The sequence below is a fragment of the Enterobacter sp. BIGb0383 genome, assembly GCF_003751845.1.
GTDB lineage: Bacteria > Pseudomonadota > Gammaproteobacteria > Enterobacterales > Enterobacteriaceae > BIGb0383.
The window spans coordinates 1-57,671 of the sequence record NZ_RJKQ01000005.1 but is presented as its reverse complement, the minus strand read 5'-3'; the positions used below and the strand labels follow the sequence as shown (position 1 = coordinate 57,671).

The 57,671-nt window shown below is 55.0% G+C and carries 47 protein-coding genes, 1 other RNA gene and 1 other annotated feature (1 of these 49 running past the window's edge); of the genes, 26 read left to right on the top strand and 22 right to left on the bottom strand.

Translation table 11 applies throughout. The features are described from left to right. Positions 1 to 1,362, top strand: partial view of a GH36-type glycosyl hydrolase domain-containing protein gene (locus EDF81_RS20345; RefSeq protein WP_123349986.1) — the end only. 7,221 nt of this gene lie to the left of the window's left edge; 1,362 of the gene's 8,583 nt are visible here — the last part of the coding sequence; its start codon lies beyond the left edge, outside the window; its stop codon occupies positions 1,360 to 1,362. Positions 1,363 to 1,381: 19 nt separating this feature from the next. Here the strand turns inward: EDF81_RS20345 and EDF81_RS20340 are convergent, their stop codons facing one another. Beyond that, complete coding sequence (locus EDF81_RS20340) at positions 1,382 to 1,615, bottom strand: hypothetical protein (RefSeq protein ID WP_100194928.1); 234 nt, start codon at positions 1,613 to 1,615, stop codon at positions 1,382 to 1,384. Positions 1,616 to 1,900: 285 nt separating this feature from the next. Between EDF81_RS20340 and lpxP the strand changes: the two genes are divergently transcribed. Further along, positions 1,901 to 2,809, top strand: coding sequence for a kdo(2)-lipid IV(A) palmitoleoyltransferase (gene lpxP / locus EDF81_RS20335; RefSeq protein WP_123349985.1), 909 nt, complete (start codon positions 1,901 to 1,903; stop codon positions 2,807 to 2,809). A gap of 323 nt (positions 2,810 to 3,132) precedes the next feature. On the opposite strand, the gene EDF81_RS20330 is transcribed toward lpxP, so the two are convergent. The 5 genes from EDF81_RS20330 to EDF81_RS20310 are packed head-to-tail and all read right to left on the bottom strand — an operon-like array spanning position 3,133 to position 6,865. After that, a complete protein-coding gene (locus tag EDF81_RS20330; RefSeq protein WP_123349984.1) occupies positions 3,133 to 5,490 on the bottom strand; it encodes a primase-helicase zinc-binding domain-containing protein in 2,358 nt (785 codons plus the stop codon). A gap of 13 nt (positions 5,491 to 5,503) precedes the next feature. Continuing rightward, on the bottom strand, positions 5,504 to 5,824 hold the full coding sequence (locus EDF81_RS20325) for a DUF5375 domain-containing protein (RefSeq protein WP_123349983.1): 321 nt from the start codon (positions 5,822 to 5,824) through the stop codon (positions 5,504 to 5,506). After that, entirely contained in the window at positions 5,821 to 6,042 is a 222-nt protein-coding gene (locus EDF81_RS20320) for a hypothetical protein (RefSeq protein WP_404851500.1), read from the bottom strand. The genes EDF81_RS20325 and EDF81_RS20320 overlap by 4 nt, the downstream gene beginning before the upstream one ends. A gap of 8 nt (positions 6,043 to 6,050) precedes the next feature. Beyond that, positions 6,051 to 6,602 (bottom strand): host cell division inhibitor Icd-like protein, encoded by a 552-nt coding sequence (locus EDF81_RS20315; protein WP_123349982.1) that lies wholly within the window; start codon positions 6,600 to 6,602, stop codon positions 6,051 to 6,053. Continuing rightward, positions 6,599 to 6,865, bottom strand: a complete 267-nt coding sequence (locus EDF81_RS20310) for an AlpA family transcriptional regulator (RefSeq protein WP_184999559.1) — start codon at positions 6,863 to 6,865, stop codon at positions 6,599 to 6,601. The genes EDF81_RS20315 and EDF81_RS20310 overlap by 4 nt, the downstream gene beginning before the upstream one ends. Positions 6,866 to 7,405: 540 nt before the next feature. Here EDF81_RS20310 and EDF81_RS24285 point away from each other — a divergent pair. Together EDF81_RS24285 and EDF81_RS20300 are read left to right on the top strand one after the other, a co-directional pair. Then, the gene (locus EDF81_RS24285) at positions 7,406 to 7,540 is read left to right on the top strand and encodes a hypothetical protein (RefSeq protein WP_260232739.1); all 135 of its coding nucleotides are present in this window, start codon (positions 7,406 to 7,408) and stop codon (positions 7,538 to 7,540) included. Then, positions 7,537 to 7,779, top strand: coding sequence for an ogr/Delta-like zinc finger family protein (locus EDF81_RS20300; RefSeq protein ID WP_123349981.1), 243 nt, complete (start codon positions 7,537 to 7,539; stop codon positions 7,777 to 7,779). Before EDF81_RS24285 ends, EDF81_RS20300 begins: the two co-directional genes overlap by 4 nt. 16 nt (positions 7,780 to 7,795) lie before the next feature. Here EDF81_RS20300 and EDF81_RS20295 read toward each other — a convergent pair whose 3' ends face one another. The 4 genes from EDF81_RS20295 to ssrA form a co-directional block, all read right to left on the bottom strand. Continuing rightward, the gene (locus EDF81_RS20295; RefSeq protein ID WP_184999560.1) at positions 7,796 to 8,026 is read right to left on the bottom strand and encodes a hypothetical protein; all 231 of its coding nucleotides are present in this window, start codon (positions 8,024 to 8,026) and stop codon (positions 7,796 to 7,798) included. A 494-nt stretch (positions 8,027 to 8,520) separates the two neighbouring features. Beyond that, on the bottom strand, positions 8,521 to 11,034 hold the full coding sequence (locus tag EDF81_RS20290; RefSeq protein ID WP_123349979.1) for an SIR2 family protein: 2,514 nt from the start codon (positions 11,032 to 11,034) through the stop codon (positions 8,521 to 8,523). A gap of 46 nt (positions 11,035 to 11,080) precedes the next feature. Then, complete coding sequence (locus EDF81_RS20285; RefSeq protein WP_123349978.1) at positions 11,081 to 12,283, bottom strand: integrase domain-containing protein; 1,203 nt, start codon at positions 12,281 to 12,283, stop codon at positions 11,081 to 11,083. Positions 12,284 to 12,466: 183 nt separating this feature from the next. Beyond that, positions 12,467 to 12,830: a transfer-messenger RNA gene (gene ssrA, locus EDF81_RS20280) on the bottom strand. Between the two features lie 546 nt (positions 12,831 to 13,376). Here ssrA and EDF81_RS20275 point away from each other — a divergent pair. From EDF81_RS20275 to EDF81_RS20260, 4 genes are all read left to right on the top strand, one after another. After that, the gene (locus tag EDF81_RS20275) at positions 13,377 to 24,995 is read left to right on the top strand and encodes an Ig-like domain-containing protein (RefSeq protein WP_123349977.1); all 11,619 of its coding nucleotides are present in this window, start codon (positions 13,377 to 13,379) and stop codon (positions 24,993 to 24,995) included. A 99-nt stretch (positions 24,996 to 25,094) separates the two neighbouring features. After that, positions 25,095 to 26,411: a TolC family outer membrane protein gene (locus EDF81_RS20270; RefSeq protein WP_260232756.1), complete on the top strand. Its 1,317-nt coding sequence runs from the start codon at positions 25,095 to 25,097 to the stop codon at positions 26,409 to 26,411. A 24-nt stretch (positions 26,412 to 26,435) separates the two neighbouring features. Continuing rightward, positions 26,436 to 28,568 (top strand): type I secretion system permease/ATPase, encoded by a 2,133-nt coding sequence (locus EDF81_RS20265; RefSeq protein WP_123349975.1) that lies wholly within the window; start codon positions 26,436 to 26,438, stop codon positions 28,566 to 28,568. A 9-nt stretch (positions 28,569 to 28,577) separates the two neighbouring features. Continuing rightward, positions 28,578 to 29,747: an HlyD family efflux transporter periplasmic adaptor subunit gene (locus tag EDF81_RS20260; protein ID WP_123349974.1), complete on the top strand. Its 1,170-nt coding sequence runs from the start codon at positions 28,578 to 28,580 to the stop codon at positions 29,745 to 29,747. A gap of 47 nt (positions 29,748 to 29,794) precedes the next feature. Here EDF81_RS20260 and smpB read toward each other — a convergent pair whose 3' ends face one another. Beyond that, a complete protein-coding gene (gene smpB, locus EDF81_RS20255; protein WP_123349973.1) occupies positions 29,795 to 30,277 on the bottom strand; it encodes an SsrA-binding protein SmpB in 483 nt (160 codons plus the stop codon). 157 nt (positions 30,278 to 30,434) lie between these two features. Between smpB and EDF81_RS20250 the strand changes: the two genes are divergently transcribed. Both EDF81_RS20250 and EDF81_RS20245 read left to right on the top strand, forming a co-directional pair. Then, the gene (locus tag EDF81_RS20250; protein ID WP_221180832.1) at positions 30,435 to 30,872 is read left to right on the top strand and encodes a type II toxin-antitoxin system RatA family toxin; all 438 of its coding nucleotides are present in this window, start codon (positions 30,435 to 30,437) and stop codon (positions 30,870 to 30,872) included. Then, the gene (locus EDF81_RS20245; protein ID WP_123349971.1) at positions 30,862 to 31,152 is read left to right on the top strand and encodes an RnfH family protein; all 291 of its coding nucleotides are present in this window, start codon (positions 30,862 to 30,864) and stop codon (positions 31,150 to 31,152) included. Before EDF81_RS20250 ends, EDF81_RS20245 begins: the two co-directional genes overlap by 11 nt. A 20-nt stretch (positions 31,153 to 31,172) precedes the next feature. On the opposite strand, the gene EDF81_RS20240 is transcribed toward EDF81_RS20245, so the two are convergent. The 4 genes from EDF81_RS20240 to nadK all read right to left on the bottom strand — a co-directional run bounded on the left by EDF81_RS20240 (position 31,173) and on the right by nadK (position 34,862). Then, positions 31,173 to 31,691, bottom strand: a complete 519-nt coding sequence (locus EDF81_RS20240; protein WP_123349970.1) for a ClbS/DfsB family four-helix bundle protein — start codon at positions 31,689 to 31,691, stop codon at positions 31,173 to 31,175. Positions 31,692 to 31,744: 53 nt separating this feature from the next. Then, positions 31,745 to 32,086, bottom strand: coding sequence for an outer membrane protein assembly factor BamE (gene bamE / locus EDF81_RS20235; RefSeq protein WP_123349969.1), 342 nt, complete (start codon positions 32,084 to 32,086; stop codon positions 31,745 to 31,747). 148 nt (positions 32,087 to 32,234) lie between these two features. Continuing rightward, complete coding sequence (gene recN, locus EDF81_RS20225; RefSeq protein WP_123349968.1) at positions 32,235 to 33,896, bottom strand: DNA repair protein RecN; 1,662 nt, start codon at positions 33,894 to 33,896, stop codon at positions 32,235 to 32,237. Between the two features lie 87 nt (positions 33,897 to 33,983). Further along, positions 33,984 to 34,862: an NAD(+) kinase gene (gene nadK, locus EDF81_RS20220; protein ID WP_123349967.1), complete on the bottom strand. Its 879-nt coding sequence runs from the start codon at positions 34,860 to 34,862 to the stop codon at positions 33,984 to 33,986. A gap of 123 nt (positions 34,863 to 34,985) precedes the next feature. On the opposite strand from nadK, the gene grpE reads away from it, so the two are divergent. Continuing rightward, the gene (grpE, locus tag EDF81_RS20215) at positions 34,986 to 35,579 is read left to right on the top strand and encodes a nucleotide exchange factor GrpE (RefSeq protein ID WP_148049948.1); all 594 of its coding nucleotides are present in this window, start codon (positions 34,986 to 34,988) and stop codon (positions 35,577 to 35,579) included. A 51-nt stretch (positions 35,580 to 35,630) separates the two neighbouring features. Here the strand turns inward: grpE and EDF81_RS20210 are convergent, their stop codons facing one another. Both EDF81_RS20210 and EDF81_RS20205 read right to left on the bottom strand, forming a co-directional pair. Beyond that, positions 35,631 to 36,917: an HlyC/CorC family transporter gene (locus EDF81_RS20210; protein ID WP_123349966.1), complete on the bottom strand. Its 1,287-nt coding sequence runs from the start codon at positions 36,915 to 36,917 to the stop codon at positions 35,631 to 35,633. Between the two features lie 15 nt (positions 36,918 to 36,932). Then, positions 36,933 to 37,724 (bottom strand): inner membrane protein YpjD, encoded by a 792-nt coding sequence (locus tag EDF81_RS20205; RefSeq protein ID WP_123349965.1) that lies wholly within the window; start codon positions 37,722 to 37,724, stop codon positions 36,933 to 36,935. Positions 37,725 to 37,889: 165 nt separating this feature from the next. Here EDF81_RS20205 and ffh point away from each other — a divergent pair, with 165 nt between their 5' ends. The 5 genes from ffh (at position 37,890) to rplS (ending at position 41,506) form a co-directional block, all read left to right on the top strand. After that, positions 37,890 to 39,251, top strand: a complete 1,362-nt coding sequence (ffh, locus tag EDF81_RS20200) for a signal recognition particle protein (RefSeq protein ID WP_123349964.1) — start codon at positions 37,890 to 37,892, stop codon at positions 39,249 to 39,251. A gap of 249 nt (positions 39,252 to 39,500) precedes the next feature. Next, the gene (gene rpsP, locus EDF81_RS20195) at positions 39,501 to 39,749 is read left to right on the top strand and encodes a 30S ribosomal protein S16 (RefSeq protein ID WP_184999561.1); all 249 of its coding nucleotides are present in this window, start codon (positions 39,501 to 39,503) and stop codon (positions 39,747 to 39,749) included. A gap of 18 nt (positions 39,750 to 39,767) precedes the next feature. Further along, positions 39,768 to 40,316 carry a ribosome maturation factor RimM gene (gene rimM, locus EDF81_RS20190; protein WP_123349962.1) on the top strand — a complete coding sequence of 183 codons (549 nt, stop codon included), beginning with the start codon at positions 39,768 to 39,770 and terminating at the stop codon, positions 40,314 to 40,316. A 31-nt stretch (positions 40,317 to 40,347) separates the two neighbouring features. Then, positions 40,348 to 41,115 carry a tRNA (guanosine(37)-N1)-methyltransferase TrmD gene (gene trmD, locus EDF81_RS20185; RefSeq protein WP_123349961.1) on the top strand — a complete coding sequence of 256 codons (768 nt, stop codon included), beginning with the start codon at positions 40,348 to 40,350 and terminating at the stop codon, positions 41,113 to 41,115. A gap of 43 nt (positions 41,116 to 41,158) precedes the next feature. After that, positions 41,159 to 41,506 carry a 50S ribosomal protein L19 gene (rplS, locus tag EDF81_RS20180; protein WP_006178051.1) on the top strand — a complete coding sequence of 116 codons (348 nt, stop codon included), beginning with the start codon at positions 41,159 to 41,161 and terminating at the stop codon, positions 41,504 to 41,506. An 89-nt stretch (positions 41,507 to 41,595) separates the two neighbouring features. Here rplS and EDF81_RS20175 read toward each other — a convergent pair whose 3' ends face one another. Continuing rightward, positions 41,596 to 42,264: a hypothetical protein gene (locus EDF81_RS20175; RefSeq protein ID WP_123349960.1), complete on the bottom strand. Its 669-nt coding sequence runs from the start codon at positions 42,262 to 42,264 to the stop codon at positions 41,596 to 41,598. Positions 42,265 to 42,715: 451 nt separating this feature from the next. Between EDF81_RS20175 and EDF81_RS20170 the strand changes: the two genes are divergently transcribed. The 7 genes from EDF81_RS20170 to EDF81_RS20140 all read left to right on the top strand — a co-directional run bounded on the left by EDF81_RS20170 (position 42,716) and on the right by EDF81_RS20140 (position 50,132). Then, positions 42,716 to 44,050, top strand: coding sequence for an OprD family porin (locus EDF81_RS20170; protein ID WP_260232738.1), 1,335 nt, complete (start codon positions 42,716 to 42,718; stop codon positions 44,048 to 44,050). A 17-nt stretch (positions 44,051 to 44,067) separates the two neighbouring features. Beyond that, positions 44,068 to 44,823, top strand: coding sequence for a histidine phosphatase family protein (locus tag EDF81_RS20165; protein ID WP_123349959.1), 756 nt, complete (start codon positions 44,068 to 44,070; stop codon positions 44,821 to 44,823). A 110-nt stretch (positions 44,824 to 44,933) separates the two neighbouring features. Then, entirely contained in the window at positions 44,934 to 45,365 is a 432-nt protein-coding gene (locus EDF81_RS20160; protein ID WP_123349958.1) for a DUF2946 domain-containing protein, read from the top strand. 54 nt (positions 45,366 to 45,419) lie between these two features. Continuing rightward, the gene (locus EDF81_RS20155) at positions 45,420 to 46,784 is read left to right on the top strand and encodes a PepSY domain-containing protein (RefSeq protein ID WP_123349957.1); all 1,365 of its coding nucleotides are present in this window, start codon (positions 45,420 to 45,422) and stop codon (positions 46,782 to 46,784) included. Between the two features lie 200 nt (positions 46,785 to 46,984). After that, the gene (gene aroF / locus EDF81_RS20150) at positions 46,985 to 48,055 is read left to right on the top strand and encodes a 3-deoxy-7-phosphoheptulonate synthase AroF (RefSeq protein WP_123349956.1); all 1,071 of its coding nucleotides are present in this window, start codon (positions 46,985 to 46,987) and stop codon (positions 48,053 to 48,055) included. Positions 48,056 to 48,065: 10 nt separating this feature from the next. After that, entirely contained in the window at positions 48,066 to 49,187 is a 1,122-nt protein-coding gene (gene tyrA, locus EDF81_RS20145) for a bifunctional chorismate mutase/prephenate dehydrogenase (protein WP_123349955.1), read from the top strand. 72 nt (positions 49,188 to 49,259) lie between these two features. Further along, the gene (locus EDF81_RS20140; protein ID WP_123349954.1) at positions 49,260 to 50,132 is read left to right on the top strand and encodes an SMP-30/gluconolactonase/LRE family protein; all 873 of its coding nucleotides are present in this window, start codon (positions 49,260 to 49,262) and stop codon (positions 50,130 to 50,132) included. On the opposite strand, the gene pheA is transcribed toward EDF81_RS20140, so the two are convergent. The 4 genes from pheA to bamD all read right to left on the bottom strand — a co-directional run bounded on the left by pheA (position 50,129) and on the right by bamD (position 52,894). Beyond that, a complete protein-coding gene (gene pheA, locus EDF81_RS20135; RefSeq protein ID WP_123349953.1) occupies positions 50,129 to 51,289 on the bottom strand; it encodes a bifunctional chorismate mutase/prephenate dehydratase in 1,161 nt (386 codons plus the stop codon). The genes EDF81_RS20140 and pheA overlap by 4 nt on opposite strands. Positions 51,290 to 51,314: 25 nt before the next feature. Further along, positions 51,315 to 51,440, bottom strand: a sequence feature (Phe leader region). Next, positions 51,392 to 51,439 (bottom strand): pheA operon leader peptide PheL, encoded by a 48-nt coding sequence (gene pheL, locus EDF81_RS20130; protein WP_100250063.1) that lies wholly within the window; start codon positions 51,437 to 51,439, stop codon positions 51,392 to 51,394. (Overlaps the previous feature by 48 nt.) A 103-nt stretch (positions 51,441 to 51,543) precedes the next feature. After that, the gene (gene raiA, locus EDF81_RS20125; RefSeq protein WP_123349952.1) at positions 51,544 to 51,879 is read right to left on the bottom strand and encodes a ribosome-associated translation inhibitor RaiA; all 336 of its coding nucleotides are present in this window, start codon (positions 51,877 to 51,879) and stop codon (positions 51,544 to 51,546) included. 277 nt (positions 51,880 to 52,156) lie between these two features. Beyond that, positions 52,157 to 52,894, bottom strand: coding sequence for an outer membrane protein assembly factor BamD (bamD, locus tag EDF81_RS20120; protein WP_123349951.1), 738 nt, complete (start codon positions 52,892 to 52,894; stop codon positions 52,157 to 52,159). Between the two features lie 131 nt (positions 52,895 to 53,025). On the opposite strand from bamD, the gene rluD reads away from it, so the two are divergent. From rluD to clpB, 3 genes are all read left to right on the top strand, one after another. Continuing rightward, complete coding sequence (rluD, locus tag EDF81_RS20115) at positions 53,026 to 54,006, top strand: 23S rRNA pseudouridine(1911/1915/1917) synthase RluD (protein ID WP_123349950.1); 981 nt, start codon at positions 53,026 to 53,028, stop codon at positions 54,004 to 54,006. Beyond that, positions 54,003 to 54,734 (top strand): purine nucleoside phosphorylase YfiH, encoded by a 732-nt coding sequence (gene yfiH / locus EDF81_RS20110; RefSeq protein ID WP_123349949.1) that lies wholly within the window; start codon positions 54,003 to 54,005, stop codon positions 54,732 to 54,734. The genes rluD and yfiH overlap by 4 nt, the downstream gene beginning before the upstream one ends. A 127-nt stretch (positions 54,735 to 54,861) precedes the next feature. Then, positions 54,862 to 57,435 (top strand): ATP-dependent chaperone ClpB, encoded by a 2,574-nt coding sequence (gene clpB / locus EDF81_RS20105; protein WP_123349948.1) that lies wholly within the window; start codon positions 54,862 to 54,864, stop codon positions 57,433 to 57,435. The last annotated feature ends 236 nt before the right edge of the window (positions 57,436 to 57,671 follow it).

The window sequence follows — 57,671 nt, the reverse complement described above, 5'->3', positions numbered from 1 at the left end:
GGTGCATTTGGTTTTCGCGATCAGCTGCAGGATACGCTGGCACTGAGCCACGCTGCTCCGAACCGGATGAGTGAACAGATAATACTCTGTGCATCACGGCAGTTTATCGAGGGGGATGTGCAGCACTGGTGGCACCCGCCACATGGCAACGGTGTGCGTACCCGCTGTTCCGATGACTATCTTTGGCTGCCGCTTGCCGTTTGCCACTATGTTGAAACGACGGGGGATATGGATGCACTGGAAATACGCATTCCTTATCTGGAGGGACGCCCGCTTCAGCCTGGTGAAGAGTCTGTCTATGACACGCCGGTCATCAGCGGCACCGAAGAGACACTCTGGCTACATTGCGTCAAAGCTATTCACTATGGACTTCGCTTCGGGGAGCATGGCCTGCCGCTGATGGGGGCTGGTGACTGGAATGACGGGATGAACCGGGTGGGTATCGAAGGCAAAGGTGAAAGCGTCTGGCTGGGCTTCTTCCTGTACGACATTTTGCAGCGGTTTGCAGCGCTGGCGGATCGCAGGCTGGATGAAAGCGTCGCCGCGATGTGCCGTTCACAGGCTCTGCGCCTGCAAAGCAATCTCGAAGCCCACGCCTGGGATGGGGAATGGTACCGTCGCGGGTATTTTGACGATGGTACTCCTCTGGGATCGAAAACCTCACAGGACTGCCGGATTGATGCGATTGCGCAGAGCTGGTCTGTATTGTCCGGCGCCGCGAGCCCGGGACGGTGCGCAAAGGCCATGCAGGCGCTGGATAAGCACCTTGTGGATAACGAAGGAGGGCTGATCAAACTGTTAACGCCTCCTTTCGACGGACACGGTCCAAATCCGGGCTACATACAGGGGTATCTGCCCGGCGTGCGGGAAAATGGAGGGCAGTATACGCATGGCGCCATCTGGGCAGTGATGGCCTTTGCCCGAATGGGGAATGCCGAACGAGCCTGGCAACTCTGGTCAATGCTCAACCCTATAAATCATACCCTGAATGCGGGCCTGGTCGGGATTTATAAAGCTGAGCCTTATGTTATGAGTGCTGATGTCTACAGCGTCGCTCCCCATACCGGACGTGCAGGGTGGAGCTGGTATACCGGTTCCGCAGGCTGGGCCTGGCGTTTACTTACCGAGGAATTACTGGGGATAAAATGTTCCGGCACTGACTTTAGTGTTCATGCCCGGTTACCGGATGAGTGGTCGTCTTTTTCTATGGCATATCAATATGGTGAAAGCCATTATCAGGTTAGTGTTTCACGCGGCGATGCAGAATATTCCGTGACGCTAGATGGTGTTCTCCTCCCTGATGACAGAATACCGCTGAAGGATGATGGACAAAACCATACGGTTGAGATCATTCAGAACTGAAACTGATCCCGGAGGTGCATTAACGTCTGCCGTTAATGCGCTGATTATCCCTGAGAACATCAATCGCAGTCTGCATGGCGATTTTGTCATCCCGCCTTTTTTGTTTGCCCTGCATGACCTGAAGGTATTCCAGCAAGGTGCGGGTATTAATCGGTCGGCCCTGTTTACCCACAGCCAGCACGGCTTCGCCAAGAATAATTTTCACAGGCGGTAGTTGTGCCGGATACCAGTCAAGGGTGTCTTCTGATTTCATCTTAAATTTCTCACGGAAGGGTAGTGTATCATAAATCAGACGTTCAATTTCAAATATCTGACATTCTGATTCAGACACAACTTAACATAAATTATGTCAGTTATTTTCATATTAAAGCGTATAATAATTACTGTATTCCTCAGGGGCATTATTAATGCCTTATACAAAAGGGCTCAGATATTTTAAAGAAAGACCGGTTCATGTTGCCTGCCCGGTATCGCTAAAGACGAATTGCCTCATTGTTTTCCTTTTGCGTTATAACCTTCATTAGCATTAAGGAAATTTATGGCACAGACTTTTACTCATAATTTACTTCATCCTCGCCACTGGCTTACCTGGTCTGGTTTGGGTCTGCTGTGGCTTCTCGTTCAACTTCCCTACCCGGTTTTACATATTCTGGGCTCTGGCCTTGGAAAAATATCCAGACCCTTTCTGAAACGCCGGGAAGGTATTGCGATTAGAAATATCGAACTGTGCTTTCCCGAGATGACACCGTTTGCCCGGAGCCAGATGGTCAATAAAAACTTTGTTTCTCTCGGGCTGGGACTAATGGAAACAGGAATGGCCTGGTTCTGGAGCGATGCGAGAGTCAAAAAATGGTTTGATGTCGAAGGGCTTGAAAACCTGACCGGTGCGACAAGAGGAGTAATTGTTGTCGGGATTCATTTTATGTCCCTTGAGTTGTGTGGAAGAGTAATGGGGTTATGCCATCCTATGATGGCAACGTATCGCCCACACAATAATCCATTAATGGAATGGGTACAGACAAAAGGGCGTATGCGTTCAAATAAAACCATGATTAATCGACGTAATTTATCTGGTTTTGTTCATGCGCTAAAAGCTGGTGAAGCCGTTTGGTTTGCACCAGACCAGGATTATGGGGCTAAGGGAAGCGTTTTTGCACCTTTTTTCTCGGTAAAAAAAGCAGCCACGACGAACGGAACGTATGCTCTGTCAAAACTCGCTGGTGCATACTTGATCACACTTAGCATGATTCGACGTAGCGATAAAAAAGGTTATCACATGTATATCAGCAATCCGTTGTCAGGCTATCCTGGGGAAGACAAGGTCGCCGCAGCGGCTTATATGAACAAGATCATCGAGCGTGAAATTCTCCGTGCCCCTGAGCAATACCTGTGGATGCATCGCAGGTTCAAAACGCGTCCTGAAGGCGAAGTCTCTTTATACAAATGAATCACTCTGCTTGTCATGAGCAAGAATCTATCTTTCTTGCCACTGTGTATTTGTAAAAAATGGATAGGGAATTATTCGATCGGCTTCATGTTAACGATGGCGTAACTGACAGCCAAGGCTAATCAATGGAACCTGTTAGGATTTGAAGGTCCGTTTTTCGCTCTTAGCGGACCTTCAGTTTCCAGCATTTACATTTGTGAAGGCATATCTAATATCGGGACATATGGGAACAATATCGATACCGGCGGGATATCGAGGTGTGATGCTCTGTCGTTTTGATTAAACGTCCCCAGCCAACTGGCCGGGGAAATTCATGCCCGGCTTTAAATGCTATTCAGGACAGGCTCTCTTGTTCCAGGTTCATCGCAACGGGGCAGCCAGTCAGCATTGCTCTCCTCTTTCAGGGCGAGATTGGTCTGCATCCCCTGGTTGGTACGCCGCTTGTCGTATTCCAGCCCGTACTCTTTCAGCATCGCTGGCAGCCCCTTGCCAAACATGGTGAGGCTGAGGGTATTTTTGTAGCCGTGTGCCTCCATGTACACCAGATAGGCATGGTACAGATACTGGCGGGGCTGGCGCGGGACAATGTTGGCATTGCCCATATACATTCCGTCGGTTCCCGTTTGTGCCTCAAGGTATCCGCAAAAATCAAACGCAGGGTCGGCATCACGCTTGATGCTGAGCGCTTCAATGGAGTTCTGCTGCGCCTGGAGCAGCGTGCGGGCGGCCATCGGGTCGCTGAACTGCTGCATCAGCTGGCGCACAATGACGGCCAGCTCGCGGGCAATTTTGTCTTTAAGCTGCGGGTCGCGCTCTTCCGGGGCAATCTGCTCCGGGAAGTGAATAATTACCCGACGGCGGGAGACTCCTCCGCTGCGGTCGGTAAAGCGCATTGGGTTGTTGTTCACGGCCAGAATCACCGCCGGAATATGGGTTGAATAGGCGTTCTGGTATTTCGGGTCAACGGAGACGGCATCCCCCCCGGTAATGGCCTTCAGGCCAGCCCCGTCGCCACTCCATTTCTCCTGGTCCGGCAGACGTATCAGCGAGAAACCAATCAGGGCTGCACGCTCGCGGGAGGACTCCAGCGTCTCGATGGTGGCTGAGGTGGCGTTGTCTTCTCCGGCGAGCATCGTGGCGATTTCGGCCAGAATACTTTTCCCGCTCCCGCCCGGTCCGGTGACCTCGAGGAAGAGCTGCCAGTCGTAGCGGTTCGCCAGCACCATAAACAGAGCGGCGAGAATGACGTCACGTTTTGCTGCACTGCTCCCTGCGGCGCGGTCCAGCCAGCGCCAGAAATTCGGGGCGTGAGTTTCCAGGGTTTCGCCCGTGACCGGCGGGGTGAAATCCACGTCACAGAGCGTGCGCAGCCAGTGGGCTTTACTGTGCGGGCTGAATACACCGGTGCCGGTATCGAGCACGCCGTTGCGAAAACCAATCAGACGACGCGCCGGGGCGGCCTGCTGGGGAATAATCAGTTTCAGGGTATCGACCACAGACGCAATTCGCCCGGACGAGAACGGGGCGCGCAGGCGCTGGAACAGACCGGCCACGTCGCGGGCAAAGTCAGAGGGCGGTATCACTTTCCAGATACCCTGCTCATAGCGGGACAGAAGCTGGCCGTTCGCATCCACCGCCAGCGCTTCGCCGTAGTGCTCATGCACCCGCATCGCTTTCTCACTGGCGCTCATGGCGGTAAACTCCGCCTCGCTCATGGTGTCGAACGGGCTTTGTGCCGGGGGCTGTATCGCGGTGTTAATCGCCCTGCGGGTGGCGTCTTCCCCCTGCTGCATAAACGCATCATTCCAGTCCCCGAATACCGGTGGCAGAGCCACGATACCCTGACAGGCACCTGCGGCCACAGCGGCTTTATTCTGGCCGTCACCGTTCAGGTCCCGGTCAGCGGCGAGGACAATCTGACAGGCCGGGTGTTTAGTCCGGGCCAGGCTCGCCAGAGAAAGGAGGTTCACGGAAGAGAGCGCCACCATCACGGTTTCGCCGGTGAGGTGATGGACGGTCAGGGCCGTGGCATAGCCCTCCGCTATCCACAGGCGTTTTCCGGCCTGTTTCTGTCCTTCGATGATATGGCATGCCCCTTTGACCTGTCCGCCCTTCAGGGTGCGTTTAAGGCCCTCTGCGTTAATAAGCTGAAGGTTAACCAGCGTGCCGGTTTCGTCTGTCAGAGGGACGACCATATCCCCGGCGCGAAAGGTCACGCCGCCGGTTTTGTGTGTCGCCATCAGTGTCAGGCATTCCGTACCGGAGAAGCCCTTACGGGTCAGATAGGCATTGCCGGGGGTCAGACGGGTTTTCTCCATCAGGGAGGCGGCAAGTACCGCCGCAGCGCGCCTGCTGGTCTCCGTTTCAGCTTCCGCATCCGCAATCACCTCCGGGGCAACCGGGGACAGGCTCCCGGTCACAGCATTCACCTTCAGGGCAGCCTCTGAGGCCGACACGCCGAAGGCTTTTTCCACCAGGCTCAGGCCGTCACCCGCACCGCACTGGTTGCAGAACCAGGTGCCGCGCCCCTCTTTGTCGTCGAAGCGGAAACGGTCAGAGCCGCCACATACCGGGCAGGCCTGATGCCGGTTCTTAGCCACCTTCACACCCAGGGCCGGAAGAATGCGCGGCCAGTGGCCGCACGCCTGCTTTACAGTTTCACTAACATTCATTTTAGCCATGCTTAACTCTCCCTCAGTGCAGAACCGGCGCGGTGATATGGCGGGCGCAGAGTTCATCCATCACGGCCAGCCCGAGAAAGGACAGCGACGGCGCGGCCTTCAGGGGACCAGCTTCCATTAAATCTTCCAGCAGGGCACAGGCAATCTGGCGTCCTTTCTCCTCGCCGTGCTGGCACAGGTAGAAACCCTCCAGCTCGTCAGCGATAGCAGATTCGAGTATCTCAAGGGTGAGGTGTGCATAGCGGTGCTGGCGTGCGCATACGGCCAGCCAGGCACAGGCCACGGCACGACGATACAGCGCAGCGCGCAGGGCGGGAGGCAGGGGCGTTTTCATACGTTGTCCTCCCCGGTCAGCCAGCGCTGATGGCAGCGCTCCACCAGGCCGTCGAGCTGGGCGGTCATCAGGTAAATCACGGAGTTAAGCTGCGACTGCTGGAGGGCCTCAGGACGTACATTCGCGCAGTCCTGCACCAGGGCCATCTCATTGACCAGCAGGCCGACATTACGCAGGTGCTCCAGGCAGGCAAGGTCATGGTGAGTCAGGGTGTGCATCAGGTCTTTCACAGGCCCACCTCCGTCACCGGCAGACGACCGGCAAACGCGAGGATGTAATCGCGAGCGAGAGTAAGACGTGCAGCCTGTTCATCACCGGCCACGGTGCGAAGCATACAGATACGGGGTTGACGGTCTGCGCGCAGAACGGCGGCAAACATGAAGACGAATTGTGGGTGTGACGGGGTGAGGGTCGTCGCCATAAGGGCAATATCCTTGAAGTAGTTTAAAAAACTACCACCGGAAACGCCAATTTCACTGGTGGTAGCCCGAGCGGGGTTGGCGTAACCGGCCTTCAAGGGAACCGGCCAGCCCGAAGGCTGCCCCGCCCGGGCCACCATTATCTGATACGAACCCCAGCAAAAAAACCAGAGTCCAGAAAAAGGGTGTGCCTGAGCAACGACATAAAAAAACACGCATGGCGCGTGTCGTGTCGCCTTGAAGTTATTCGGGACGCCAATCCCGGCTGCCGATTTTGCGACAGCTGGAAAACTGTACCAGGAAACACACAACAGATGCAAGCCAGAAAAAGGGGCTTTGTGCAGGGCAACCATCGTCATGCGTCATAGCCCTGGTTACGGGCGGCGATACGGTCGGTCATCCAGGCGGTAATTTCGGTGTGCGCCCAGGCCACGTTCTTGCCCCCGAGAGAAATCTGTTTCGGGAAAGCTTCACGGCTGATGAGGTCATAAATCGTGGAGCGGGACAGGCCGCAGAGGTGCATCACTTCCGGCAGACGGATAAAGCGCTCCTGAACGGTGTCAGAAAAGGGCATCGGGGGGACCGCCGGGGCGGAGGAAGGGGAAGAAAAAGCGGTTTGCATCAGGCTACCTCATTAAGTCCATACAGGGCCGGTCGTGTCCGTCCGGCTTCGGGTAGCTTCCTATTTTGTGAATATTTTGCCCGGGAGCAACAAGTCAATATGTATGGGCCCACCACACAACAGAACGATTTTTATACAGTGGCAAACGCTGACAATCTTGTGGTCATCAATGGCAAACTGATAGCCCATTCCTGATGACTTTTATTTATGTATTCCCCTCCGCTTAACCGGAAAAAAGTCTGAGCAAGCCAGCCGGACAAAACACAGCGAGTGAACACTTGTGAACAGTCGATGAACACTCTTCTCTCAACTGTTCACCCTTTAATTTATTGTATTACTTATCTTTTTCTTTTAGGTGAAGAGTAGTGAATAGTTATAAGTAAAAAAACAAACGGTGAGACAGGTTTTCCTGAGACATTTCTCTGGCAAGCAGGGGGTTATGCATTGTTTTGTGTCAGGGATACCACAACGGCATTACGTCGTGTTGTTGTCTGAAGGTCGGCAGAATGGCATCAGGTTGAAAACACAGAGAGCCAGAGAATGAAAACGAACGTCACCAGTGCAGTACGCAAAATCACGGGCAGTAAGCCGGAGCCACAAACCGGCTATCGCATCAATGACAACCTGAGCCGGGTCACAGCAAAAGACAGCCTGCAGGCGGAGGTGAAGTCATGATGCGCTGTCCGTACTGCAAAAAGGCCGCCCACGTGCGCACCAGTCGCTATTTATCGGATAACGTCAAACAGAGCTATCTTCAGTGCGTCAACGTGTTCTGCTCGGCCACCTTCCGCACCCTGGAATCCATTGATGAAATTATTCGCCCTCCGGCACAGACAGAAGCTCCCGCCCCGGCAGCTGTCCCCGTTCTTCCTCCTGTCCTCCAGGACCGGGCCCGCGTGTCACAGCGGCACTGACAGCGCCAGAAAATAATTAATCCGGGGCAGGTCTTTTCAGGCCTGCCCCGCTCAGAAAACCCACCCAAAAAACAACTAAATCAGCTCGATTTTTCGCCTGTCCAAACGCCGTCCCGCCCATAAAAAATCGAATTAAATTCCCGAAAATTGCCGTATTTTTTATAAAAATAGGACTGCATGCACCAGGTGCATGAATTTGCATGCAAAACGCTGAATTTTTTATCCCGCTCCGGGCCAGTGCTGACACGGCCTGAGCCCCTTCATGCAACTGCATGAAAACCGACCCATAAAGCGGGCAGGCGTGGCGGGGAAAGCATTGCGCGCTGGCGTATTAATTATTTAATTTCGGAGCATGAGTATGCTGCTGTGCGGATTAACTGGAGTGTTAGTACCAGGAGCTTAGATATTTATAGTGACTTAAAGCCCCTGACAGGGGGAGAACGCAGACTGGAAAATGAGGATAAATCATTGAGCCCGGAGTTGGTGGTATAGCTTGTGAAGCAGCTCACCACCGACCCTATTCTTTGGCCTAATTTCTGCTGGATGGGGTCATTAGTACAGTCGTGTGACCATAACCCTACAGTATGGTAGAGTTTTTCGTACGACAATTGATTCTTTATCTAATAGATGTTCAACCTTGGGGGGGCTTGAGGGGGATGATTCATTGCTTGTGAGAATTTGATTTATTTGATGGTTTTTGCATTCACCACCATCAATTAATAGTGGTGAATGCAGTATGTATTACTTGTTGGAATTCATTATTTTCATTGCGTGAGTTACAGCTCTAATTAAAGCTTCGTCATCAAAACAACTTTGATTTAATGCGATTGAAACGTATTTCTGTAAGGTTTCTTTAGCATGTTGGTGTTGCGGGTTGATACTAAGAATTTTAGATAGCTGTGAGCATAGTGTAGTGTATGGATATGAGTCAGCTGTCCTTGTTTTTATTTCACCCTCGAGCCATTGAACGCCCTCAAGGTATTCCTGTTCATCCTTCATCCCTTCGGCTGTGTATTTTTTTAATAAGAGATGCCCAAGAGCATGTCGAATTTGGAAGGAGTCGTACAAATCAAGCCCTCGACGGAAACAGTGCAAAGCCTCAGGGATTTGTTTGTCCTTCTCGAGAAAAAGACCATATTGAAGCCAGAACACACCATCGTGCGCATAGAGAGATTGGCAGGTTGAATATATTTCATGTATGTATTTATAGTCGCTTGTCTTAGCAAAAACTTGTTCGGAAAGGAAATGGTAAGATAAAATGCTTCTATAGATTCTGTAGCTTATAGGGTGCATTTTGATATCACTAATAGTGAATTTCTTCGACATACACTGCATTAGTTTAATGATGTGGTTTTTAATCGTCTCTTTATGGAAGCATTTTGTTAAATGGAATTCAGCTATTGTGTAATGCCTGGCTGTTATGCTAATGGTTGATTTGTTGTGTTCACGTATATGGATTTTTCCTTCCAGGTCTTTTTTTAAGTACTGCATTGCGGTGTTGACTGATATGTTTTCACTGTCGGATAAATAGTTTAGCGGTAGAGGAAGTTTGCATGCTGTGACCAAAGAAATGATTTCATATAAAGATTTTGCTTCTGGTGATGTTATCTCACGATATTCATCGTTTAATTTGTCGCGATATGATTCTCCTGATGATAGATCATAAAGTGTTGCTAATAGATCGCCTTTGTAACCTTTATCGAAACTGATAACTTTCTCAACTCGCTTGTGATTATTTAAGCCCTTCAATTTCTCATAGATTACACCAAGTGAATCGGCTTTTTCCAATAGGATTGAGGCGTCATTTCTATCAAGAGTGTTGAGAGTGATTTTATGAATTATCTTATGAGGTATTTGATATAAGTGACGGTTATTAAGATAATATTGAATTGAACGATCTTCCGTTATCACACATAGTTTACAGCCTGTATTGCTATCTAGTGCTCTTTCTATAATATTGTTTACCGCGTAAAAATGATTTGCTGCGGAATCAATGTAAATAACAACTAGTCCTTTGACGTCTTTAATTACATTCCATAAGTTTTCGACATGTATACCATTTACGCCGATGAAATTGTATATGTTGTCTTGGGTGCTGGAAAGAATTGAAAGTGCCTGTAGTGCAACTGTTGTTTTTCCTGATCCAATTGATCCGATTATGTGAATTAGATTGGCTTTGTCGTTAGAGTTTTTGAAAGATAATACGGTTCTGACTAAATTGTCAACATAGCTAAATTTGGCTGGTACGTTATGGCTTATATAAAACCAGTCAGGCATATCCCCGAAATAAAATCTTGTAAATGGTCCCGTTTTCGTTGACCAGTGCTTAATTGCATCTCTTACTGACTCCAGGTTTTCAGAAAACCAGGATAGAGCTTTGGTGTTATTTGTTGTGTTTGCTAGGAATGGGGCTTTACGCTTTATAAACTTCGCTGGAGATATATATTGAATATTATCATAAAGCAAGTTGAATATTTCATCTGCAGTGCATTTTAGTGGCTTTATGCCTCGGCGTAAGTAGGCTTTTTCCTCCATAGATGAAAAATCTTTTATTGCGATCCAGTTTGTTAAGTTAGCGCCATTATTATCCCAATTTTTCCTTTGTCGTATCGCGAATTCAATATCACTTTCTTTAAATTTGGAACCGACGAAAAGGCAATGCCCATGAGTTATATGTAAAGCACTGCGGCTTATCCAGTCGCTCTGCTTGACGGTGTTGTCAGCATAGCTAACTGTATCAAAAACGAATCCATCTTTTATTTTATTGACGCACCCGTGTAGTTTTACAACTTCTGGAGCTGTAGGGATTCGAAAAACAGGTTCTCTATCTAAATAATTAAATACTTGATAATCTGGGTATGATTTATCATCTTTTTTTAAGGTTTCTATACATTTCTCAGGGACATCGTCAATGTTTGTCGTAAATATGATTCTCCACCAAAGTCTGAAAATGTTAATTTGCCATGATAAAGGTCTTTCACAGATGAAATTTGAAATCAGGAAGTTCTCAAAGTTATCTATTTCATCTTGGCCCACACCGAATGCAGTTTGGAGGTCTGTATTTGTATCATCTTCATCGTCATAATCACAAGCCTCACAAATCCTTTTCACCAATTGCCCAGATGAAGGGATTGTCAGTGTGTTAATTGAAGGGGTGCCGATACTTGCTCCTGCCCCGAGAAAAAGAGCAAGCTCCCCTTTTTCTACCAGAGGTAAAATTTCTTTGAGTATTATATCTCTAGTTTCGATATCCATAAGCCCTCATTTCATGGTTATATTTAGTTTGATACTTTGTTTTTATTTACCGACGGGATGAAGCTGATCTTATCATTTCGCCCCACCATTGCATGAGCTCTTCTCTTTGGCTCAGATAGGTTGCCCTGTTGTAAGCTTTACGGACTGAGTTTTTCTCAATGTGAGCTAAGGAAGATTCAATAACATCAGGGTTGAAGTTAGCTTCATTCATTGCGGTGCTTGCTATGGAGCGTAATCCATGTGCAACTAATTTACCACTAAAACCAATTCGCTTTAAAGCTGCGTTAGCCGTTTGGCTACTCATCGGCTGTTTTGGGTCATTTCGACTTGGGAATACATGCTCGCGATGGGCGCTAATAGGTATCATTATCTCAAGGACATTTAACGCCTGAGATGATAAAGGAACTACATGTTCTCGTTTAGCTTTCATGCGTTCGGCTGGAATGGTCCAGAGCTTTTTACCAAGATCGATCTCTACCCATCGAGCGCCGGAAGCCTCGGAAGGACGTACAAGCGTAAGGAGTTGCCATTCAATCAGGCAGCGAGTTGGAACTGAGAGGTTTGACATAATTAAAGAACGCATCAGCATTGGGAGTTCCTCCGGGCGCAGCGTAGGCATGTTTTGTTTTTTGGGTTTCTCAAAAGCCATACCTACACCTGATGACGGATTTACATCAATAAGGCCGGTGTTAACCGAAAAAATCATTATTTCATTTATACGCTGCACCAGGCGACGAACGGTCTCAAGAGCGCCACGAGCTTTGATTGGCTCCAGTGCTTCAACAATCGTTCTGGCTTTAACTTCTTGCACTGGTATTGCGCCGATCGCCGGGAACACGTCTTTATCTAATGAACGCCAAATGTCTTTCGCATAATCCTCTGTGACGCTTTTCCTTTTAATCTGGAACCAGTTGGCGGCCACAGTTGAGAAAATGCTATCCATCTCTATCTGACGTTGTTCTGACGCTTGCTCCTGCTGCTGCTGTGGATCAATGCCTTGCGCGAGTGTGGTTAAATGCTGATCGCGTATCTGACGAGCTGTTGCGAGAGTGAGGGCAGGGTATGGACCGAGACTTAAATTTGTCCGGCTACCACTTACCGGACGTTGGTAACGAAAACGCCAGAGCTTTTTACCGGAGGCCTTTATCAGTAAGAACAGGCCATCACCATCGTGCAGGGTAAAGTCTTTTTCACGGGGCTTAGCTTTGAGGATCTCGTTGTTTGTGAGAGGGCGTGTGATGCGCGCCATGTTGGTATCCCTTCCATAATTGGTACACGTTTAATGGACCACAGTATAGCGTGTACCTAAACGTGTACCAATTATCTCTGGATTTGGCTGGATTTTCTCGGACAATAACAGACACAAAAAAGCCCGCAGAGCTTGTGCCATGCGGGCTTTCTGTACTTCGCCGGACGTATCCGGATCATAATGTGGTGGAGCTGGCGGGAGTTGAACCCGCGTCCGAAATTTCTACATCCTCGGCACTACATGCTTAGTCAGTCTTTACATTCACCTGCCAGCTGCGGACAGACACGCCACTGACAAACTAGCCTGATTAGTTTTAGCACTTCAACCCCAGGCAAGGCATCCGCGCGATCTCTTTTGGGTTTGACCTCTCTTGATCCCCGTCCTAAGAGCGGAGGCTAGGGAGAGAGGGCTCTTAGCAGGTTATTAAGCTGCTAAAGCGTAGTTTTCGTCGTTTGCGACTATTTTTTGCGACTTTTTTACGAGGCCTGCCGCAACCTCGGCATGCACCTTGGGTTTCGCAAATCCCGTCGAATCCAGAATCAGCCCCACAGTGTTCGCGCAGTATAACAGAGTTGTGACGTGCAGCGCTAGTCCCTGACGCAGGCGGGTTTTGTGGTTAAATTCCGTACAAATAAGGTGGGTGTGCACGCGACCGGATTTTACTGAAATAATTAAAAAGGGAATTATTAATCGTGCGAACCTTAACGAAAATGTCATTTAAACCTGCATGATATATTATATTTAATTTCTCCCTCCTATTTATAGTGGGATGTTTTAATGCCGCTTAAATATCATTACGGAGTAGTTTAGTATAACTTAAGTATACCCATTTTACTGTCGAGTAGCCCATCACCTGCATTTTGTGAAATAAACTTATTTATTGTTTTTATTTGCTTAAATACAGTGACCTTGTTATAGATTTTAATACGATCACTCAGATGGTTGTAATGCAATGAATTGATTATTCTTTTGCCAATCAATGTCTTGCGATTGAATTCATTATTCTAATTTCAAGGTGATGCCCGTTTTCAGGTGCTTTGCCCCTGTTTACCGCCGCCGTGCGTAATTACCTTGCAGCGAGAGGAACATCAAGATGGCTGAACCAAATGCACTTTCTCCTACCGTGGATATTATTAGTCGCGAAAATGGGAACGAGATCACACATTATCCGCAAAGTGCTGACAGGGTCGTTAATCTCTCGCAAAGCAGCGTGGTGAAAATTAATGCTTCACCCGAGTCGGTTAATTTCTATGAGCGTCAGGGTAATGACCTTATTGTTCATATGAAGGACGGGACCACCGTACGCTATCAAAGCTTTTTTACCCTCGATGCGAATGGGTTACACAGCGAGCTGGTTTTTGAAGATGTAACGGGCGTGCATCGTGCCGCCTTTCCGTTTGCCACGGAAGCCGGTCCGGCGGTCGCTGAGGCCGTGGTTCCCTCTATTGCCACCACGTCGGTGGGTGCACTGACGGGGGCGGCCGGGATCTCGACGCTGGGCATCCTGGGCGGGCTTGCGGGCGCGCTCGCGATTGGTGGCGTTGCCGCGGCGGCCAGCAGCGGTGGAGGCGGCGGCGGTGGGAATAAAGGTCAGCAGCCACAGCCCGAACCGCAGCCGGAACCGGAACCGCAACCCGAGCCACAACCTGAGCCGGAGCCAGAACCCGTCACCCCCAGAATCTTTATCCGTAACTTTGCCCGTAATAACGAACTTAATTCAGCCGAAGTTAAACTGAGCCAGCTGCTGTGGGGGACATCAGAGAACATCGATCCCGGACAGATGGTCTCCATCAGGCTGAACGGCAAAAACTATTTTGCCCGGATTGGCGGTGATGGCCTGTGGCGCGTCGAGATCCCGTCAGCGGATCTCCAGGCGCTGGCTAACGGTTCGCAGGTCGTGACCGTCAGCTATACCGATAAAAACGGCAATGTGGTCACCAGCAACCAGTCGATTAACGTCGATACCAGCCAGCCCGCCGTCGCCATCGCGATCCTCTCTACCGATAACCATCTGAGCGCGGCGGAAGCCGAGCAGCCGATGGAAGTTCGGGGGATCACCAGCCTGTACGGCCCGGGGGTCACGCTGATCGTGACCTTTAACGGGAAAAATTATGTTGCAACCGTCGATAACGCCGGTAACTGGAGCGCCACGATCCCCGCTGCGGATCTGCAGTTGCTGCAGGACGGCAACCAGACGGTGACCGCCAGAGTTCAGAGTGGTAGTCAGTCGGCGCAAGCGACCCAGGACCTGGATGTGATGATCCACACCCAGCCTGCACCCACCCTGAATACACCTCTTGGCGATGGCTATATCAATATCGTGGATATGGCGTCTTCCCAGACCCTGTCGGGGAACACGGGCGTGAAAGGCAACTGGCAGACGGTAACCGTCACTATCGGGGGCACAACCTGGGAGACCTTTGCCGATGCCAATGGGGCGTGGACGCTGTTGATTAGCGCCTCCCTGATGGCACAGATGACCCAGGGAACCTGGCCGGTGGTCGTGATTGCCAAAGACGCAGCAGGAAATACCGGTCAGGTACAGAGCAGCGTTACCGTTGACCTGACCCCGCCATCGCTGTCAGTGCTGTCGCTGACCAGCGATAATATTCTCAGCCAGCAGGAAGCCAGTGCGGGCCAGGTACTGAGCGGGACCGCCTCGGTTGAGGATCAGGGGCGGAGCGTGTCCGTTACGCTGAACGGTAAAAACTACACGGCGCTCGTCGGCGTGGACGGTAAATGGGAGATCGCCCTGTCGCCTGCCGATCTGGCTGCGCTCCCGCAGGGAAATAACACCCTGGTGGCGACCCTGTCGGATGCGGCGGGCAACACCACCACGGTGAATACCGCGTTTAACGTCAAAACCCTCTCGCCGACCATTAGCGTATCAACATTCGCCGGCGATGACGCCCTGAATGCCGCCGAGATAAAAACCGACCAGATCCTGTCCGGCAGCACGCAAAATGCGGCAGCGGGCAGTACGGTGCAGGTCACCATAGGCGATCATCGCTACACCACGCAGGTCGATGCCAGCGGTAACTGGAGCGTGGCGATAAGCGCCGCCGATCTACAAAAACTGCAGCAGGGCGATAATGTTGTCGGCGTTACCGTGACCGATCTGGCCGGACAAACGGGAACGGGAAGCAAAACGGTTAATGTGAATACCACCCAGGGCGGGGTGGCCATCAGCATCATTGCCGGTGATGATTTCATCAACAGAGATGAAGCCACCGGGCAGGTTACGATCCGTGGGACCAGCGCCGGATTAAGTCCAAATACCACCGTGACGCTGGCGGTTGGCGGGCGGACATACCCGGCATCCACCGATGCCAACGGCAACTGGTCGGTGACGCTGCCAGCAGGCACTCTGCTGGTGCAGCCTGACGGGGCACTTGCCATCACCGCGTCGGCCAACGGGCCGAATGGCGCGGTGAGCGATAACCATACGCTGAATATTCGTATTAATACTCTTCCGGAAATTAGCCTCGATACGCCGTTCGGCGACGGGGTGTTGAATGCGCAGGAAATTGGGCAGAACCAGACCCTGGTCGGAAAAACCGGCATTGAAGGTGCCGGACAGAAAGTGGTTGTCACTCTCGATGGCGTTAACTACCAGGGCACGGTGGATGCCAGCGGTAACTGGAGTGCCGTGATCCCATCCGGTGCGCTCTCCGGGCTGACCAATGCCAGCTCACCGTTAAACGTCACGATTGTTGCCACCGATATCGCCGGAAATACCGGCACTCAGGTCGTGAATGTTCCCGTTGATGTGGTACCGCCGGTGGTCACCGTGGCCGATTTCGCCGGTAACAACTTCCTTAACGTCAGTGAGGCGAATATCACTCAGACGCTGAGCGGCACGGCAACCGGAGTGCAGCAAGGAGATAGCGTCACACTGCAGTTGAACGGCAAAACCTACACCACCACCATCGGGCAGAACGGGGCCTGGTCTATTCCTGTCACCTCGGCGGATCTGAAAGCGCTGCCGGACGGCACTGTCAATATGACCGTGACGGTGACCGATAGCGCGGGCAATGCGACCGTGACCACCCGTCCGATCCAGGTCGCCGTCGATCCGACCAAACAGCCGGTGCTGAGCGTGGATCCCGTCACCAGCAACAATATTCTCGACGCAGCCGAACTGAACGAGGCAGTCACCCTAACCGGTAAGTCGCTCAACGTTCAGACCGGGCAGACGGTGACTGTCTTCCTCGGGACTCAGTCCTGGACCGGAACCGTGGATGCCAGCGGTAACTGGTCGGTACAGATCCCGCAGGGCGATCTGGCCTCGCTGACTAACAATGGCTATACCCTGGTGGTCAGCGTCAGCGACCAGGCGGGCAATGCCGCGTCGACCCAGCATAATTTCACCGTCGATACGGACCTTTCCGCTATCAGCGTGCTGCCGATCACCGGGGATAATGCGATCAATGTTGCGGAGGCCGCTACGGGCTTCACGATCAGCGGTATTTCCAGCAATCTGGCGGCCAGTAGCCCCATTACCGCAACCATGAACGGTAAAAGCTACTTCGTGACGCTAGGGAGCAACGGCAACTGGAGCGTATCAGTACCACCGGAAGATGCCCAGGCGCTGGCCGATGGCAAAGCCACCCTGACCGTGAGCGCCGTTGATGAACTGGGGAACCCGATTAGCGCCAGCCATGATTTTACGGTGATGATTAATAAAGTACCGTCGGCGACGATCAATACCCCGTTCGGCGACGGCGTGCTGAACGCCGCTGAGGCGGCGGGTACTCCGACGCTGACCGGCAGCACCGGCGTGCTCGGGGCCGGACAGACGGTGGTGGTGAATATCGGTGGTACCAACTACAGCGCCATCGTCGATGCCAACGGCAACTGGTCCCTGGCCACGCCTGCCGCTCTGTTGAATATGCCTGATACGGGTATCACTCCTGTTCCCTACACCGTCACCGCGAGTGATGCGGCCGGAAATACCAGTATTATCAGCGGGTCCATCGATATCGATAAAACACCGCCTGCGCTTGGGCTGCAGGCGGTAAGCGGGGGCTACGTTAACGCGGCTGAAGTAGGGCAGGTCGTGCCGATTACCGGTACCGGTGGGCCATACGATCCCGACCATCCGCATACGATTGTGGTGGTGGTTAACAACCAGACCTATACCACCACGCTATTAAGTAACGGGACCTGGAGCATTTCCCTGCCGGCGGGCGCGCTGGCGGGACTGCCCGATGGCCCGGTGAGCTATACGGTCACCATCAGTGATTCTGCCGGTAACCCGACCGTGCTGAATAACAGCTTTATTCTTGATGCCAACCCGGCGACCCTGCCGACTATCACCATCAATCCTCTCTCCGGCGATGACTTTATCAATGTGAATGAAGCTTCGCAGCCGCTGGTGATTAGCGGTAAAACCACCTATATCGAGGCAAACAGTAACGTCAGCGTGGTGTTTAACGGCGTCACTTATCAGGGCATTCTGGTCCAGCCCAACGGTACCTGGTCGCTGACGCTGCCTTCCTCGTCGATGACCGGACTGACCAGCGGCACCCAGGTTATCACCGTCACCGCAAGCGATGCGGCAGGTAATACGGCCACCGATAACCATAATCTGACCTTTGTGGCTGATGCCACCAAACTGCCTTCCCTCACCGTCAACGTGATCGCTGGCGATGATGTGATTAATGCCATCGAGCATCTGCAGGCGCTGACCATCGACGGTACTTCCCTGAATCTTACCGCCGGTCGCGTGGTGACCGTCACGCTGAACGGTAAAAGCTATACCGGGCTGGTGGACAGCACCGGTAAATGGAGCGTCGAAGTGCCGGCGGCCGATGTCCAGGCACTTTCCAGCGGCACAGGCTCGCAGCCGTACACGGTGACGGCGAATGCAACGGATATCGCCAATAACGCCGCGACCCCCGTCAACCATACGGTAACGGTGGATCTGATTGGGCCGGCGATCACTCTGGACTCCGGCAGCTTTGTCGCCGATGGCAAAGTGAGTATTAGCGAAACGGCTGCCACCCAGGTGCTGTCGGGGACAGCCCCGGAAGGGCAGATCGTTACGCTGAACGTGGGCGGTAACATTGTTGAGACCGTGGCTGGGGCGGGCAATACCTGGTCAATGACTGTTCCTCTGGGGATCCTGCAGAACCTCACTCAGGGCACCGCCGAGTGGACGCTGAGCGCGACGGATAAAGACGGCAACACCACAGAGGTGAAAATTCCTGTCGATGTAAACAGCACCACGGCACCGACCCTGACCATGGGGACGCCTTTCGGCGACGCGCTGGTCAATATTAACGATGCTCAGCAGGGCACCACGGTCACCGGCACCAGTACCGGTCTGGCGGTCGGCACCATTGTGACGCTCAGCATTGACGGCACCACGGTGAGAACCGGCACCGTCGGCAGCGACGGCAACTGGAGTATTATACTTGGCAGTAGTGATATTCCGGCCAACAGCAGCGGCACGCATGTCTATACGGTCAGCGCTCAGGATGGCTGGAGCAACCAGGCCGGGGCCACGGCGAACGTCGACTATCTGCTGACCCAGCCAACCCTTCCGTCTCTGAGCGGCCTGTTTGGCGGCGACGGTAAGATTAACTTTGTCGAGGCGAGCGCGGGTCAGATCCTGACCGGTTCGACCTCGGTGACCGGGCCGGGCCAGACCGTGACCATCAGTATCGACGGGAGTAACCCGATCACGGTGCCGGTCAACAATGACGGCAGCTGGGCGTTAACGCTGCCGCCAGCCGCGTTGCTGGCGCTGAACGACGGTTCCCATTTGATGACCGTCGTGGTCAGCGACCGGGCCGGGAACACCTCGACCGGCAGCACCAGCTTTACGGTGCAGACCGATGCGCTGCCGGAGCCGACCCTGGCGATGCCGTTTACCGACGGTATTCTGAATATAGTGGAATCCGACGCGGTAACGGGCACATTAGGCGGTTCTACCGGCCTGGCGAGGGCCAATATTCAGAGCGTAACCATTCGTATTAACGGGGCCGATTACGGTCCGGCCACCATCAATGCCGACGGTACCTGGAGCCTGTCGATAACCTCCGGCCAGATGAAAGCCTTCCCGGACGGTAACGTCAGCGTTGAGATTACCGTGACCGACAGCGCCGCCAACGTGATAACGGGCAGCGGTAGCTTTATCGCCGCGACGCATTCAGCGCCTGTGCTGGGGCCGGTAGTGGCCTTTACCGACGGCGTGCTGAACCATGTCGAATCAACCAGCGACCAGACCATTTCCGGCACCACCAATATTGCCGGTGCCGGACAAAAAGTGTCGCTGGTGTTAAACGGGATCACTTACAACGGCACCGTGCTGCAGGATGGCAGCTGGACGATCGATCTGCCCGGCGCCGTCCTGCAAAATCTGCCTAACGGCAGCACCCAGACGCTGAATATCACCGCGACAGACGCTTCGGGTAACACCAACTCCCTGCCGGTGAACTTCACCGTTCAGACCACGCTGCCCTCGCCGTCCATCATCGACCTGTTTGGCTCTGATAACCTGCTAAGCGTTGGTGAAGCCAGCCTGCCGCTGACCCTGACCGGGACGACTGGCGTCACGGGCAGCAATCAGTACGTGAAGCTGACCATCGATGTTAACGGTGTCAGCTACCAGGCGACGGTGCTGCCGAATGGCAACTGGATACTGCCGCTGCCGGCCAATGCGCTGAATGGCCTTACTAACGGTGAACATACCATTACGGTGACCGCCGAAGACCAGTACGGCAACGTCAATGAATCGGTGCGCGATTTCTCGGCTGCGCTGAGCAATCCGGCGGTGACCCTCGCCTCGGCGTTTGGCGACGGCTACGTCAGCCTGAGCGATGTGACAAGTCCTATGACGCTGACCGGTACTCTGACGACAGCGATCCCTGGCACCACGGTTGTATCGGTGACTATCGGCGGTAAGGAGTTCTTTGGTGTGGTTAACCCGGCGGGAACGGGCTGGTCGCTGACCCTGAATCAGGCCGACTGGAGCGGCGTGACGAACGGCCTGCAGAGCATCGATGTGAAAGTGACCGATGTGGCGAATAACGTCACCACGATTACGCAGCCAGTCAATATTGCCCTGATCCAGCCGACGATCAGCGTCACTTCGGCCTTTGCCGGTGGCACCCTGGACTACGGCGAGTCGCTGGCGGTGCAGACGCTCAGTGGCACCTCGACAAATCTGGAAGCCGGGCAGACGATTACGATTACTATCGGCGGCAAGCCCTTCCAGGCAACGGTGCAAAGCGATCATAGCTGGAGCCTGCAGGTGACGCCGGAGCAGATGGTGGGAATGACCAGCGGTACCATTACGCTAACGGCGACCGATAAAGCCGGTAACCCGACAACCGTCACCGGCACTACGGATCTGGGCCTGATTATTGATATCACCCCGCCGGCTGCGTGGGTCACCATCGACACCATCGGCCTTAATAACTCGCTGAATGCGGCGGCGCTGGCTTCGGGCAACACGACGATCAGTGGTAAAAGCGGCAATGTTTCCGGCGTGATTACCCTGGTGATTGGCGGGACCACCTATAACAATATTCCGATTGGCAGCGACGGTAGCTGGCAGGTCACCGTTCCCGGAACGGCTCTCAGCGAGGGGCCAAACAGCATTACCGCCAGTGGGACGGGGGCTGCCAATGCGGCGGTGAACGTCACGGTGGATACCGTGGCGCCGAGCCTGGCGATTGATCCGTTTGCCGATCTGAACAGTGCCGGAAAAGCTGTCGATCAGACCTTAACCGGTACATCCGATGCGAACGGCCGTGAAGTGCGTATCGAACTGCTGAACTCGGCGGGTACGGTGGTGAAAGTCTACTACTCCACCGTCGCGGGCGGTAACTGGTCTGCCTCCATTCCGAAAGGCGATCTGGCGGGTCTTACCGACGGGAACTATACCTTCCAGGCTTCGGTTAGCGACAGCGCCGGTAATCCGCAGCAGACAACAGAAGGCTTCACCCTGGATGCGACGCCGCCGCTGCTGGATGTGGATTTCGACCTGCTCCCTGCCGTGCTTAACACCCTCAGCACCGCCAACGGACTGTTGATTTCCGGGGAAGGCAAGCAGGGCGAAAGTCTGATCATCAGGATCGGGCCGCTATCACTTCCGGCCACCGTAGGCCCTGACGGAAAATGGTCCGTGACCTTCCCGAAAGCCAATTTGCTGACCTTAACCGACGGTGCGCAGGTGGTGAGTATTACCGCGACGGATGCGGCCGGTAACACCAGCACGGATTCTGTGACCCTCAACGTCGCCCTGAACCAGGGCCTGGGCGTGGCCATTGACAGCGTCTTTGGCAACGACGGCGTGCTTAATGTCGCCGAGTCTCAGGTCAGCCAGATCCTCACCGGCCATGTGAACGGGGATTATCGCGGGGCGACCGTTAAGCTGACCATCGCCGGAACCGAAATCAGTGTGCCGGTCGGCAACGACGGCAAATTCTCTATTAGCCTGCCGCCGTCACTGTGGCAGGGGCTGTCTACCCAGACTCTGTCATTAGCACTGCTCGTCACCGACGCCAACGGTAATGTTGTGCCGAGCAATAGCGCCGATCCGCTGGCGAACGTGCGCCTGTCGCTGGGCGACCTGCCGAAAGCGGTTGAGGCCGTTACGCTGGCCGTGGGTAACGTTATCGATGTCGATAATGTGATCAACAATGTTGAAAGTGCCACTGCCCATACCATTAGCGGCCTGGTCAGTAACGCCGCCAAAGTGGGCAGCGTGGTGCTGATTATCGGGGGACAGACAATTACCGGTGCGATAGATGCCGTGACGGGGCTCTGGTCAGCTACGCTGGGATCCTCTCTGCTTCAGGGGCTGCAGGACGGGACCATCACCGGGAAGGTGAATATTACCGACCTCGACGGGAACCTGGTCAGCACCGATATCAGCTTTGGCGTGGCGAAAACGCTGCCAACCATTACTCTGGGATCGCTGTTTGGTGACGGCACGCTTTCGCTGAACGAACTGGTTTCCGGCGTGCTGAGCGGGACCACCACAGGGCTGGCGGGACGGCAAGTGACGATTACCATTGGCAGCACGGCGTCCTTTACTGCCACGGTAGACAGTACCGGTAAATGGTCTGTCAGCCTGCCGTCCACCGTTGCTGACGCGCTGAAAGCGCTGGGTACCGCCGGGCCGCTGACCGTCACCATGGCGGCAACGGATCAGTACGGTAACAGCGCGACCAGCGCCAGCGGTTCGCTGAAGCTGGATCTGCTGTCGCCAGTCCTGAACTCGCTGACGCTGTTTGGTTCTAACACCCTGAGCGCAATAGGTGCGCAGACCGATAAACTGATTACCGGTAGCGTGGCCAATGCGGTTGACGGCTCGCTGGTGCAGGTGAACGTCGGCGGCAAGATCTTTACCGGTACGGTCATCGGCGGCGCATTTAGCATTACCGCCAAAAGTACCGATCTGCTCGGCCTGACGGATGGCAACCTGACTGCCAACGTGACAGTCACCACCCCATCCGGCAATACGCTCCTCGATGCGACCCACAACGCTATCGTTAATCTGACCAAACTGCCGGTGGTCAATATCACCTCCCTGTTTGGCAACGACGGCTATCTGAATCTGAGTGAGGCCAATCTTGGGCAGACCATTGGCGGCACGGTCACTAACATGACCAACGGCACCATTAGGGTGACGCTTGGCGGTGTGATTCATGACGTTGCCGTTATCAACGGTGCCTGGTCGCTGGGCCTGACCACCGCAGAGCTGAAAGGTCTCGGTGACGGTAGCCTGACCCTGAAGGCGTCGGTCACCGACAGCGCCGGTAACCAGGCGACGGGATCCCAGGTCATCACCTCTATTGTGACCAACGTACCCAACATCACCCTTAACCCGCTGTTTGGCGGTAATGGACTGGACCTGAACGACCTGCTGAGTCAGCAATTTATTAGCGGGAGCGTCACCAACCTGGCGGCGGGCGCGCAGGTTAAAATCGTCCTCGGTGGTTTTAATTACACCGCTACCGTTAACGCGGATGGGACCTGGAAAGCGGCGTTGCCGACGGTTGACCTACAGAAACTTGCCGACGGCCTGCTGAACGTCAGCGTGTCGGTGCAGGATGTGGCCGGTAACTCTGCAACGGCGGCCGTGACGCCTTCGGTGGCGATTAACACCCTGCCGACGCTGGTGGTGAACAGCATCTTCGGCGACGGCGGGCTGAGCATTGCAGACCTGCTGAAAGCGCAGGTGATCTCCGGGACCACCAATGACAGTGGGATTGGGTCGCAGGTACAGGTCACGCTGGGGACGCACACCTATACCGCAACGGTTGGGGCGGATAAAACATGGTCCATTTCGGTGCCGACCGGCGATCTGAGCCAGCTGCTGGATGGCAATCTGACGGTGGGGGTTTCACTGACTAACCCGGCCGGTAAGACCGTCACGGGCAGCGGGGCCCTGGCGGTGCTGTCGCATAACGCGCCGTCTATCTCCCTGACCTCGCTGTTTGGTAATGACGGCTGGCTGAATATCAGTGAAGCCAGTACCGCCCAGACCATTACCGGGAAAATCACCGGCCTGGCCGACGGGGCAAAAGTGGTTGTCACCGTCGGCAACACAATCCTCGACCCGGGTAAAATCACGGTGAACGCAAACGGGACCTGGACGGCGACCGTTGACTCTAACATTCTGAAAGGGCTGACCGATGGTGCGCTGAAAGTGAAGGTCGACGTCACCGATAAGGTGGGTAACACCAGCAGCAGCGTTGTGGACGTCAACAGCAAACAGACGGCGCCGACGGTGCAGATTAACGCGCTGAGCTCAATCCTGGGCCTGCTGACGCTGTCAATCAGCGGTAAATCGACCAATGTGGGTGCCGGTGGTTCGATCCGGGTTTCGCTGGCAAACAGTGCGGTATATGCCGTGGTGACGCCGGATGCTAACGGTAACTGGACCGCGTCTCTGGGCTCGGTGCTGAACCTTGGCGTTATCCTCAGCCTTACCAGTATCCTGAATATCGATGCGGTGGATGCGGCCGGGAACCACACCTACCTTAACGTCGGCCTGAACGGCAATATTATTTCCACCACGCCGCCGGCCACGCTGATGGCGCTCGAAGCCGACACCCTGTCGGTTCTGGCGGCCAGCGAGTCCTCTGACGATCACAGCTCGCTGTCCACCGCGACGGCGGCGAAGGTCAGCGCCCTCTCCGCCAGCACGGTTGAGGCACAGAGTGCAGAAAATCAACAAACTACGGAAGAAAATGTCGCCAGTGGTGCCTACACTATTGGAGGCGTCACCATCACGCTGGCCGACGGTACTCAGCACAGCGGGGATTCCGTTGAGGGCAGCGCCGGTAACGACACCATCCATCTCTCGTCTCTGGGGTTAACCCATATCGACGGTGGTGCCGGGACCGATACGCTGATCCTTGACGGGCAAAATATCCTGCTCGACCTGACGGCGCTTGGCGAAAAAATCGAGAATATCGAAATTGTCGATTTAGGTTCGTCCGGAACCAACAGCATTACCCTTGACCTGCAACAGGCTTTACGCATTACCGATAAACCAGAAGACGACCTGCTGATTAAAGGCGGGGCCGGCGATCGGGTGAATCTGGTACAAGGGCAGGGGGATATCTGGAGCGTCAGCGGACAGCGTGATATCGATGGGCTTCAGTTCGATGTTTACCACAACAGTTCACAAAACAATACGTTAGGCGATGTTCTCATCCAGCACGGGCTGCATGTCAATATGGTGTAAACCGGTTGTCGCCTCAGGGATGAGGCGGGTCAGGGTGTAAAAATATCACCGGGGTAACCTAAGGTGGAATGAATGAGTAAAACGATACTGCGTTGCACAATGCTGGCGACGCTGTTGATGGTATCCGCGGGTAGCGCACACAGTGCAGAAGAGTACAACTGGCAGGCGGCACCGGGAGACGCTTACCAGGCGCAGCTCACCATAAAAGAAGCTATTTTGCGCGCCTTCGGGCGCAACCCGAATATCGCCATGGCCGCGGCGCAAATTCGCGTTGGCCAGGCCAATCTTAGCGAAGCGGAAAGCGGCTGGTTTCCGCAGATTTCCCTGCAGGGGAACACCGGGCGTTCGCACCGGACCGACTCGTCGGGATCGCTGAACAATAACGCCTCCGCCGGGCTTAACCTGCGGCAGCTGCTGTGGGATTTTGGCAAAACCAGCGGCAGCATTGATGAGCAACACAAACTCTCGGATGCTTACCGCTATCAGCTCTATGACGCCCTGAATCAGGTCGGCATGGAGACGCTGCAAACCTATTTGCAGGTGAAGCGTTATCAGGCACTGGAACAGTCGGCGAAGGCCAATATCGACTCGCTGAACCGGGTACTGGATATGGCTAACCTGCGTGCGGAAGCCGGACTGAGTTCGCAGTCTGACGTCCTGCAGGCGCAAACCCGTATCGCCGGGCTGAATGCGACCATGGCTCAGTATCATGCGCAAAAAATCTCCGCTCAGGCCGCGCTGAGCGTACTGACCGGGGTCACCTCCGACACCTTACCCGACCTACCGGTCGACCTGTTAAAACAAAAGATCACCCTGAAAACCCTGCCCTATGAGCAGAGCTATGCCGTTCGTAGCGCAAGGGCGAAGCAACTTGCTGCGGATGAGCGCGTTCGCCAGGCCCAGGCTCAGCACTGGCCTACGCTATCGGTACAGGCAGGGCGAACCCGCTATCAAAACAGCAACAGCAATTACTGGGATGACCAGGTTCAGCTGGTGGTTGATGCGCCGCTGTACCAGGGCGGTGCCGTCAGTGCCAGAGTTGACGCGGCGGAGGGCGATCGGGCCAACGCCCGGGCTGAGGTTGAGGCCAGCAAGCTCAGTATCAACCAGAAGGCCGCGACCGCCTGGGCGGACCTGACCGGTGCCCAGCAGCGCCAGCAGGCTGGTGAAATGCAGTTTGCCAGCGCCGAACGGGCGCGCGGCGTCTATCAGGACGAGTATCGCCTCAGCAAACGCAGCCTCAACGATTTGCTCAGTATTGAACAGGATGTTTTCCAGGCCGATACCGCGGCTATCGCCGCACGCTATGACGGCTGGGATGCGGCCGTGCGCTATGCGGCGGCGGCGGACAACTTGCTCGACATGTTAGGTATTGAGCGTAGCCGTACCGTGGGCGACACGCTGCCTTCTCTTTAAACGCACAGGGTACAGGAGATGTAGATGCAACAGCCCGATACCGAAAGTTGGATCAGTGTAATGGTCCGGGCGGCGGGGCGGTTTGGCCTGCCAGCCGATGCACCCGCGGTGCGTCAGCAAATGCGCTGGTTTGAATCTCTGCCCCTTAACGCACGCCTGGAGCGGCTGAGTGGATTAATGGGTCTGCAGGTCCGCAGCGCCGAGCTGAAAAATATGCGCTGGAATGCCCAGACCCTGCCGGTGATCGTCCAGCTGGAGTCCGGCGAGCTGATGCTGCTGGAGGCCATCGATGCCGACGGCCTGGTCAGCTACTGGCTAAGCGACGGCGGCGATCTGGTCCGTGAAGAACCGCTGGAAAGCCTGTTGACCCGGGTGAAACCCGAAGTTGTGCTGCTGGGGATCGCTGCACGCGGCCGCGACTCGCGCATCGATGAGTTTACCCGCCCCTGGGAAGCCCACTGGTTCTGGAAGCATTTCCGCCATACCGGGCGCAAGCTAAGCGAGATTGCCCTGGCCTCCATTGTCGGCAACGTCCTGGCGCTCGGGGGGATCCTCTTTTCGATGCAGGTGTATGACCGGGTGATCCCGGCCCAGTCGATCCCGACCCTGTGGGTGCTGTTCTTCGGCGTGCTGATGGCGGCGGGGCTGGAGTACTTTATCCGCCTTGCGCGTACCCATGTTTCCGACATTATGGGGAAACATATCGACCTTAAAGTCTCTTCGCTCTTCTTTGCCAGGGCGATGGCGATAAAAAACGATGCCCGCCCCAAATCCACCGGTTCGTTCATCTCCCAGCTGCGTGAAATCGACCAGGTGCGCGAGCTCCTGACGTCAACCACCGTCGGCGCGGCGATGGATATGCCCTTTGTTTTTCTGTTCCTTGGGATTATGGCGCTGGTGGGCGGTCCGCTGGTGATTATCCCGCTGATTGCCATCCCGCTGATTGTGATCCCCGGCCTGCTGGTGCAGTGGCCGATGGCGAAGCTGGCAAAAGAGGGGATGCGCGAGAGCGCGATCCGTAACGCGGTGCTGGTGGAGTCGATCGAAGGGATCGAGGATATCAAAGCCCTGCAGGCGGAACCCTACTTCCAGCGCCAGTGGGAACATACCCACTCGGTCGGGGCCGGGATCAGCATGAAACAGCGCGTATGGGGCGCACGGCTTAGCGGCTGGGCTTCGACGGTTCAGCAGATTACCTATGCCGGTATGCTGGTGTTTGGCTGTTACCTGGTGCTCGACGGCGGGATCACAACCGGGACCCTGGTGGCCTGTAGCCTGCTCTCCTCCCGTACCATTGCGCCGCTGATGCAGCTAACGATGGTCTTTTCACGCTGGCAGCATGCGAAATCGGCCATGACCGGGCTGAACGAGCTGCTGAAAAAACCGCTCGATAAAGAAGCCGACAAAAAAATGGCCCACTGCCCGGTGCTGGCGGGCCACTATCAGCTGCAGGGTCTGCAGTACAGCTATGACGAAGAGAAGGGCGACCAGGCGGTACAAATCGGCGAGCTGGAGATCAAACCCGGCGAGCGGGTGGCGATCCTCGGCAAAACCGGTGCCGGTAAATCGACCCTGCTGAAACTGCTCTCGGGACAGGCGCTGGCCAGCAAAGGCAAAACCATCATCGACGGTGTCGATATAGCGCATATCGATCCCGACGATGTTCGCCGCCAGGTGGGCTACCTCTCCCAGGATTCACGCCTCTTCTTCGGTACCCTGCGGCAAAACCTGATGCTGGGTCATCCTCACGCTACCGAGGCGGAGCTGATCCAGGCCCTGCGTATCAGCGGGGCGATCACCATGGTGCAGCAGGACGCCGCCAGCCTCGACAGATTGATCAACGAGGGCGGACGCGGGCTTTCCGGCGGTCAACGGCAGATGGTGCTGCTCAGCCGGTTGATTGTACGTAATCCGCAGATTGTCCTGCTGGATGAGCCTACCGCCTCGATGGATGAACAGCTTGAAGCCTGGGTTATTCGCCAGCTACAGCAGTGGCTGACCGGGCGCACGCTGATTCTGGTCACCCACCGCCCGGCGCTGCTCAACCTGGTGGACAGGATCGTGGTCATGGAGAACGGCAAAGTGATTGCCGACGGTCCGCGAGATTCGCTGCTTAAGCAGGCGCAAAATAACAGTAACGTGGCGTCAATCGCCTGAGGATAACCTATGAGCCAACTGGGGATGCAGGATGAACTGGCGCGTCAGGGCCGGTTTTACTCTTCGGTTATCTGGCTGTCGCTGCTTGGGCTGGTGGTGTTTATCGCCTGGGCGTGGTGGGCCATACTGGATGAAGTCACCGTGGGTACCGGCAAAATTACGCCTTCCACCCATGCGCAGGTCATTGAGAGCCTGGACGGCGGGATCATTAAATCGCTGGCGGTGCGTGAAGGGGATATTGTCGAGCAGGGACAGGTGCTGGCCCGGCTCGACCCGACGCGCTTTCAGTCCAATTACGGCGAGGCGGCTGCCCGGGCCAGAGCGCTACGCGCCTCCAGCGAGCGTCTGCGATCTGAGTTGACCGGTGCGCCGCTGAAATTCAGCGCTGAATCCCTGCGCGAGCCGGACCTGGTCGCCCGCGAGCAGCAGCTGTATGAGTCTCGTCGTCGTAACCTGAATGAAACGGTCGCTAACCTGCAGAAAAACTATCAGCTGGTGATGTCCGAACTGCGGATGACCCAGCCGCTGGTGCAGAAAGGGGCGGCAAGTCAGGTAGAGGTGATTCGTCTTCAGCGTCAGGCGACGGAGCTACAGGGGAAAATTGATGAGGCGCGCAATCAGTTTGCGGTGCGGGCCAGGGAAGAGCAGGTCAAAACCAATGCCGATCTGGATGCCCAGCTGCAGCTGATGGCCGGGAAAGCGGATCAGCTGGATCGCGCCACGCTCTTCTCCCCGGTGCGTGGGGTGGTGAAAGATATCCAGATCACTACCGTCGGCGGCGTGCTGCAGCCCGGCGGCAAGCTGATGGAGATCGTTCCGCTGGAGGATCAGCTGCTGGTTGAAACGCGGATTAACCCGCGTGATATCGCCTATATTCGTCCCGGTCTTGCTGCCACGGTGAAGGTCACCGCCTACGACACCTCAATCTATGGCGATCTCGACGGTACGGTCGAAGTGGTTTCCCCGGATACGTTACAGGATGAAGTCCGACGGGATCAGTTCTACTACCGCGTCTACGTGCGGACCGGCAGCGCCGAACTGCACAATAAAGCGGGGCAGAGTTTCCCGATCCTGCCAGGTATGGTGGCCAGCGTGGAGATCAAAACCGGGCAGAAATCGGTGCTCGATTATCTGATTAAACCGCTGAATAAGGTGAACGAAGCGCTGCGTGAGCGCTAGGGTGGAGCGAAGACCCTCTCCCACGGGAGAGGGGGATGCAACGAGGATTAACGGCCTGCGTGCTTCATGATGCGGGCTTTATCCACCTGCCACTCGCGATCTTTCAGATCGGTACGCTTGTCGTGCTGTTTCTTACCCTTCGCCACGCCGATTTTGACTTTACACCAGGCGTTCTTCCAGTACATAGACAGCGCCACGACGGTATAGCCTTCGCGGTTGATTCGCCCGTAGAGGTTTTCCAGCTCGCGCTTGTTAAGCAGCAGCTTACGGGTACGGGTTGGGTCGCAGACCACGTGGGTGGAGGCGACATTCAGCGGCGTGAAGCTTGAACCGAACAGGAAAGCTTCGCCCTCTTTCAGAATGACGTAGCTGTCGCTAATGTTGGCCTTCCCGGCACGCAGCGATTTAACTTCCCAGCCCTGAAGGGCCAGACCCGCTTCAAATTCATCTTCGATGAAGTATTCATGACGGGCGCGCTTATTTTGCGCGATGGTGGCAGAGCCTGGTTTATGTGCTTTTTTCTTGGTCATAGGTGTCGTGACATCTTGCGGTAATCAGTGACTGAAAAGACCTCATTCCATCCTGTGAGGTTTAAGGCGCTTATCATAGCACGAGATAAGGCTTAGCGTTTTTTTTAACAGGCGATAAATGGTATTATTCGCCGGTTGTGTGACCTTGGAAACCGCTATGCCGCAGATTAGCCGTAACGCGCTGGTGCCTTACAGCGTGGAACAGATGTATCAGTTAGTGAATGACGTGCAGTCCTATCCGGACTTTATCCCGGGCTGTACGGGAAGCCGCGTGCTGGAGTCCAGCCCGACCCAGATGACGGCGGCCGTTGATGTCTCCAAAGCCGGGATCAGCAAAACATTCACCACCCGCAATACGCTAACCAGCAACCAGAGCATCCTGATGCATCTGGTCGATGGCCCGTTTAAATCCCTGATTGGCTGCTGGAAGTTCACTCCGCTTAGCCCCGAAGCCTGCCGGATTGAGTTTCAGCTCGACTTTGAGTTTACCAATAAGCTGATCGAACTGGCTTTTGGACGTATTTTCAAAGAGCTGGCATCCAATATGGTGCAGGCATTCACCGTGCGCGCCAAAGAGGTTTACCGTGTCGGCTAAGATTGTGGTGGAAGTGGCCTACGCGCTGCCGGAAAAGCAGTATCTGCAGCGGGTTACGCTGGAAGACGGGGCGACGGTTGAGCAGGCCATTCAGGCTTCCGGCCTGCTGAGCCTGCGCACGGATATCGATCTGGCGCGTAATAAAGTCGGTATTTTTAGCCGCCCTGCCAAACTGCAGGATACGGTGCAGGACGGCGATCGCGTGGAAATCTACCGTCCGCTGACGGCCGATCCAAAAGAGCTGCGCCGTATGCGGGCTGAGAAGAGCAGCGAAAAATAATTGCGTTTGTGGATGTGGCTTCAGGCCTCTGCGGGCAGCGTTTTTAGCAGGGCATTCAGACGGGTACTGGCGTTAGCGTAGGGTGATACGCAGTTGAACTGAATCATTCGCCCTCGCGTCCACTTTCCGTACCAGGGCTGATGATACAGCGCGTCATCGCTGTAGCTCTCGATAAGCGTAATCAGCTGCCGGTGACCGTGCTCAAGTCGGGTGCAAAGCGCCGGCCAGCTGTCGATATCGGCATAGTCGGCATAAAATTTTTGGGCCAGTTTGCCAAGTTCATTCCATTTAAAGCCGCGCGCCGGAAAATCAATCTCTTCCCCGGCCGCTTCCTGCTTATGCCACAGCAAGACCTGTTCACCCCAGCCGATCAGATAGCTGACCAGATTAGCAGCGCTCATCTGCGTGCCGCTGCTGTGGCCTTCCATACGCGGTTTGAAGGCGTAGCTTTCCGGGACGCGCGCCAGTTTTTTAGCCAGCGCCAGCCAGGTTTTGTCCATTGCGGCCAGCAGTTGTTCTTTGCTCTGTGGAACGGCCATGCTTCCTCCCTGAAACAAAAAAGGTGCCGGAGGCACCTTTTGCTTTGATTCCCTTACGCTTTGTTCAGCGCAGGTTTGTTATCAATATTGGTCAACACGCCGCTGCTGTCAAAGGTCAGGGTCAGCGTTTGCTGGGTAATGCTTTCATGACCTGGCTGCTGACGGAACACGTAGAACCAGGTATTGGAGCCGAACGGATCGGACATCATCGGGGTGCCCAGCGCGTAGGCGACCTGCTGCTGCGTCATGCCGACACGAATTTTTGCTACATCGTTAGGGACCAGGTAATTTCCCTGGTTGATATCAGGGCGGTAAACCACTCGCTCCAGAGTGGAACAGCCTGCGGTCAACATCAGAAGGACCGCTGCGGCAGCAGTCAGCATTTTACAACGCATAGTGATTTGATTCCTTTTCGGGCCCGAGCTGTACGCGGCTCATCTGTATTATGCCGATGATAATAGACCTTTCGTCAGTTTAAAACCTCTGCCGACAGGTCATGAGGCGTTTTTATCGAGAACTCAGACTCCGGGAGCGCAAAAAAGTTTAGGCAGCCAGCAATTCTTTGGCGTTCGCCAGCGTGTTGCGCGTGACTTCACTTCCGCCAAGCAGGCGCGCCAGCTCCTGCAGACGCGCACGTTTATCCAGCGCCTGCATACGGGTTTCGGTCATTGCACCGTCGGTCTCTTTACTGACAAAGAAGTGATGATGACCACAGCCAGCGACCTGCGGCAGGTGGGTGACGCACATCACCTGGGTGGACTCACCGAGCTGGCGAAGCAGTTTGCCCACCACGGCGGCCGTCGGGCCGCTGATGCCGGTATCCACTTCGTCGAAGATCAGCGCCGGGGTTTCCATTTTACGAGCGGTGATCACCTGCATGGCCAGGGCGATACGCGACAGCTCCCCACCGGAGGCAACTTTGGCGATCGGCTGCAGAGGTTGACCCGGGTTGGTGGTCACGCGGAACTCCACGCGGTCAGCCCCTTCAGCCGTCAGGTGGCGTTCTTCGAAGTTAACGTCGATGGTAAACAGGCCGTGCGGCAACGAAAGTGAGTGCATACTCTCGGTGATCAGCCCGCCCAGCTCCTGGGCCGAGGCAACGCGACGTTCGTGCAGTTGACGGGCGGTGTCCATCGCCTGACGGTGATGCTGCGCTACCGCGAAATTAAGGGTTTCCAGTGAGTCAGCCTGATCGTCGAGCTGCTGCTGCTCATCAAGCAGGGACTGATGGAACTGCGGGAGCGCCTCCGGGCTGACGTGGTGCTTACGCGCCAGCGAGATCTGTCGGGAGATGCGCTGTTCCAGTTCGAAGAGGCGATTCGGGTCCATATCGAGGCGATCGCAGTAGTGGCGCAGTTCATCGCTGGCTTCCGTCAGCTGAATACCGGCATCTTCCAGCATATCCAGCAGGCCGGAGAGTTTGCTGTCCATACCGGCCAGCTCCGTGACCAGCTGCTTTACCGCGTACAGCTGGCTTTGCAGATTGGCCTCTTCGCCGTCGGCGAGGATCGCCAGCGCGTGCTGGCTGGTCGTCAGCAGCTGGCCGCTGTTCGCCAGGCGCTTGTACTCTTCGTCGATCTGCTCGTATTCACCGGCCTGCGGATTAAATTCATTCAGCTCTTTGAGCTGATACTGCAGCAGTTCTGCCCGCGCAGCGCGATCCTGGCTCTGCTGCTGGTGCTGGGCCAGCTCGCGACAGCTCTGGTGCCACAGGCGGTAATGCTCTGCCATCTGGTGGGTGAGGGCATATTCGCCCGTATAGCCGTCGAGCAGGGATTTTTGATATTCCGGTTTTACCAGCAGCTGGTGCGCGTGCTGGCCGTGGATTTGGATAAGCAGCTGGCCCAGCTCGCGAAGCTGAGAAAGCGGAACGGCGGTACCGTTAATAAAACCACGGGAACGCCCGTCGCTGCTGATGACGCGGCGAAGTAAACACTCACGCCCGTCTTCGAGCTGGTTCTCTTCCAGCCAGCGCAATGCGGCGGGGGTATCTTTCAGGGAGAAGCGGGCGCAGAGATCGGCGCGGGTGGCGCCGGCGCGGACGATATTTGATTCGGCACGGCCGCCCAGGCACAGACCGAGGGCATCAATGGCAATCGATTTACCGGCCCCGGTTTCACCGGTGATAGCCGTCATTCCGCTGTGAAAGTCGATCTCAAGCTCGCGAACAATCGCGAAATTGCTGATGGTCAGTTGTGCCAGCATAGCCGCTTTTCCTGTATGAAAAAACATTACTGTGTTTGTGTACAGTATAAACGGGTTTTTTATCCAGTAAAGCGGCTTTGCACAAAATCAGAACAATTTTTTCGACCAGCCGAGTTTTGTGCTTAACGTATTGAAATAGTTATAGTCTTTCGGGTGAATCAGATTCAGGTGATAGTCGCAGCGGCGGATCAGAACATCTTCACCTTCCTGGATAGGCAGGGCGATCTGGCTGTCGCAGCTGATCTCCAGGTCGCTGCGGCGATGGGAAAAGCGCAGTCGGATAGTGCTGGAGCTGTTAATGACCAGCGGGCGCGCCGACAGGGTGTGCGGGAACATCGGCACCAGGGTAATGGCATCCAGCTGGGGCGTCAGTATCGGTCCCCCCGCCGAGAGGGAGTAAGCGGTCGAGCCGGTTGGCGTGGAGATAATCAGGCCGTCTGAGCGCTGGGAAAACGCAAAAACTTCATCAATATAGACCTCAAACTCAATCATATGCGCCACTTTACCGGGATGCAGCACGACTTCATTGATGGCGGTGCTCAGGCGCTTCTGCTGGTTTTGCTGGCACACCTGGGCCTCCAGCAGGAAACGCTGCTCGGCAATGTAGTGGCCTTCAAGCACGTCGGCCAGTTGCTGCTGCGCGTTATCAGGGTCGAGGTCCGTCAGAAAGCCGAGGTTGCCACGGTTAATCCCGATGACCTTGATGTCATAGCGTGCCAGCGTCCGCGCCGCGCCCAGCATATTGCCATCGCCACCCACGACAACCGCCAGATCCGCCTGCTGGCCAATCTCCGCCAGCGTGCCGGTACGCACGGCCGTGAGCTTCAGCTCTTTGGCAATTTGCTGTTCGACCATCACGTCATAGCCCTTTTCACTCAGCCAGCGATAGAGCATTTCATGTGTAGTCAACGCGGTAGGATGACGCGGATGGCCGACGATGCCAATACACTTGAAATGATTATTCATTTTCAGGATGTCCTTTATGCCGAATGAATGATGACAAAACGCCTTGTTCCCTTGAAACCCGGAAACGGATCCCCATAATAAGCCAGGTTAGCGAAATGATTGTGAAAAAACGCGGAGAAATTCATGAGTAGTAAAGAACAGAAAACGCCTGAGGGGCAAGCCCCGGAAGAAATTATCATGGAACAGCAGGAAGAGGTTGAGGTTGCTGGTACCGACAACTCCGCTGAGCAGGTGGATCCGCGCGATGAAAAAATTGCGAACCTCGAAGCTCAGCTGGTTGACGCGCAAAATCGCGAGCGTGATGGCGTGCTGCGTATCAAAGCCGAAATGGAAAACCTGCGCCGCCGTACCGAGCAGGACGTTGAGAAAGCGCATAAGTTCGCGCTGGAAAAATTCGTCAACGAACTGCTGCCGGTGATCGACAGCCTGGATCGCGCGCTGGAAGTGGCTGATAAAGCCAACCAGGATCTGCTGCCGATGATTGAAGGGATCGAACTGACCCTGAAATCGATGCTGGATGTGGTGCGTAAGTTTGGCGTTGAGGTTGTCGGTGATATCAACGTGCCGCTCGATCCGAACGTGCATCAGGCGATTGCGATGGTTGAATCCGATGAGGTTGCCGCGGGTAACGTTCTGATGGTGATGCAGAAAGGCTACACCCTGAACGGCCGCACCATTCGCGCCGCGATGGTCAGCGTGGCGAAAGCGAAAGCCTGATAGACTCGTGTCGTATTCAGACCTTCTTCCCGCCAGGGGAGAAGGTCTGCTTTAGCCTGCCGCGCTGTCGCGAATCGCCGTGACGGGCATAACGTTTACCCGCTTAATCATATTGTCCTGTACGTCGAGTATCTCGATATCGTACTGCGCAATACGCACTTGTGTTCCCGGCGTCGGGATCTCCTCCAGCACTTCAAGCAGCATACCGTTGACGGTGCGCGCTTCTTCCTCCGGCAGATGCCAGTTAAAGGCTTTATTCAGCTCGCGTACGCTGGCGCTTCCGTCGATGAGCACCGATCCGTCATCCTGGGGCGTCGCCTCCTCGGCAAGCCCTGGCGACATGGAGGTGGTGAAGTCGCCCACAATCTCTTCAAGAATATCTTCGACCGTCACCAGCCCTTTGATATCGCCGTATTCATCCACCACCAGGCCGACTTTCTTCTTATTCCGCTGGAATTTCACCAGCTGGATGCTGAGCGGTGTGCCTTCCGGGATCACGTAGATTTCATCCGCAGCGCGCAGCATCACCTCTTTGGTGAACTCTTTTTTCTCATTCATCAGCCGCCAGGCTTCGCGCACCCGCAGCATACCGATGGCGTCGTCCAGCGAATCGCGGTACAGCACGATACGACCGTGCGGGGAGTGGGTAAGCTGACGAACAATGGCTTTCCAGTCGTCGTTGATGTCGATCCCGACGATATCGCTGCGCGGCACCATAATGTCGTCCACGCTGACTTTTTCCAGATCGAGCACTGACAGAAGCATATCCTGGTTGCGGCGGGAGATTTGGGTGCGGGATTCATTGACCAGGGTGCGCAGCTCGTCTTTATTGAGCGCGCTGCTGATCACCGTATTGACCTTCATGCCCATCATCCGCATCAGCAGCTTCGCGATGGTATTCAGCAGCCAGACCAGCGGTAGCATCACGATCTGCAGCGGTGCCAGCAGGAGGCTGCTGGGATAGGCAATTTTTTCCGGGTAGAGCGCGGCGATAGTTTTCGGCAGCACTTCGGCAAAGACAAGGATCACAAAGGTCAGGGTGCCGGTTGCGATGGCGACACCGGCATTGCCGAACAGGCGCATCCCGACGATGGTGCCGAGCGCCGAGGCCAGAATATTGACGAGGTTATTGCCGATCAGGACCAGGCTTATCAGGCGGTCAGGCTTGCGCAGCAGCTTCTCTACGCGCTTCGCCTGGCGGTTACCCTGTTTCGCCCGATGCCGTAAACGGTAGCGGTTCAGCGTCATCATGCTGGTTTCGGAACCGGCAAACCAGGCGGAGATCACCACCATCACCAGAAGCGTGACGATCAGTGAGGTGGTGGAGATATGTTCCAGGGGGAACTCCTTACATCAGCTCGATGCGAACTGCTGCAGAACGCGGCTGCCGAAATAGGCGAGAGTCAGCAGACCGGCACCGGCGACGTTAAACCAGACCACCCGGCGGCCGCGCCAGCCTTCGTGGTAGTGACCCCACAGCAGCACGATATAAACAAACCACGCAATAATAGAGAGGACCGCCTTGTCGATGTTCTCCGCGCTGAACAGGTTCTGCATATAGAACAGCCCGGTCGCCAGGGTCAGGGTCAACAGCACCACACCGACCTGGGTGATATGGAACATCTTACGTTCGATGCTCATCAGCGGCGGCATCTCGCTGAATACCAGCCGTTTGTTTTTCAGCTGATAGTCTATCCACGCTAACTGTAGCGCATAAAGCGCGGCGATGATCAGCGTCGCGTAGGAGAACAGCGACAGCCCGATATGCACCATCATGCCGGGCGTTGTCTCCAGGTGAGTGATGTACTCATTGGGGACAAAGGTGGCGAAGGCGAGGTTGATCAGCGCAAAGGTATAGATGATGGGCAGCAGCAGCCAGCCACGGTTGTGCGAGGCGACGAAGGTCATCACCGAGCAGATCATCAGGCTGACCAGCGAGCCGACGTTCAGCAGGCTGAGATTTTGTCCGCTTCCTTCACCCGGAAATATCCGCGCTTCCAGAGCAAAAGCGTGGCATACCAGCGCAATCACCGCAGAGACAATGGCCATACGCCGCCAGCCGCTGTTTTTTTGCAGCAGACCGGGAACGATCAGCGCGAGGCTGACGGAGTAGGCGACAAGCGCGAGTAGTGCGAAAACAGGCATATAGGTGTCGACAGTTGGCAAGACGTAAAGAGAAGCAGTATAGCGTTAGCGTGCGCTGGCTCCAACCGTTGCATCACAACTCGTTGTCGGTCGTGTTATACTCCCCCAAATTTCTGGCTTTGTGTCGCTGCGGCGGCCGACCGTTTCCACCTCAGGCGAGAGACAATGTTTGATAATTTAACCGACCGTTTATCGAAGACGCTGCGCAACATCAGCGGCCGTGGACGTCTGACCGAAGACAATATTAAAGACACCCTGCGCGAAGTGCGCATGGCGCTGCTGGAAGCGGACGTTGCGCTGCCGGTAGTGCGTGATTTTATCAACCGCGTCAAAGAGAAAGCGGTTGGCCATGACGTTAATAAGAGCCTGACCCCGGGTCAGGAGTTCGTCAAAATCGTGCGCGGCGAGCTGGTTGCGGCGATGGGCGAAGAGAACCAGACGCTGAATCTGGCAGCACAGCCGCCGGCCGTGGTGCTGATGGCGGGCCTGCAGGGTGCCGGTAAAACGACCAGCGTCGGTAAGCTCGGTAAGTTCCTGCATGAGAAGCACAAGAAGAAAGTGCTGGTGGTTTCCGCGGACGTCTATCGCCCGGCGGCGATCAAACAGCTGGAGACCCTGGCCGAGCAGGTCGGCGTCGATTTCTTCCCGTCAGACGTGGCTCAGAAGCCGGTCGATATCGTTAACGCTGCGCTCAAAGAAGCGAAGCTGAAATTCTACGACGTGCTGCTGGTGGATACCGCCGGTCGTCTGCACGTTGACGAAGCGATGATGGATGAAATCAAACAGGTGCATGCCTCCATCAATCCGGTGGAAACCCTGTTTGTTGTCGATGCCATGACCGGTCAGGATGCCGCCAACACCGCGAAAGCCTTTAACGAAGCCCTGCCATTAACCGGCGTGGTGCTGACTAAAGTCGACGGTGACGCCCGCGGCGGTGCGGCCCTCTCTATTCGTCATATTACCGGCAAGCCGATCAAGTTCCTCGGCGTCGGTGAGAAAACCGAAGCGCTGGAGCCGTTCCACCCGGATCGTATCGCCTCCCGTATCCTCGGTATGGGCGACGTGCTGTCGCTGATCGAAGATATCGAAAGCAAGGTTGACCGCGCCCAGGCTGAAAAACTCGCCTCCAAGCTGAAGAAAGGCGACGGCTTCGACCTGACCGACTTCCTTGAGCAGCTGCGCCAGATGAAAAACATGGGCGGCATGGCAAGCCTGATGGGCAAGCTGCCGGGCATGGGCCAGATCCCCGATAACGTCAAATCCCAGATGGATGACAAGGTGCTGGTGCGGATGGAAGCGATCATCAACTCGATGACGCTGAAAGAGCGCGCGAAGCCTGAAATCATCAAAGGCTCCCGCAAGCGCCGTATTGCCGCAGGCTGTGGCATGCAGGTGCAGGACGTTAACCGTCTCCTGAAACAGTTCGACGACATGCAGCGCATGATGAAGAAAATGAAGAAGGGCGGGATGGCGAAAATGATGCGTGGCATGAAGGGTATGATGCCCCCCGGCTTCCCTGGACGCTAATAACGGCCTGGCTTGTTTGCCATTTTGGCACCGGGGTGTGCTCGCCATCCTCACGTACTACGTGTACGCTCCGGTGGCTGCGCGCACGCCGGCACCAAACTGGCTGCACCGCCGACGGCCTTTTGCATCAGAGTTATTAACTGTTGATTGCAATTTCCCCAGAAATCAGTAAAATTTTCGGGCTTTTAATATGACACCAGGCTCCGTTCCTCGATGGGGCCCGGTGTTTTATTCACACAAGAGGATGTTATGGTAACTATTCGTTTAGCTCGTCACGGCGCTAAAAAGCGTCCGTTCTACCAGGTAGTCGTAACTGACAGCCGCAATGCACGTAACGGCCGCTTCATCGAGCGCGTTGGTTTCTTCAACCCGATCGCGAGCGGTCAGGAAGAAGGCACCCGCCTGGATCTGGACCGTATTGCACACTGGGTTGGCCAGGGCGCAACTATCTCCGATCGCGTTTCCGCGCTGATCAAAGAAGCAAAAAAAGCAGCTTAATCTGTCACGGTGGTCATGATGAGCAAGCAACTCGCCGCACAAGTTCCTGTTGAGCCGATTGTTCTCGGCAAAATTGGTTCTTCCTACGGGATTCGTGGTTGGCTCAGAGTGTTTTCTTCCACCGAGCATGCCGACAGTATCTTTGACTATCAGCCCTGGTTTATCCAGAAGGCGGGTCAGTGGCAGGCGATTGAGCTGGAAAGCTGGCGCCACCACAATCAGGACATCATCATCAAGCTGAAAGGCATTGAAGATCGTGATGCCGCGAATATCCTGACTAATTGCGAAATTGTCGTGGATTCTTCGCAGCTGCCGCAGCTGGGAGAGGGCGACTACTACTGGAAAGACCTTATTGGTTGCCAGGTGGTCACTTCCGAAGGTTATGGCCTTGGTAAAGTCATCGATATGATGGAAACCGGGTCGAATGACGTTCTCGTCATTAAGGCAAACCTGAAAGATGCGTTCGGTATCAAGGAGCGGCTGGTTCCGTTCCTCGATGGGCAGGTTATCAAGAAAGTCGATCTCGCGACTCGTTCAATCGAGGTAGAGTGGGATCCTGGTTTTTAAACCACCGGATAAACGGTAATAAGACGGCGTTATGTGGATTGGCATAATAAGCCTGTTTCCAGAAATGTTCCGCGCGATTACCGATTACGGGGTAACTGGCCGGGCAGTAAAAAGTGGCCTGCTGAGCATCGAGAGCTGGAGTCCTCGCGACTTCGCTCATGACCGGCACCGTACCGTGGACGAACGTCCTTACGGCGGCGGACCGGGGATGCTAATGATGGTGCAACCCTTGCGGGATGCTATTCATGCAGCAAAAGCCGCGGCTGGTGAAGGCGCAAAGGTGATTTATCTGTCACCTCAGGGACGCAAGCTTGATCAAGCGGGCGTCAGCGAACTGGCAACGAATCAGAAACTGATTCTGGTGTGCGGTCGCTACGAAGGTATCGATGAGCGCGTGATTCAAACCGAAATTGATGAAGAATGGTCAATCGGCGATTACGTTCTCAGCGGTGGTGAGTTACCAGCAATGACGCTGATTGACTCAGTTTCCCGGTTTATTCCGGGCGTACTGGGACATGAAGCATCGGCAACGGAAGATTCCTTTGCTGAAGGGTTGCTGGACTGTCCACACTATACGCGTCCTGAAGTGTTAGAAGGGATGGAAGTACCGTCAGTTTTACTGTCGGGGAACCATGCCGGAATACGTCGCTGGCGTTTGAAGCAGTCGCTGGGCCGAACCTGGCTTAGAAGACCTGAACTTCTGGAAAACCTGGCTCTGACTGAAGAGCAAGTACGGTTGCTGGCCGAGTTCAAAAAAGAGCACGCGCAACAGCAACATAAACATGATGGGCAAGCGTAATCCGCTCCCGAATATCAGTTTACCCAGGATAAGAGATTAAATTATGAGCAACATTATTAAGCAAATTGAACAAGAGCAGATGAAGCAGGACGTACCTTCCTTCCGTCCGGGTGATACCGTGGAAGTGAAAGTATGGGTTGTTGAAGGTTCCAAAAAACGTCTGCAGGCATTCGAGGGCGTGGTTATCGCTATTCGTAACCGCGGTCTGCACTCTGCATTCACTGTTCGCAAAATTTCCAACGGCGAAGGCGTTGAGCGTGTCTTCCAGACTCACTCTCCGGTTGTTGACAGCATTGCTGTTAAACGTCGTGGTGCCGTTCGTAAAGCTAAACTGTACTACCTGCGTGAGCGTACCGGTAAGTCTGCGCGTATCAAAGAGCGTCTGAACTAAGGTATCGCTTTAGCGACATCCAAAAGCTTGTTGTAAATAAGGGGTCAGCATCTGCTGGCCCCTTTTTTGATCGCGGAGTGTTGCGCGAATCAAAGATCGCTGAACATCTCATCAAAGGTTTCGCGGGCGAAATCGTTGCGCCATGCGGTGTCTTTGTCCTGCGGTACCATGCTGATGGCGAAAGTGCCTTTGTACTCAAAGCTGGCCGGTACGGTATAGGTTGCCTGCAGTTTCTTCAGTTCGCTGGTGCACTCAGCGGCACTGCAGTTGCTTTTGGCAATACGATGGATGCCGTTAGCCCATGTTTCGTTGGTTTTCACCAGCGTACAGGAGAAGGCCACTTCTGTCGTCAGGACGCCGTTGGCATCTTTCTGTGCTTCACCTGCGGAGAGCGCTTTACACTGGGACGACTGGCGGGCTTTCTGCACGGTAGTCATCAGTTCAATCAGCGGGGCTTTCAGTGAGCCACGTACTGCTTCAGGGAAGAGCGGCATCGCCATATCGGCGATTTCACCCGGGAAGGCTTTATCTGCGGCTTTCAGATCGGCAGCGCTTGCATAGTCGGCGCTACGGCCTGAGCGCAGACGGTCGGGGCGCAGGTAGTCGTTAAGTTTGCTGATGGCCTGTTCATCATGGTTCACCAGCGTGCGGATATAGAGATCGGCAACGGCGGTTGGCGCCAGGGTGTCTGCTGCGTGTGAAGAGAAAGCGATGGAAAGCATAAGTGAAGGAAGTGCGATCTTCAGGGAGTGTTTCATTGACATTCCTGTAATGTTTATCTTTATTTAAGAACGACAGAGTCCATCTGCCGACAGTATTCGCTGAATAAAATCAACGAGATACTTTATCATCGACCCGATTTTCTGGCCAGATTCAAAATTGGTAGGGTATTTAACTCAAATTTACACGGCATGTTAATAATTCATTTAACCGAATATTGTTAAATAATGCTTTATATAATTCACGGCGCTATTCGGCGCTGCATATGGAAATAAATGCAATGTTATTTCATTTGTAGAGCTAAGTGCGTTATCTATCACATAAACGATCCTTTTTATAATAAAGCTTTTTACCTCGGCCCAGTGATGCTTTATTTTCCTCAAAACGGATTGTGACTGCGATTTACGCAGGCAAAACCTGAACCCCAGTGATATGGGGTTCAGGTTTTTTTTTGTGTCATGGAAACTAAAAATCAACGCAGGGGATGCTATGAGGAAAATAACCAAATATGCAGGCACGCTTTTTATGTTATCGGTGGGCTGTGCTTCAGCGGCACAACCGCCTGGCCCTTTTATAGAGGGCGGATGGGCGGATGCGCCGTTGTTTAGCCAGTCACACTTAACGCTCAATGCCAGAAATTACTGGAAGTATTTAAAAGAGGACGAGTCGCAGCCTAAAGAAGTACACAATGCCTGGGGGCAGGCGATAACGCTGGATTACCGTTCGGGGTATCTGTTTGACACCATTGGTTTTGATGCTTCTTACACCGGGGTGATTAAACTTGCCGCCAGTGATTACTTCTCCACGCGTGCGCTGCTCTATAACGACGGTGCGGGCTTTGAGAAGGGCAATGCCAAAGGCTATAACAAGCTCGGCCAGCGTTATCTGAAGCTCAAGCTCGGTGATGAAAGCCTTGGGTTGAATGCAAAAGCCGGTTGGCAGGTGCTGAAAAACTACGGCGTGCTGACGGCTTCCCACCGTCTGACGCAGAACAGCTATGCGGGCTACAGCGCCAGGCTGCATGCGGACAATCTGTTCGTCGATGCGGCGTGGGTCACCAGCGGAATTAACCGTGACTCGCCGAATAAAACCGCGTTCCTGACCGCCGATAAACAGCGTATTTCCTCTATTTCTACTCTCGGCGCAACCTGGAAAGATCCCGCGCTGCTTCTCTCCCTGAACTACGGTGAGGCTGAGAGCTACCTGACGCGTCAGGTGATCGAAATGGCGTGGCGTCCCGAGAAGAAACTAACGCTGGGCAGCCAGATTTACGGCACCCAGGCCCTCGGAAAGTACGACAGCATGAGCGCCAGCCGCAAAGCCTTTGATGATAGTGCCTGGCACTATGCGGCAGATGTGAAGTGGCAGGAGCCGGACTGGAGCATCAAATTTGGTCTGGGCTGGACCGATGCGCAAAAAAATTCCGGGTTAGGCTATTACGATCGCCATATCGCAAAGAATATGCGCGGTCGCTTTAATGCCATGACCAGCGCCGGGGTTGATTACATGCGCGATGGTGAGCTTGCATTAACAACGCTTGGGGAATATCAGTTCGTGAAGGGGATCACCACCGGGTTGCAGCTTAATTATGGTCAGTTTAACTTCAGTAATAACACCATAAGAACGGGAGAGGTGAGTCTTATTAATCACTGGGCACCTGCCGAAGGCAGATTTAAAAACCTCTCGGTCTTCTCGATGTTTGGCTATGGCTGGTCTTACAAACAGGATAATAAAACGCCGCGCTTAAATAGCGAGGGGCATTATCAGCGCTCACCTAATTTATCCGGTGAAATCATTATCGACTACAAGTTTAACCTTCTGTAATACACCAGGGAAATATAATGAAAACTTTAGCAAAGGCTTGTCTGACCGTTTTTATTTTGTTCTTCGCCACGGCAAACGCGTTTGCCGCCGATGTGTATCTCTATGTCACCCGACATGGTAAGACGATGTTTAATACCGTTCACCGGGCGCAGGGCTGGGCCGATACGCCTCTCACCGCGCCGGGAATTGAGGTGGCTAAGCAGCTGGGACGGGGCGTAAAAGATATCAATTTCCTCGCCACCTACTCCAGCGATCTTGGCCGCGCACGGGAAACGGCGCGCATCGTTCTGGAAGCGAAAGGCGCGCCTGCGGACATCACGGAAATGCGCCAGCTGCGCGAAGTTTGCTTTGGTCAGTTTGAGGGCGACCTCGATCCCAATATGTGGGGGCCGGCGGCGAAGCATCTTGGTTATGCTTCGGAAGCCGCGCTGATGGCTGACTTTGCTAAAGGCAATATTGCCATTAACAGAATGACCGATGCCATTGCGGCCGTCGATCAAACAGGGCAGGCGGAAACCTACCAGCAGGTCAAAAGTCGCATGCAGGAAGCGTTAACGAAGATTGCGAAGCAGGCACAGGAGAAGGGCGGTGGTAACGTGCTGGTTGTTTCCCACGGCATGGCAATCACCGCGATGATCCATGAGATGACCGATATCCCCGTGACCCGCCCGCTGGGCAATGCCAGCGTGACCCGCATTCGCTATACGGACAAAGGCCAGTTTATCGTCGAGAGTATCGATGATATGAGCTACGTCGAAAAAGGGAAGTCGTAACGCACTGCGATTGACGCAGCCGCCCGGCAACGGGCGGCAATCTAATATTAACGTTGTGGCAATAAATCCATTACACTACCGGCTCTACTGAAACCCGGATGAGCGGATGTATGACGACGCGTAACGACACCCTTGTGAGAACAGCCTGGCTTGCGCTGTTTGCGATGGCGTTGATTATTGTCGCTCCGCTGATCTCCATTGCGCTGCAAAAAGATCCCATGAGCGCCATGCCGGGTATGCATCATGATATGAGCGCGATGCCGAAGACGCATATGCACCATGATAGCGGGCAGAGCCATTCTCAGCATGGCGAGCCGCCGGTCATGATGCCGGTGGACCATGCCGAGGCCTGCGGCTACTGCGTACTGCTGGCACACGTTACCGGCGTTATGCTGCTGGTACTGCTGTTCCTGTGTGGACGTGTCCCACCCGAACGACCTGCGCCCCTGCACCGACGCGTTCATTTCCGCCGCTTTTTCCCCTGGCAGTGGCCGGATACCCGCGCCCCGCCTCACCCGTCTGCTTTTACCCTTATTTTATAAGAGTGTTGTGCGCGATAGCGTCACGACAACTTTTTGCTTTTATTAAGGAAAAGTATGACAACCTGCACTCCACGCGCGGCATGGACAGACCTGCTGCGGCGTCTCCATTTCTATATCGGCCTGTTCGTCGGCCCCTTTATCTTCGTGGCTGCGCTGACCGGCACGCTGTACGTTGCCACCCCACAGCTGGAAAACGCCCTCTATCACGATGCGCTTTCCGGTGAGGTTCAGGGGGCGCGGCAGCCTCTTGGCCCGCAGATAGCCATTGCTCAACAGGCTACCGGCGGCCATCTGTCGCTTTACGCGGTACGCCCGTCCCTGACCGCGGGGGAAACGACCCGGGTGATGTTCTCCGACCCGGCATTAGGGGAGTCTGAAACCCGGGCGGTCTTTATCGATCCCGTTACGCTGCAGGTGAAAGGCGATATGACGGTGTATGGCACCAGTGGGATCCTGCCGCTTCGTCAGTGGATTGATTATGCTCATCGCTCTCTGCTGCTGGGCAATGCGGGCCGCGCCTACAGCGAACTGGCCGCCTCCTGGATGTGGATTGCCGCGCTGGGCGGCATCGCGCTGTGGTTTTTTACCCGTCCAAAACGCCGCATTAATAACCGCTTCCAGAACACCCGACGACTGCACGTTGTGCTGGGCTGGAGCCTGCTGGCGGGGATGTTGCTGTTCTCGGCGACCGGCCTGACCTGGTCTCAGTGGGCCGGTGCTAACGTCGACAAAATGCGATCCGCTTTTAACTGGCTGACCCCGCAGGTGAATACCCAACTGGACGGCGCGATGATGGCTCACGATCCCCACGCGGAGCATCACGCGCATCATCCGGCCGCCTCTGAGCCGGAAACATTGGTGCTCCCAACGCAGTTTGATGACGCGATGAACCTTGCTCAGGCGGCGGGGCTGACGGCCGACAAGCTGGAGATCCGCCCTCCGCGTGCGGCAGATAAGGCCTGGACGGTAACGGAAATTGACCGCAGCTGGCCGACACGGGTGGATGCGGTTGCCATCGACGGCAGCAGGATGACGGTGATCGACCGCACCCGTTTTGCCGATTTTCCGCTGATGGCGAAGCTGACCCGCTGGGGCGTCGATTTCCATATGGGGGTGCTGTTTGGCTGGCCTAACCAGATCCTGCTGATTATCTTTGGTCTGGGGCTGTGTGTGTCGATCCTCTTTGGCTACCGGATGTGGTGGATCCGCCGTCCGACGGGATCGGCTGCCAGCCCGGTGCGCACGCTGCTACAAAGCTGGCTGGCGCTGGGGAGCGTCGGGCGCGGCATCACGCTGGCTATCGCGCTTCTGCTGGGGCTGGCACTGCCGGTCATGGGGGCAAGTCTGGCGCTGTTTGTGCTGATTGATTGCCTGCGCTGGTGGCGAAATCGTCAACGCCTGCTGGCGTCGTCCGTTTAATGTTGTCCGGCGCGGGATAACCTCGCGCCGTTCATTTTGTAAATATAACTTTCCACTTTTTTCGTTTTAAGCGGCGTTTAATTGCTGGTGTAAAGATAATTGTACGTATTTTGGATTGATATCTTTACCGTCTGTGGTATTGTTAGGTCCTCCTCGCTGAGGAATCAACTATCGCAAACGAGCTACTCAGGATCGCCATCATGCAAAAAGACGCGCTGAACAACGTACATATCACCGACGAACAGGTACTGATCACCCCGGAACAGCTGAAAGCCGAATTCCCGCTGACCGCTGCACAACAGGCTCAAATTGCCGAATCCCGTAAGGTTATCTCCGACATTACTGCCGGGCGCGATCCGCGTCTGCTGGTCGTCTGTGGGCCGTGCTCTATCCACGATCCTGAAGCCGCGATTGAATATGCCCGTCGTTTTAAAGCCCTTGCCGCAGAGGTCAGCGATAGCCTCTATCTGGTGATGCGCGTCTATTTTGAAAAACCCCGTACCACCGTCGGCTGGAAGGGGCTGATTAACGATCCGCATATGGATGGCTCGTTTGATGTGGAAGCCGGTCTGAAGATTGCCCGCAGCCTGCTGGTTGAACTGGTGAATATGGGCCTGCCGCTGGCGACCGAAGCGCTCGATCCGAACAGCCCTCAGTACCTGGGCGACCTGTTCAGCTGGTCGGCGATTGGCGCGCGCACCACTGAATCACAAACTCACCGTGAAATGGCCTCCGGCCTGTCGATGCCGGTAGGCTTCAAAAACGGCACCGACGGCAGCCTGGCAACGGCGATCAATGCCATGCGCGCTGCGGCACAGTCGCACCGTTTTGTCGGTATTAACCAGGCGGGCCAGGTTTGTCTCCTGCAAACTCAGGGCAATCCTGACGGCCATGTGATCCTGCGCGGCGGTAAAGCGCCGAACTACAGCCCGGCGGATGTCGAACAGTGCGAAAAAGAGATGCAGCAGGCGGGACTCAAACCGGCGCTGATGGTAGATTGCAGTCATGGTAACTCCAATAAAGATTACCGCCGCCAGCCGGCCGTGGCCGAATCCGTCGTTGCCCAGATCAAAGACGGTAACCGGTCAATTATCGGCCTGATGATTGAAAGCAATATCCACGAAGGCAACCAGTCCTCGGAACAGCCTCGCAGCGAAATGAAATACGGCGTGTCGGTGACCGATGCCTGTATCAGCTGGGAAGCGACGGATGCGTTACTGCGTGAAATCAATCAGGATCTGAAAAGCCAGCTGGCGGCGCGTCGGGCTTAAGGGAATGGTTATGGTTGCTGAACTGACCGCGCTGCGCGATCAAATTGATGAAGTTGATAAGGCGCTGCTGGATTTGCTGGCGCGTCGTCTGGAGCTGGTTGCCGAAGTGGGTGAAGTAAAAAGCCGCTACGGTTTACCTATTTACGTGCCCGAGCGCGAAGCCTCAATGCTGGCATCGCGCCGCGCAGAAGCGCAGGCGTTGGGTGTTCCGCCCGATTTAATTGAGGATGTCCTGCGTCGCGTGATGCGCGAATCCTATGCCAGCGAAAACGATAAAGGGTTTAAGACTCTGCGTCCGGGTCTGCGCCCGGTGGTGATCGTTGGCGGCGGCGGCCAGATGGGGCGCCTGTTTGAAAAAATGCTCACCCTGTCCGGCTACCAGGTTCGCATCCTGGAAAAAGAGGACTGGGCGCAGGCTGAAGCCATTGTTGCCGATGCCGGAATGGTGATGGTCAGCGTGCCGATCCACGTTACCGAAGAGATTATTGCCCGACTGCCGCCGCTGCCTGCGGACTGCATTCTGGTGGATCTGGCTTCGGTGAAGGCGGGACCGCTGCAGGCGATGCTGGCGGCACACGAAGGTCCGGTTCTTGGGCTGCACCCGATGTTTGGCCCGGACAGCGGCAGCCTGGCCAAGCAGGTGGTGGTCTACTGCGACGGTCGTCAGCCGGAGGCTTACCAGTGGTTCCTGGAACAAATTCAGGTCTGGGGCGCACGACTGCATCGCATCAGCGCCGTCGAACACGATCAGAATATGGCGTTTATTCAGGCTCTCCGTCACTTTGCGACCTTTGCCTACGGTCTGCATCTGGCGGAAGAGAACGTCCAGCTGGAACAGCTTCTGGCGCTTTCATCGCCTATCTATCGCCTTGAGCTGGCGATGGTCGGGCGTCTGTTTGCCCAGGATCCGCAGCTGTATGCGGACATTATCATGTCGTCCGGTAATAACCTGGCCCTGATTAAACGCTACTACCGCCGGTTCGGTGAGGCGATTGCGTTGCTGGAGCAGGGCAATAAGCAGGCCTTTATCGACAGCTTCCGTAAGGTCGAGCACTGGTTCGGGGACTATGCTCACCGCTTCCAGAGTGAGAGCCGGGTACTGCTGCGTCAGGCAAACGACAGCCGTCAGTAGACATTTACAAAAACGTTTTATACTGAAAGCCAGAGGGACAACCCGCTGGCTTTTTTTTATCAGGATAAAACCATGGCTGAGCCGCAACCGCTGTTTGACTACGCCGGGCATCTGCCCGAATGCCCGACCTGGAGCGAATCCGAACAGGCACTCTACTGGACCGATATTCTGCAATGTGAAATCCACCGTTATCATCTGCAAAGCGGCGAGCATCGGGTATTACAGTTCCCCGAAGAGCCGGGATGTTTCGCGTTGCGCGAGCAGGGCGGTTTTATTGTGGCCCTGCGCAGCGCGATCTGGCTGACGGATGCGTGCGGCCTGCTGCAAAAGAAAGTCTGCGATAACCCGAGTAATCCACGGCTGGCGCGGTTTAACGACGGCGGCACCGATCGCGACGGGCGATTTTACGCCGGCACCTTCTGGGGGCCGGGAGATTACAACGGAGCGCTGCTGGTCAGAGTGGATAACGCGCTCACGCCGAAAGTTGTCCAGTGTGATATTCACGGCGCTAATGGTCTGGCCTTTAGCGACGATAAGCAGTGGATGTACACCTCCGATACGCCAAACCGGGTGATTTATCGCACCCCGCTGGATGCGCAGGGCGAGCCTGGCGTGCGTGAGACGTTCCGCTCATTTGCGGCGGAAGAAGGGATGCCTGACGGTGCGGCGATGGACGTTGAAGGCTGCTACTGGACGGCGCTGTTTGACGGCTGGCGGATTGCCCGTTTCTCGCCGCAGGGTGAAACGCTTGAGGAGTATCGCCTGCCGGTGCGCTGTCCGACGATGCTCTGTTTTGGCGGGGAGGGGATGAAGACGCTGTTTATCACCACCACCCGGGAAAATATGGATGAGGACGAAATCCGGCGGTATCCGCTCTCGGGGGCTATCTTCACCCTGCCGGTGACGGTGGCAGGGATGAAGAAGCCGCGCTTCATCGAACGTTAAGCCGGATCGACCGGCACCACGTTTTCACTCGGGTAGCAGCCGAGCACCTTCAGGGAGCGGGTAATCCCGGTCAGCTCTTTCAGCGCTTTTTGCATCTCCGCAGAGTGCTGGTTGGCCTGGATATCCAGATAGAACATCTCTTCCCACGGATTACCGTAGATCGGGCGTGACTCCAGACGTGTCATGATCAGATGGTGATTACGCAGCACCAGCAGGGCTTCAACCAGCGCACCCGCCTGCTGTCCGGTCGCCATCAGCAGCGTGGTTTTGGCCGGGACCTGATCCGACACCTCGATAGATTTGCGTGCCAGCACGATAAAGCGGGTGATGTTCTGGGTCTGGTTGGCAAGATTGCGTTCCAGCACCTGCAGCCCGTAGAGGGCACCGCCGGCTTCGCTGCCGAGCGCGGCGACCTGCGGGGAACCGGCCTGGGCAACTTTTTCCATTGCGGCTGAGGTACTCTCGGTATATTCGATTTTCCAGTGCGGATAACGGTTCAGGAACTGGCTGCACTGCTGGAACGGCTGCGGATGGCTGTAGACGGTCTCAATCTGGCTAAGGTCCGTAGAGCCGGAAACCAGCACGCAGTGGTCGATGGGGATCGTCAGCTCGCCGACAATCGCCAGGCTGGTGTGCTGCAGCAGATCGTAAACGTCGTTGATGGCGCCGGAGCTGGTGTTTTCAATCGGCACCACGGCATAGTCGGCCTGGCCGGTTTCAACCTGATTAAAGATATCGGCGAACTTCGGACAGCCGCTTTCAATAAATTCTTCAAAGTGGCGTGCTGCGTACTGACGGGCGGCCAGGTGCGAGTAAGAGCCTTTCGGCCCGAGAAACGCCACGCGTGCAGAATGCGGATTGGTTTTATTGAGATGTTGCTGGAGCAGCGCCTGCTGCGTCAGAACGGAATCTTCAATAATCAGCTGGAACAGGCGGGTAATATAGTGGGCGTCGAGGTGCTGCTCTTTACCCAGCGTAATCAGGCGCTCCAGCAGATCGCGCTCGCGATCGATATCGCGGACCGGGCGGTGCGATGAGAGCTTCGCCTTGCCTACTTCCACTGCCAGCTCGCGGCGTTCTGCCAGCAACGCCAGTAATTTTACGTCCAGCGCGCTTATCTTATCGCGCAGGGCCAGTAACGGGTTTTCCGAAGTCATAGTGTTGTTGCCTTTCTTGTTATCAATAAAAAAGGCCCCCCGGAGTGGGAGGCCTTATTGTTCGTCTTCGCATTCTTTATCATACGACGAAACGCCTCCCGGTCAGGGGAAGGTAAAAAAGAATGCGAAGAAAAACGGGACAAGTTTCATATAGGGTTCCTGAAATCACTCCCTGTAAAGTACCCGTACTGTTTTGATGCTGTCAATAAAAAACGCGCCCGAAGGCGCGTTGGCAATACACACAGTGTTGAGGATTACTCTTCTTCTTCCACGAAGCTAGCGTCTTTCACCGATGTAGTGGCGCGACGGGCTTCACCTTTGTGCTGCACTTTATTAAGCTGCCGTTCCAGCTTGTTGATCAAATCGTTGATAGCGGTGTACATATCTTCATGTCTGGCACTGGCGACCAGATGTCCGTTTGGCGTGTTGATGGTGGCATCAGCGATGAAGCCCTGTGGCTCTTTGGACAGAATGATATGAGGATTAATCAGATGAGTTTGCCATTTATCCAGCTTGGCGAGACGGTCTGTGACATGCTGGCGAATTGCCGGAGTAATTTCCATTTGTTTACTGGTAATGTTCATTGTCATAAATGTTACCTCTTGTCTCTTACCCGTCTTGGTAACTCCAGCATAACGCGGTGAATGTCAAAATGTGTGATTTGAATCACGTTATTTTGTCACATTTTGTCAATGAAAGGGTTTTGTGAGGCAGGACAGGAACAGGCAGGATTTTACTTGTCGGAATGACAAAAGCAGGCCATATTTGATGAGTTGTGTTGGGCAGAAGGCCCGGTGCAGACAACGCATTACGGATAAAAAAACGGCAGCCTGCAGGCTGCCGTTTTGCTGTTCAGCTTTTAGCGGATCAGCTGTTGTTGCCGTTAGAGGCGATAATCTTCGCCACTTTTTCTGCCTGCGCGTTCATCTGCAGCTCGCGGTAGGCATTTTCCATCTTCGGCAGGGCGTCGCGGGTTGCCTGAGTATCCGGGAAGTCACGCAGCATCCCTTCAACGCGGTTCACGACGGCGACCCATGCACCACGGTCGGTGTAGTAGTTAACGACCGACAGTTCATATTTCGCCAGGCGATCTTTCAGGAAAACCAGACGTTTGCTGGCATCGGTGGCATACTGGCTTTTCGGGTAGCCGCGCACCAGTTTTGAAAAATCGGTAAACGCGCTACGGGCATGCTGCGGATCGCGATCGGAACGATCGACGCCGAAGAAGCCCTGCAGGGCGCTGTCATCCAGGGCCATATTGGTCAGGCCGCGCATATACATGACGTAGTCGATATTCGGGTGCGTCGGATTCAGACGGATAAAGCGGTCAATGGCCGCCTGAGCCAGCGGCAGATCGGCGTTTTTATAGTACGCGTAGATCAGATCCAGCTGCACCTGCTGAGAATAAGGGCCAAAAGGATAACGGTTATCCAACGCTTCCAGTTGCGTTATCGCCGCTTTCCAGTTACCGTCCTGCAGTTTTTGCTGAGCAGTCGCGTAGATTTCACTCGGCGGATTGTCAGGGACCTCTTCCTTAGAACCGGAGCAGCCAACTAAAGCCAGGCTCAACGTGGCCGCTGCCACCAGATATTTCATGCGCGTCATGACGTTTTGACTTTCCTCGAAATGTTTATGCGGGAGATTCTCTGTTCCTGCTCCCGGTGAAGACCAGCTACAATAGCACACTATATTATACGGCATAGCCGTAAAACCCAACGTTAACGAAGAAGCTGTATATGGCACAACGAGTACAACTCACCGCAACGGTGGCCGAAAACCAACTTGGCCAACGGTTAGATCAGGCTTTGGCCGAATTGTTCCCTGATTATTCACGTTCACGCATAAAAGAGTGGATTCTGGACCAGCGCGTCGAGGTCAACGGCAAGATTTGCGACACCCCGAAAGAGAAAGTTCTGGGCGGAGAAAGCGTCGCAATCAACGCTGAAATCGAAGAAGAAGCGCGTTTTGAGCCGCAGGATATTCCGCTCAACATCGTCTATGAAGATGACGACATCATCGTTATCAACAAGCCGCGTGGGCTGGTGGTTCACCCTGGCGCCGGTAACCCGGATGGGACGGTACTGAATGCGCTTCTGCATTATTACCCGCCGATTGTTGATGTTCCGCGCGCGGGCATTGTTCACCGTCTGGATAAAGACACCACCGGTCTGATGGTGGTCGCGAAAACGGTACCGGCACAGACGCGTCTGGTGGAATCCCTGCAGCTGCGTGAAATCACCCGCGAGTATGAAGCGGTGGCGATTGGGCATATGACGTCCGGCGGCACGGTAGAGCAGCCGATCAGCCGTCACCCGACCAAGCGCACCCATATGTCGGTTCACCCGATGGGCAAACCGGCGGTCACGCACTATCGCATTATGGAGCACTTCCGTATCCACACGCGCCTGCGTCTGCGTCTGGAAACCGGTCGTACGCACCAGATCCGCGTGCACATGGCCCATATCACTCACCCGCTGGTGGGCGATCAGCTGTACGGTGGCCGTCCGCGTCCGCCAAAAGGGGCATCGGACGAATTTATTAGCGCCCTGCGCCTGTTCGACCGCCAGGCACTGCACGCGACAATGCTGCGTCTCTACCATCCGATCACCGGTATCGAAATGGAATGGCACGCGCCAATCCCGCAGGATATGGTGGATCTGATTGACGCGATGCGTGCTGATTTCGAAGAACACAAAGATAACGTGGACTGGTTATGACCAAACTGATTGTCCCCCAGTGGCCGCTGCCGGAAGGCGTCGCAGCCTGTAGTTCAACCCGCATCGGCGGCGTTAGCCTGGCACCTTATGATTCACTGAATCTGGGCGCGCACTGCGGTGACAATCCGGAGCACGTTGAAGAGAACCGTCGGCGACTGTTCGCCGCGGGTGCTCTGCCATCCAACCCCGTCTGGCTGGAACAGGTGCACGGCACCCATGTCCTCAGCCTGGACGGCGGCCCATACGATTCAAAACGTGCGGATGCGTCTTATAGCCGTACGCCGGGAACGGTATGCGCGGTGATGACCGCCGACTGTTTGCCCGTGCTGTTCTGTAATCTCGACGGGACCGAAGTTGCTGCAGCCCATGCGGGCTGGCGCGGCCTGTGCGAAGGCGTACTGGAAGAGACCGTCTCCCGCTTTAGCGACAAGCCCGGCAATATCCTTGCCTGGCTGGGGCCGGCGATTGGTCCGACGGCGTTCGAAGTCGGACCGGAAGTGCGTGACGCGTTTATGGCTAAAGACCCGCAGGCCGCGACGGCGTTTCATCCCCACGGCGAAAAATATTTCGCCGATCTCTATCAGCTGGCGCGTCAGCGGCTGGCGAACGCTGGCGTAGAGCAGGTCTACGGTGGCGAGCATTGCACCTTCAGCCAGCCGGAGGATTTCTTCTCTTATCGCCGCGACAAAACCACGGGTCGCCTGGCAAGTTTCATTTGGCTGATATAACCTACAAATCAAGACGATCCAGAGCATTGATTTATTTTTCGCATAGTCCAGGTCTCTAACCTTGAATAATTGAGGGATGACCTCATTTAATCTCCAGTAGCAAATTTGACCTGTTATGGGAGGAATTATGCGTCTGGATCGTCTTACTAACAAATTCCAGCTTGCTCTTGCCGATGCCCAGTCTCTTGCACTGGGGCACGACAACCAATTTATCGATCCCCTGCACTTAATGAGCGCTCTCCTGAATCAGGAGGGGGGATCCGTTCGTCCATTATTGACCTCGGCCGGCGTGAATGCCGGGCAGCTTCGTACCGCTATCGAACAGGCGTTGAGCCGTCTTCCGCAGGTGGAAGGGACCGGTGGCGATGTCCAGCCGTCGCAGGATTTAGTGCGCGTGCTGAACCTGTGCGACAAACTGGCGCAAAAGCGCGGGGACAACTTTATCTCGTCAGAGCTGTTTGTGCTGGCGGCGCTTGAATCACGCGGTACGCTGACCGACCTGCTGAAATCGGCCGGTGCGACGACCGCCAGCGTGACGCAGGCGATTGAACAGATGCGCGGAGGCGATAGCGTGAACGATCAAGGTGCGGAAGATCAGCGCCAGGCCCTGAAAAAATACACGCTCGATCTTACCGAGCGTGCCGAGCAGGGCAAACTCGACCCGGTGATTGGCCGTGACGAAGAGATCCGTCGGACGATTCAGGTTCTGCAGCGTCGAACCAAAAATAACCCGGTGCTGATCGGCGAACCGGGCGTGGGTAAAACCGCCATCGTTGAAGGACTGGCCCAGCGTATTGTTAACGGTGAAGTGCCCGAAGGTCTGAAGGGTCGCCGGGTGCTGGCGCTGGATATGGGCGCGCTGGTGGCCGGGGCTAAATATCGCGGCGAGTTTGAAGAGCGCCTGAAAGGGGTACTTAGCGACCTGTCGAAACAGGAAGGCAACGTTATCCTGTTTATCGATGAGCTGCATACCATGGTCGGTGCCGGTAAAGCCGATGGCGCCATGGACGCCGGGAATATGCTGAAACCCGCTCTGGCGCGTGGGGAACTCCACTGCGTCGGGGCGACGACGCTCGATGAGTATCGTCAGTATATTGAGAAAGACGCCGCGCTGGAGCGTCGTTTCCAGAAGGTGTTTGTTGCTGAGCCGACGGTGGAAGACACCATCGCCATTCTGCGTGGTCTGAAAGAACGTTATGAACTGCACCACCACGTGCAGATCACCGACCCGGCCATTGTGGCGGCGGCAACGCTTTCGCATCGTTATATTGCCGACAGGCAGCTGCCGGATAAAGCCATCGACCTTATCGATGAAGCCGCATCCAGCATCCGTATGCAGATCGACTCGAAGCCGGAAGAGCTGGACAGGCTCGAACGGCGCATTATTCAGCTCAAGCTGGAACAGCAGGCGCTTAAAAAAGAGTCTGATGAAGCCAGCCTTAAACGTCTGGATATGCTTAATGAAGAGCTGGACGATAAAGAGCGTCAGTATTCTGAGTTAGAAGAAGAGTGGAAGGCGGAGAAAGCGTCGCTTTCCGGCACCCAGACGCTGAAAAGCGAGCTGGAACAGGCGAAAATTGCCATCGAGCAGGCGCGTCGTATGGGCGACCTGGCGCGGATGTCCGAACTGCAGTACGGCAAAATTCCCGATCTGGAAAAACAGCTGGCGCTGGCTTCACAGGCAGAAGGGAAAACCCTGCGCCTGCTGCGTAATCGGGTGACCGATGCGGAGATTGCCGATGTGCTGGCGCGCTGGACCGGTATCCCGGTCGCCAGAATGCTGGAAGGTGAGCGCGACAAGTTGCTGCGGATGGAGAAGGACCTGCACCAGCGGGTGATTGGCCAGGATGAAGCGGTAGAGGCGGTATCCAATGCGATTCGCCGTAGCCGTGCCGGGCTGTCCGATCCTAACCGGCCGATTGGTTCGTTCCTGTTCCTTGGCCCGACCGGGGTGGGGAAAACCGAGCTCTGTAAGGCGCTGGCTAACTTTATGTTCGACAGCGACGACGCCATGGTGCGAATCGATATGTCCGAGTTTATGGAGAAACACTCCGTATCTCGTCTGGTCGGTGCGCCTCCGGGCTATGTCGGTTATGAGGAGGGCGGTTATCTGACTGAAGCGGTTCGCCGTCGTCCCTATTCCGTCATCCTGCTGGATGAAGTAGAGAAGGCGCATCCGGATGTGTTCAACATTCTGCTGCAGGTTCTCGACGACGGTCGTCTGACCGACGGGCAGGGCAGAACGGTGGACTTCCGTAATACGGTGGTGATCATGACCTCTAACCTGGGGTCCGATCTGATTCAGGAACGCTTCGGCGAACTTGATTACCCGCATATGAAGGATCTGGTACTGGGCGTGGTCAGCCAGAGCTTCCGCCCGGAGTTCATCAACCGTATTGATGAGGTGGTGGTCTTCCATCCGCTGGGTGAGCAGCATATTGCTTCTATTGCGCAGATCCAGCTTCAGCGTTTGTACCAGCGTCTGGAAGAGCGCGGCTATGCCGTCAACATCTCCGATGACGCGCTGCATCTGCTGAGCGCCAACGGCTATGACCCGGTATATGGTGCACGTCCGTTGAAACGCGCTATTCAGCAGCAGATTGAAAACCCGCTGGCGCAGCAAATCCTCTCTGGAGAGCTGATACCGGGTAAAACCGTGCGTCTGGAAGTAAAAGAGGGGCGTATCGTCGCCGTGCAGTAAAAAGACATGTCGTTAAAAACGGGCCTTTCTGGCCCGTTTTTGTTTGTTCTTTCGGCGAATAACTGCTTTTTTGACCGTTCCGGGCGGAAAAGTAAGCGAACGAAAAGTTTTTTTAAATTTCCCCTTGTCAGCCCCGAATAACTCCCTATAATGCGCCTCCATCGACACGGAACATGTGAACAACTTCACGATGTACCGCAGAGTCGACGAGAGAAAACTTCTGAAAAATGAGGTTG

Bases quoted from the DNA above. Each gene is read 5' to 3' on its own strand.
- EDF81_RS20340 (WP_100194928.1), bottom strand. From the start codon at position 1,615: ATGAAATCAGAAGACACCCTTGACTGGTATCCGGCACAACTACCGCCT.
- lpxP (WP_123349985.1), top strand. From the start codon at position 1,901: ATGGCACAGACTTTTACTCATAATTTACTTCATCCTCGCCACTGGCTT.
- EDF81_RS20330 (WP_123349984.1), bottom strand. From the start codon at position 5,490: ATGGCTAAAATGAATGTTAGTGAAACTGTAAAGCAGGCGTGCGGCCAC.
- EDF81_RS20325 (WP_123349983.1), bottom strand. From the start codon at position 5,824: ATGAAAACGCCCCTGCCTCCCGCCCTGCGCGCTGCGCTGTATCGTCGT.
- EDF81_RS20320 (WP_404851500.1), bottom strand. From the start codon at position 6,042: ATGCACACCCTGACTCACCATGACCTTGCCTGCCTGGAGCACCTGCGT.
- EDF81_RS20315 (WP_123349982.1), bottom strand. From the start codon at position 6,602: ATGACGATGGTTGCCCTGCACAAAGCCCCTTTTTCTGGCTTGCATCTG.
- EDF81_RS20310 (WP_184999559.1), bottom strand. From the start codon at position 6,865: ATGCAAACCGCTTTTTCTTCCCCTTCCTCCGCCCCGGCGGTCCCCCCG.
- EDF81_RS24285 (WP_260232739.1), top strand. From the start codon at position 7,406: ATGAAAACGAACGTCACCAGTGCAGTACGCAAAATCACGGGCAGTAAG.
- EDF81_RS20300 (WP_123349981.1), top strand. From the start codon at position 7,537: ATGATGCGCTGTCCGTACTGCAAAAAGGCCGCCCACGTGCGCACCAGT.
- EDF81_RS20290 (WP_123349979.1), bottom strand. From the start codon at position 11,034: ATGGATATCGAAACTAGAGATATAATACTCAAAGAAATTTTACCTCTG.
- EDF81_RS20285 (WP_123349978.1), bottom strand. From the start codon at position 12,283: ATGGCGCGCATCACACGCCCTCTCACAAACAACGAGATCCTCAAAGCT.
- EDF81_RS20275 (WP_123349977.1), top strand. From the start codon at position 13,377: ATGGCTGAACCAAATGCACTTTCTCCTACCGTGGATATTATTAGTCGC.
- EDF81_RS20270 (WP_260232756.1), top strand. From the start codon at position 25,095: ATGCTGGCGACGCTGTTGATGGTATCCGCGGGTAGCGCACACAGTGCA.
- EDF81_RS20265 (WP_123349975.1), top strand. From the start codon at position 26,436: ATGCAACAGCCCGATACCGAAAGTTGGATCAGTGTAATGGTCCGGGCG.
- EDF81_RS20260 (WP_123349974.1), top strand. From the start codon at position 28,578: ATGAGCCAACTGGGGATGCAGGATGAACTGGCGCGTCAGGGCCGGTTT.
- smpB (WP_123349973.1), bottom strand. From the start codon at position 30,277: ATGACCAAGAAAAAAGCACATAAACCAGGCTCTGCCACCATCGCGCAA.
- EDF81_RS20250 (WP_221180832.1), top strand. From the start codon at position 30,435: ATGCCGCAGATTAGCCGTAACGCGCTGGTGCCTTACAGCGTGGAACAG.
- EDF81_RS20240 (WP_123349970.1), bottom strand. From the start codon at position 31,691: ATGGCCGTTCCACAGAGCAAAGAACAACTGCTGGCCGCAATGGACAAA.
- bamE (WP_123349969.1), bottom strand. From the start codon at position 32,086: ATGCGTTGTAAAATGCTGACTGCTGCCGCAGCGGTCCTTCTGATGTTG.
- recN (WP_123349968.1), bottom strand. From the start codon at position 33,896: ATGCTGGCACAACTGACCATCAGCAATTTCGCGATTGTTCGCGAGCTT.
- nadK (WP_123349967.1), bottom strand. From the start codon at position 34,862: ATGAATAATCATTTCAAGTGTATTGGCATCGTCGGCCATCCGCGTCAT.
- grpE (WP_148049948.1), top strand. From the start codon at position 34,986: ATGAGTAGTAAAGAACAGAAAACGCCTGAGGGGCAAGCCCCGGAAGAA.
- EDF81_RS20205 (WP_123349965.1), bottom strand. From the start codon at position 37,724: ATGCCTGTTTTCGCACTACTCGCGCTTGTCGCCTACTCCGTCAGCCTC.
- ffh (WP_123349964.1), top strand. From the start codon at position 37,890: ATGTTTGATAATTTAACCGACCGTTTATCGAAGACGCTGCGCAACATC.
- rpsP (WP_184999561.1), top strand. From the start codon at position 39,501: ATGGTAACTATTCGTTTAGCTCGTCACGGCGCTAAAAAGCGTCCGTTC.
- rimM (WP_123349962.1), top strand. From the start codon at position 39,768: ATGAGCAAGCAACTCGCCGCACAAGTTCCTGTTGAGCCGATTGTTCTC.
- trmD (WP_123349961.1), top strand. From the start codon at position 40,348: ATGTGGATTGGCATAATAAGCCTGTTTCCAGAAATGTTCCGCGCGATT.
- rplS (WP_006178051.1), top strand. From the start codon at position 41,159: ATGAGCAACATTATTAAGCAAATTGAACAAGAGCAGATGAAGCAGGAC.
- EDF81_RS20175 (WP_123349960.1), bottom strand. From the start codon at position 42,264: ATGAAACACTCCCTGAAGATCGCACTTCCTTCACTTATGCTTTCCATC.
- EDF81_RS20170 (WP_260232738.1), top strand. From the start codon at position 42,716: ATGAGGAAAATAACCAAATATGCAGGCACGCTTTTTATGTTATCGGTG.
- EDF81_RS20165 (WP_123349959.1), top strand. From the start codon at position 44,068: ATGAAAACTTTAGCAAAGGCTTGTCTGACCGTTTTTATTTTGTTCTTC.
- EDF81_RS20160 (WP_123349958.1), top strand. From the start codon at position 44,934: ATGACGACGCGTAACGACACCCTTGTGAGAACAGCCTGGCTTGCGCTG.
- EDF81_RS20155 (WP_123349957.1), top strand. From the start codon at position 45,420: ATGACAACCTGCACTCCACGCGCGGCATGGACAGACCTGCTGCGGCGT.
- aroF (WP_123349956.1), top strand. From the start codon at position 46,985: ATGCAAAAAGACGCGCTGAACAACGTACATATCACCGACGAACAGGTA.
- tyrA (WP_123349955.1), top strand. From the start codon at position 48,066: ATGGTTGCTGAACTGACCGCGCTGCGCGATCAAATTGATGAAGTTGAT.
- EDF81_RS20140 (WP_123349954.1), top strand. From the start codon at position 49,260: ATGGCTGAGCCGCAACCGCTGTTTGACTACGCCGGGCATCTGCCCGAA.
- pheA (WP_123349953.1), bottom strand. From the start codon at position 51,289: ATGACTTCGGAAAACCCGTTACTGGCCCTGCGCGATAAGATAAGCGCG.
- raiA (WP_123349952.1), bottom strand. From the start codon at position 51,879: ATGACAATGAACATTACCAGTAAACAAATGGAAATTACTCCGGCAATT.
- bamD (WP_123349951.1), bottom strand. From the start codon at position 52,894: ATGACGCGCATGAAATATCTGGTGGCAGCGGCCACGTTGAGCCTGGCT.
- rluD (WP_123349950.1), top strand. From the start codon at position 53,026: ATGGCACAACGAGTACAACTCACCGCAACGGTGGCCGAAAACCAACTT.
- yfiH (WP_123349949.1), top strand. From the start codon at position 54,003: ATGACCAAACTGATTGTCCCCCAGTGGCCGCTGCCGGAAGGCGTCGCA.
- clpB (WP_123349948.1), top strand. From the start codon at position 54,862: ATGCGTCTGGATCGTCTTACTAACAAATTCCAGCTTGCTCTTGCCGAT.